Annotated in this window: 46 protein-coding genes and 1 tRNA gene (1 of these 47 running past the window's edge); 1 reads left to right on the top strand and 46 read right to left on the bottom strand. The window is 40.8% G+C overall.

The features are described 5' to 3' along the window. The 9 genes from JYB65_RS13955 to JYB65_RS13915 all read right to left on the bottom strand — a co-directional run. A partial coding sequence (locus JYB65_RS13955; RefSeq protein WP_206583309.1) for a GTP-binding protein occupies positions 1 to 86 on the bottom strand: 86 nt, incomplete at its 3' end. A gap of 56 nt (positions 87 to 142) precedes the next feature. Further along, positions 143 to 219: transfer RNA gene (locus JYB65_RS13950), tRNA-Thr, on the bottom strand. Positions 220 to 365: 146 nt separating this feature from the next. After that, the gene (locus tag JYB65_RS13945) at positions 366 to 584 is read right to left on the bottom strand and encodes a tyrosine-type recombinase/integrase (protein WP_206583305.1); all 219 of its coding nucleotides are present in this window, start codon (positions 582 to 584) and stop codon (positions 366 to 368) included. A 185-nt stretch (positions 585 to 769) separates the two neighbouring features. Beyond that, positions 770 to 1,411: a hypothetical protein gene (locus tag JYB65_RS13940; protein WP_206583304.1), complete on the bottom strand. Its 642-nt coding sequence runs from the start codon at positions 1,409 to 1,411 to the stop codon at positions 770 to 772. Between the two features lie 29 nt (positions 1,412 to 1,440). Continuing rightward, positions 1,441 to 2,010 carry a zinc metalloprotease gene (locus tag JYB65_RS13935; protein WP_206583303.1) on the bottom strand — a complete coding sequence of 190 codons (570 nt, stop codon included), beginning with the start codon at positions 2,008 to 2,010 and terminating at the stop codon, positions 1,441 to 1,443. A gap of 287 nt (positions 2,011 to 2,297) precedes the next feature. Continuing rightward, complete coding sequence (locus JYB65_RS13930; RefSeq protein WP_280634506.1) at positions 2,298 to 3,092, bottom strand: amidoligase family protein; 795 nt, start codon at positions 3,090 to 3,092, stop codon at positions 2,298 to 2,300. 245 nt (positions 3,093 to 3,337) lie between these two features. Beyond that, positions 3,338 to 3,544 carry a hypothetical protein gene (locus tag JYB65_RS13925; RefSeq protein ID WP_206583301.1) on the bottom strand — a complete coding sequence of 69 codons (207 nt, stop codon included), beginning with the start codon at positions 3,542 to 3,544 and terminating at the stop codon, positions 3,338 to 3,340. Between the two features lie 383 nt (positions 3,545 to 3,927). Further along, positions 3,928 to 4,191 (bottom strand): hypothetical protein, encoded by a 264-nt coding sequence (locus JYB65_RS13920; protein WP_206583300.1) that lies wholly within the window; start codon positions 4,189 to 4,191, stop codon positions 3,928 to 3,930. Positions 4,192 to 4,195: 4 nt separating this feature from the next. Continuing rightward, positions 4,196 to 5,290 (bottom strand): hypothetical protein, encoded by a 1,095-nt coding sequence (locus JYB65_RS13915; RefSeq protein ID WP_206583299.1) that lies wholly within the window; start codon positions 5,288 to 5,290, stop codon positions 4,196 to 4,198. Between the two features lie 343 nt (positions 5,291 to 5,633). On the opposite strand from JYB65_RS13915, the gene cooS reads away from it, so the two are divergent. Further along, on the top strand, positions 5,634 to 7,547 hold the full coding sequence (cooS, locus tag JYB65_RS13910; RefSeq protein WP_206583298.1) for an anaerobic carbon-monoxide dehydrogenase catalytic subunit: 1,914 nt from the start codon (positions 5,634 to 5,636) through the stop codon (positions 7,545 to 7,547). Positions 7,548 to 7,625: 78 nt separating this feature from the next. Here cooS and JYB65_RS13905 read toward each other — a convergent pair whose 3' ends face one another. From JYB65_RS13905 to JYB65_RS13725, 37 genes are all read right to left on the bottom strand, one after another. Next, a complete protein-coding gene (locus tag JYB65_RS13905; protein WP_206583297.1) occupies positions 7,626 to 8,126 on the bottom strand; it encodes an amidase domain-containing protein in 501 nt (166 codons plus the stop codon). A gap of 89 nt (positions 8,127 to 8,215) precedes the next feature. Beyond that, positions 8,216 to 9,970: a bifunctional homocysteine S-methyltransferase/methylenetetrahydrofolate reductase gene (locus JYB65_RS13900; RefSeq protein WP_206583296.1), complete on the bottom strand. Its 1,755-nt coding sequence runs from the start codon at positions 9,968 to 9,970 to the stop codon at positions 8,216 to 8,218. A 190-nt stretch (positions 9,971 to 10,160) separates the two neighbouring features. Continuing rightward, a complete protein-coding gene (locus JYB65_RS13895; RefSeq protein ID WP_206583295.1) occupies positions 10,161 to 11,063 on the bottom strand; it encodes a LysR family transcriptional regulator in 903 nt (300 codons plus the stop codon). 75 nt (positions 11,064 to 11,138) lie between these two features. Beyond that, a complete protein-coding gene (locus JYB65_RS13890) occupies positions 11,139 to 11,579 on the bottom strand; it encodes a YaiI/YqxD family protein (protein WP_206583294.1) in 441 nt (146 codons plus the stop codon). Between the two features lie 173 nt (positions 11,580 to 11,752). Further along, positions 11,753 to 12,055, bottom strand: coding sequence for an ethanolamine utilization microcompartment protein EutM (gene eutM, locus JYB65_RS13885; protein ID WP_206583293.1), 303 nt, complete (start codon positions 12,053 to 12,055; stop codon positions 11,753 to 11,755). A gap of 20 nt (positions 12,056 to 12,075) precedes the next feature. Further along, positions 12,076 to 12,723 (bottom strand): phosphate propanoyltransferase, encoded by a 648-nt coding sequence (locus JYB65_RS13880; protein ID WP_206583292.1) that lies wholly within the window; start codon positions 12,721 to 12,723, stop codon positions 12,076 to 12,078. Next, positions 12,710 to 14,260 carry an acetaldehyde dehydrogenase (acetylating) gene (locus JYB65_RS13875; RefSeq protein WP_206583291.1) on the bottom strand — a complete coding sequence of 517 codons (1,551 nt, stop codon included), beginning with the start codon at positions 14,258 to 14,260 and terminating at the stop codon, positions 12,710 to 12,712. Before JYB65_RS13875 ends, JYB65_RS13880 begins: the two co-directional genes overlap by 14 nt. A 53-nt stretch (positions 14,261 to 14,313) precedes the next feature. Continuing rightward, entirely contained in the window at positions 14,314 to 14,961 is a 648-nt protein-coding gene (locus tag JYB65_RS13870) for a BMC domain-containing protein (protein ID WP_206583290.1), read from the bottom strand. A 25-nt stretch (positions 14,962 to 14,986) separates the two neighbouring features. Next, positions 14,987 to 15,619 carry a cupin domain-containing protein gene (locus tag JYB65_RS13865; RefSeq protein WP_206583289.1) on the bottom strand — a complete coding sequence of 211 codons (633 nt, stop codon included), beginning with the start codon at positions 15,617 to 15,619 and terminating at the stop codon, positions 14,987 to 14,989. Positions 15,620 to 15,659: 40 nt separating this feature from the next. Beyond that, positions 15,660 to 15,878, bottom strand: a complete 219-nt coding sequence (locus JYB65_RS13860; protein WP_206583288.1) for a hypothetical protein — start codon at positions 15,876 to 15,878, stop codon at positions 15,660 to 15,662. 56 nt (positions 15,879 to 15,934) lie between these two features. Beyond that, a complete protein-coding gene (locus tag JYB65_RS13855; protein WP_206583287.1) occupies positions 15,935 to 16,483 on the bottom strand; it encodes a BMC domain-containing protein in 549 nt (182 codons plus the stop codon). 1 nt (position 16,484) lies between these two features. After that, positions 16,485 to 17,813: a 4Fe-4S dicluster domain-containing protein gene (locus JYB65_RS13850; RefSeq protein WP_206583286.1), complete on the bottom strand. Its 1,329-nt coding sequence runs from the start codon at positions 17,811 to 17,813 to the stop codon at positions 16,485 to 16,487. 16 nt (positions 17,814 to 17,829) lie between these two features. Continuing rightward, positions 17,830 to 18,093 carry a EutN/CcmL family microcompartment protein gene (locus JYB65_RS13845; protein ID WP_206583285.1) on the bottom strand — a complete coding sequence of 88 codons (264 nt, stop codon included), beginning with the start codon at positions 18,091 to 18,093 and terminating at the stop codon, positions 17,830 to 17,832. Continuing rightward, positions 18,090 to 18,392: a BMC domain-containing protein gene (locus tag JYB65_RS13840; RefSeq protein ID WP_206583284.1), complete on the bottom strand. Its 303-nt coding sequence runs from the start codon at positions 18,390 to 18,392 to the stop codon at positions 18,090 to 18,092. The genes JYB65_RS13845 and JYB65_RS13840 overlap by 4 nt, the downstream gene beginning before the upstream one ends. Beyond that, on the bottom strand, positions 18,373 to 19,089 hold the full coding sequence (locus tag JYB65_RS13835) for a hypothetical protein (RefSeq protein ID WP_206583283.1): 717 nt from the start codon (positions 19,087 to 19,089) through the stop codon (positions 18,373 to 18,375). Before JYB65_RS13835 ends, JYB65_RS13840 begins: the two co-directional genes overlap by 20 nt. Before the next feature lie 47 nt (positions 19,090 to 19,136). After that, entirely contained in the window at positions 19,137 to 19,487 is a 351-nt protein-coding gene (locus tag JYB65_RS13830; RefSeq protein WP_206583282.1) for a BMC domain-containing protein, read from the bottom strand. A gap of 42 nt (positions 19,488 to 19,529) precedes the next feature. Further along, the gene (gene cutD, locus JYB65_RS13825; protein WP_206583281.1) at positions 19,530 to 20,489 is read right to left on the bottom strand and encodes a choline TMA-lyase-activating enzyme; all 960 of its coding nucleotides are present in this window, start codon (positions 20,487 to 20,489) and stop codon (positions 19,530 to 19,532) included. A gap of 54 nt (positions 20,490 to 20,543) precedes the next feature. Next, complete coding sequence (cutC, locus tag JYB65_RS13820) at positions 20,544 to 23,087, bottom strand: choline trimethylamine-lyase (RefSeq protein WP_206583280.1); 2,544 nt, start codon at positions 23,085 to 23,087, stop codon at positions 20,544 to 20,546. 28 nt (positions 23,088 to 23,115) lie between these two features. Further along, complete coding sequence (locus JYB65_RS13815; protein ID WP_206583279.1) at positions 23,116 to 24,663, bottom strand: aldehyde dehydrogenase family protein; 1,548 nt, start codon at positions 24,661 to 24,663, stop codon at positions 23,116 to 23,118. A gap of 56 nt (positions 24,664 to 24,719) precedes the next feature. After that, positions 24,720 to 25,025 (bottom strand): BMC domain-containing protein, encoded by a 306-nt coding sequence (locus tag JYB65_RS13810; RefSeq protein ID WP_206583278.1) that lies wholly within the window; start codon positions 25,023 to 25,025, stop codon positions 24,720 to 24,722. 27 nt (positions 25,026 to 25,052) lie between these two features. Then, the gene (locus JYB65_RS13805) at positions 25,053 to 25,349 is read right to left on the bottom strand and encodes a BMC domain-containing protein (protein ID WP_206583277.1); all 297 of its coding nucleotides are present in this window, start codon (positions 25,347 to 25,349) and stop codon (positions 25,053 to 25,055) included. A 385-nt stretch (positions 25,350 to 25,734) separates the two neighbouring features. Then, complete coding sequence (locus JYB65_RS13800; RefSeq protein WP_206583276.1) at positions 25,735 to 27,117, bottom strand: aldehyde dehydrogenase; 1,383 nt, start codon at positions 27,115 to 27,117, stop codon at positions 25,735 to 25,737. 64 nt (positions 27,118 to 27,181) lie between these two features. Continuing rightward, positions 27,182 to 28,276, bottom strand: a complete 1,095-nt coding sequence (locus JYB65_RS13795; RefSeq protein ID WP_206583275.1) for a dipeptide epimerase — start codon at positions 28,274 to 28,276, stop codon at positions 27,182 to 27,184. A 60-nt stretch (positions 28,277 to 28,336) separates the two neighbouring features. Beyond that, positions 28,337 to 29,629 carry a M20 family metallopeptidase gene (locus tag JYB65_RS13790; RefSeq protein WP_206583274.1) on the bottom strand — a complete coding sequence of 431 codons (1,293 nt, stop codon included), beginning with the start codon at positions 29,627 to 29,629 and terminating at the stop codon, positions 28,337 to 28,339. Positions 29,630 to 29,721: 92 nt separating this feature from the next. Continuing rightward, complete coding sequence (gene sigH / locus JYB65_RS13785) at positions 29,722 to 30,330, bottom strand: RNA polymerase sporulation sigma factor SigH (protein ID WP_245156688.1); 609 nt, start codon at positions 30,328 to 30,330, stop codon at positions 29,722 to 29,724. Further along, entirely contained in the window at positions 30,320 to 31,048 is a 729-nt protein-coding gene (gene rlmB, locus JYB65_RS13780; protein WP_206583308.1) for a 23S rRNA (guanosine(2251)-2'-O)-methyltransferase RlmB, read from the bottom strand. Before rlmB ends, sigH begins: the two co-directional genes overlap by 11 nt. 28 nt (positions 31,049 to 31,076) lie before the next feature. Continuing rightward, on the bottom strand, positions 31,077 to 31,562 hold the full coding sequence (locus JYB65_RS13775; protein WP_206583272.1) for a dihydrofolate reductase: 486 nt from the start codon (positions 31,560 to 31,562) through the stop codon (positions 31,077 to 31,079). 8 nt (positions 31,563 to 31,570) lie between these two features. Next, positions 31,571 to 32,401, bottom strand: coding sequence for a thymidylate synthase (gene thyA, locus JYB65_RS13770; RefSeq protein ID WP_206583271.1), 831 nt, complete (start codon positions 32,399 to 32,401; stop codon positions 31,571 to 31,573). Between the two features lie 46 nt (positions 32,402 to 32,447). Then, a complete protein-coding gene (locus tag JYB65_RS13765) occupies positions 32,448 to 32,645 on the bottom strand; it encodes a hypothetical protein (RefSeq protein WP_206583270.1) in 198 nt (65 codons plus the stop codon). Then, the gene (locus JYB65_RS13760) at positions 32,620 to 33,036 is read right to left on the bottom strand and encodes a Mini-ribonuclease 3 (protein WP_206583269.1); all 417 of its coding nucleotides are present in this window, start codon (positions 33,034 to 33,036) and stop codon (positions 32,620 to 32,622) included. Before JYB65_RS13760 ends, JYB65_RS13765 begins: the two co-directional genes overlap by 26 nt. A 115-nt stretch (positions 33,037 to 33,151) precedes the next feature. Continuing rightward, positions 33,152 to 34,552: a cysteine--tRNA ligase gene (gene cysS / locus JYB65_RS13755; RefSeq protein ID WP_206583268.1), complete on the bottom strand. Its 1,401-nt coding sequence runs from the start codon at positions 34,550 to 34,552 to the stop codon at positions 33,152 to 33,154. A gap of 104 nt (positions 34,553 to 34,656) precedes the next feature. Next, the gene (locus JYB65_RS13750; protein WP_206583267.1) at positions 34,657 to 35,931 is read right to left on the bottom strand and encodes a M23 family metallopeptidase; all 1,275 of its coding nucleotides are present in this window, start codon (positions 35,929 to 35,931) and stop codon (positions 34,657 to 34,659) included. A 310-nt stretch (positions 35,932 to 36,241) separates the two neighbouring features. Further along, entirely contained in the window at positions 36,242 to 36,730 is a 489-nt protein-coding gene (locus JYB65_RS13745; RefSeq protein ID WP_206583266.1) for a peptidylprolyl isomerase, read from the bottom strand. A gap of 70 nt (positions 36,731 to 36,800) precedes the next feature. Then, positions 36,801 to 37,316 (bottom strand): NUDIX domain-containing protein, encoded by a 516-nt coding sequence (locus tag JYB65_RS13740; RefSeq protein ID WP_206583265.1) that lies wholly within the window; start codon positions 37,314 to 37,316, stop codon positions 36,801 to 36,803. 46 nt (positions 37,317 to 37,362) lie between these two features. Further along, positions 37,363 to 39,090 (bottom strand): proline--tRNA ligase, encoded by a 1,728-nt coding sequence (locus JYB65_RS13735; RefSeq protein ID WP_206583264.1) that lies wholly within the window; start codon positions 39,088 to 39,090, stop codon positions 37,363 to 37,365. A gap of 7 nt (positions 39,091 to 39,097) precedes the next feature. Further along, positions 39,098 to 40,267: a 2-C-methyl-D-erythritol 4-phosphate cytidylyltransferase gene (gene ispD / locus JYB65_RS15155; RefSeq protein WP_206583263.1), complete on the bottom strand. Its 1,170-nt coding sequence runs from the start codon at positions 40,265 to 40,267 to the stop codon at positions 39,098 to 39,100. A gap of 15 nt (positions 40,268 to 40,282) precedes the next feature. Continuing rightward, positions 40,283 to 40,879 carry the 3' portion of a PIN/TRAM domain-containing protein gene (locus tag JYB65_RS13725; RefSeq protein ID WP_206583262.1) on the bottom strand. Its footprint extends 507 nt past the window's final position, so only the last 597 of its 1,104 coding nucleotides appear in the window; the start codon falls outside the window, past its right edge — the gene reads right to left on this strand; it ends in the stop codon at positions 40,283 to 40,285.

Raw genomic sequence — 40,879 nt, 5'->3', positions numbered from 1 at the left:
GTTAATGTTGTCTTACCATGGTCAACGTGACCGATTGTTCCGATATTTACGTGTGGCTTATTTCTTTCAAACTTTTGCTTTGCCATTTTTAAATCCTCCCATAAGAAATTTAAGTGTTTATTTTAAGTGCATCAATTTTAATTGGAGCTGTTGAGCGGGCTCGAACCGCCGAACCTCTTCCTTACCAAGGAAGTGCTCTACCTGCTGAGCTACAACAGCATGTCACGACCTATTTTACAACACCGCCTGTCTAATTGTCAATATTCAAAAATCGTTTATAGCGTTGTTTATAGACAAAAACCTTGCATATTTAAACCTTTCATTGTATCACTATGTATTTCTTATAGCTTATTTCTTCTTAATGATTAGCCCCGCAATGCCTTTAGTTCGTTTTCATATAATGCCGTGAATTTCTGATGGGCCTCTAAAATCTCTATTTTTGTCATATTTGCATAAATCCTTAGTACCATTTCGGGGTCATTGTCTCCCAGCAGCATCTGCACCGATTTTAGATCTAAACCTTGCTTCAAAGCGTTGGTAGCAAAGGTGTGTCGGAAATACTCGTACCATAAATCAATGACCATTTCCACCCCTTTCGGGAAAGAAAGAGTCCTTATTGCAAAATTATTTCCAGTAGAACTATCATTTTTAATTTGCTTTATGATTGCTTTTTTACCGATTCAGATTGGATTATATTGTACATTTGGAAATTCAGGCTCAATTTAAAAAGAGCCCTTTTAGGCTCTTTTCTGGTTGAGTAATTAATAAATTAATTTTGTTGGGTATCTGTCTCTGAGGTTTCATCATAAGATTGAATAGCATCATCAGATTCTGTTAAATATTTTTCAAAAGCATCTTTCATAAGTTTGTCATCTTTGTTTTTCATCTTGAATTTCTTATCTTTGTCTGCTAAATCAAGCTTTCCTAAATTCATGTTAATTATAGAGTATTGTCCATTATCATTTTTCTTTAAGAAAAGTATATAGTTTTTATTCTTTTCTAAAGGTTGATAATCATCTCTTAACAATCTTTGCTTTCCTTCAACTGTTTGAATTATACTCGCAGGTTCGATTATGTTGAGATTGTCACCATTTTTTATTCCGTCTGCCCCCTTGAGCACTTTATTAACTTTAATATTTGTCAAGCTATAGAAATCTTCTAATGTACCATCATCAAAAAATGTTGCCTTATGTTCTCTATCTTCAAAATCTTGAGCGGTACTTCCAATAACTATAAGTTCTGCTCCCTTATCCAAACTACTTATATCATCATAACTTTTGTAACTTGATGCAATTGTTACATCAGATATAGAGTTATAAACTCCAAAGTAATATAATGAAAAACACAAAAATAACCCAAATACAATAAAAACGATTTTTTTATTTTTAATAGAAAATTCTTTAATATCCATGTATATATTTCCTTTCTCCTAAATGATTTTTAATTACCCCATTTTGCTTTTAATTGAGTTATATCATATGTTGTTGGTCCAATAAATTGAATCGCCCCTTCCCTCATAACTGATTCTACAGATGCAGTAGTATGAGCTAAACTAAGAGTATGACCTACTTCATGAGTAGCAGTTGACTTTACTTCAGCTGCATTCATGTTATAAGCCTTCATCTGATTGTCATACAATACAATTGTACTGTAAACCCATGTATCTGTAGTTTGTGCTGTTACTATTTGTCCTAAAAGATTTTTCTTGTATATAGCTGTTTGTCCCCATAAACCATTTGTTGCTGTGTTTCCGATATAATATTTATCAGGATAATCAGACGTACTGGTGGTAATAGAAAGCGATACTTTCGATGAAATATTATTCCAATTAGACATGCCCGCCATATAATGAGGAGAATAACCATAAGAAGAAACTGAGCTATCAAAATAAGCTTTGTAAACCGCACTGCTTCTTCCGCCTGTAAAAGTATCAGCATAGCAAAAACTTCCAGATGCTAAAGTTAGAATTGCAACAAGTACAATAGTTTTTGTGAATTTTTTTATCTTCATTTTAAATCCTTCCTTATCCAAAAATTTTGAAGTGAAATAATAAAATAATTTTATTTTTCACCCATAAGTATTATAAATTTTCCCCTTTGTAAACTTTATAAATACTTAATGAATTATAGCTCCTAAAATCAAACAAATCTCCCCTCCCTCTCTATTAATTGGAACATTCTTATTATAAATAAATCCTGCAAAAAAAGGGGTGTTTTACATAAAATGGCATTATATGGTTTAAAATGGCATACATTCATTAAATAAACATTCTTTATATCATAAAATATGGCTTTTGCTTATCTATTTACCCATCTATTTCGAACAATTACAGACAAAAGGTGCTCCTTATCTTCCTTACGGCTACAAACAGTATCAAGGACATTCATGATGGCTCCATCCGAAAAATCTTCTTCAACCAACGAATAATTGTTTATTATTTCTCCACGCCGTTTGTCTTGATAAGTCACATTAAAACCTTCACTTGGTTTAGTTCTTGCTCGCTCCGCAGCATTGACAATTCCGGCCGCATATTTCACACTAGCTTGTATCACGCCCGGAGTAAGGCTTCCGTTAAAAGCTCTAAATTCTATGGTCTTTTTCGTTGCAAAAGGTAAAAGATTAATACTTCTATACTTGTCTTCTCCAATCCTAGAAATGATGCTCTGAAATGCATTAGTTTCAGCCTCTTGAGGCATTACAGCCGTAATCCCACAATGGCTTTGTCGTCTGGCGGACTCGGTATACTGATCGTCTTCAGCGCCCCTGAACAGTCCTTGTTCGCCACCGGCTAAACGGTGAGACACATCCTCAAATCCTCCCGCCATTTTGAAAAATCTTCTCCACCGCTGTTTTTTACCATCTAACGCATTTTCTGCTCCTATATGTACATGCCCTCCAGTTTCAAAATTAACCTCTGCTCCGTGTCTCTTGGCCACCTCACACACAACTTCTAGCTGGCGCCAAGTTTCTGGGCTATCCGTCAGTATTGGAGATATAAGTTCCCCTCCTCTTGATCCACTTGTTACTGAGCCATCGCTTTCAAGCAACCATTTACCCGGAGAGGTCCTAGCATGAGTATGATATGTTTCCATTCGTGGTGAGTTGCATATATTAGCTGCTTCGCATTTTTGTCAAGCGAAGCAGCTTTCAGTTTCTCAATATCCTTGATTGCTTGCTTTGTATAAATAATCTGTGAATTTACTTGCATTAAGTTAAGAAGTCTGATATTATGCAAAAAAATAAACCGTAACAGATTCAGATTTGCTTGTAGCATATTACGGTAGTAGAGAAAAAGGTTTACCTGCGCTCGCCAAAGTTTAGGGTAAACCTTTTATTTTTATTGTTTATATTGCTCTAGATTAATTACCGTTCCTGCGGTTTTAGCTGCACTTATCTGTGCAGTAACTAAGTCGTAACTTTCAATAGGGATAGTTCCATCCTCTATAATTTTGTTTGCTTTTCGTAAAACATCATTATCATTCGCAGCTCTGATTTGTTTCTTTATTTTAATCGTTTGAACAATTTCTACTTCATAGTATCCCATGAGCATTCCTCCTTCTTAAACATTACCCTAAAGGCACTCTTTAAATTTGAATAAAAAAGAACCATACAAAAGCATGATTCTTATAGTAAGTATGTTCTCTATTCAATTCTTTATTTGTTCTCTATTTTGTTCAATCTCTTGCAGTCATTGCCGCCCTTTTGACCCGCATTGCAAAATAGTATTTTACACGGTTCATCTTCTATAATAGAAAGCATCAAAAAACCTGTCTCAAATAAAATCAGTAGTAAATGGAGGATACTATATTTATTTGAAGGCAGGTTTTTTTGATTTATATATTGAATTTAAGGAGTTACATATTTACATGTTAAGTTAAGGAGTCACATGTTAAGTTAATGTCATATTATGTGTTTATCTTATGTTTTTTATCTAATATAAGAATTTATCGTATCTGCACCTTCTTTATGAGCATGATAATAAACTCTTACTTCTCGATTTCTATCGAAATCAAATCTTGTTTCCTCTAATAGTCCATTTGCTTCAGCAGTCATTAGGGCTTCTACTACAGCAGGCTTTCTTAGAGCCTTAAAATTTCCATAGTCACCTTTTAGTGCATCGATCACATCATCTGCACAAGCTTCTTTAACAGTAGTGAAATACTTTAAAATAGCATAATTAAGTGGTTTCATATTATTACGCCTCCTTCTTTTTGAAAAAGTCTAAAGGATTTACAGCCATGATAAAGATACCTAGTGACATAACAACAGCTGCAACCCAAGCAATTGGTGGGATTGCCCATCCGTCTTGTCCAACGATTAATCCAAGGATAACCCATGAGCATAATGGCGTAAAGAATGAGTAGGTAGCATTGCAAGCCATCCCCAGTGCTGTGCCGCACATACTGTTGCCTTTATACCATAAGTTAAAGGAGTATACCGCAAAGAATCCGCTGACAACAAACCAAAGCATTGCCGGATGATCTGCTACAGCAGACGTAATCAGGTTCGCTGAAAGTCCTAGTCCACCGCCGGATAAAATTCCGAATAGAGGTACTAAGATGATTAAATTCGTCATACCTGAAGTGATCTGTCTAATGGTGATACCGATTTCATAGTCCACCATACTAGTTGCATATCCTGCTACGCAACCTTCAATTCCCCAGCCCAGCGCTGCGACAAACGCAACAACCATACCGAGTACAAGCCCATCCGGAGCATCTCCGCCCATTCCGGTACTTGCAATCATCAAGCTTGCTGCAAAGCAAATCGCGATACCAAACAAGGTACGAGGGGTAAGCTTTTGCTTATACAAGATACGGCTTAAAATAGCTGCAATTGCAGGGCATAAAGCAGTAATTGGAATAACGATGGAACCTGCCAGCTGTAGACAAATAACATACGCAGTTCCTGCAACCGGGCCTCCGGCAAGTGCCGCAAGTGCAATCAATCTGCCCGGTTTCGTTTTAACGGTTCTAACAAAGTCACCCAGTTTCCCTTTGAGTGCCGCAATGATAATAGCCCAAATTGCGCTTAGCATATCATTGATTGCGCTTCCTAAAGCACCCAACATATACGTAATCGCAAATGCAGGCAACACAGAATTAACGCCGTACCACTCAGACCATATTCCTGTTGACATACCCAAAGTTAAAAAACTTGAATAAAATCCGTAGCATAGTCCTGAAAGTAATCCAATAATAATTCCTCTAGTAAAAAAATTTGATGACAATTTGGTTTTTGCTATCAGCAGATCCGAAGGAACTGTTGAAGCATTTAGAATTCCATTCATAATAGAATCTCCCTTCATGGTGTTTAGTACGAAAGTGATTGTAGCCCTTACCCTATAGGGGAAGGTCAAGTGTTTTTTTGTATTTTCAACACATTTTTTGATTGAAATTTTTTACATATTTTGTTTTATAGAATAATTTTCAAAAAACTTACTTGATTTTCCATTTTAATTAGCAATCTTCACATAGTCTTCACAAACAATTAACACACAATTAACAAATGCACAAAAACCAAATCATTTGTTCCTTTATTAAAAATAAAGCAATATAGAAGAATTTTCATAATATCCCTCCCAATAAGCCATACTAATTCCTATCTTATTGATGTCAGTTAGGAGGTACATTATGTCACAAACAATTTCCCAAAAAATGCAGGAACGTGTCAGTTTTCATGATTCAGTAGAAGAAATGTTGATTCGTATCAAAGAAGACGGACTCTCCAGTGTATTTTCACGATGGGATCCACAGGAAAAAATTCGATGTAACTTTTGTCTTCAAGGTCTGAGCTGTCAGCTTTGTACACAAGGACCTTGTAGAATCAGTGATAAGGCAGGTGCCGATAGAGGTGTTTGCGGGATCGGCCCGGATGCAATGGCAATGAGAAGCTTACTGATGCGAAATATCATGGGTGCCGCTACCTATGCACATCATGCTTATGAGGCCTTTCGAACGCTAAAAGCCACTGGAGAAGGGAAAACCCCATTTACTATTACAGATGAGAATAAATTAAAATGGATGTGTGAAAAGGTTGGAATCCATACCAATCAAGAGGTCAACACGCTTGCGGTGCAGTTAGCTGACTTCCTTGACCATGAGATGAAAATAACACCAGACGAAAAAAGTCAAATGGTTGAAGCCTTTGCTCCGCAAAAAAGAAAACCAATATGGCAAAGTTTAAATATCTATCCTTGCGGCGTTCAGCACGAAGTAGAAAACAGCATCGCGAGCTGCCTCACAAATGTCGACGGGGATTATGTGTCGTTAGCAAAAAAAGCGCTCCGGTTAGGATTGTCTACTATATATACTGCTCAAATTGGATTGGAAATGACTCAGGATATTTTATTTGGTACCCCTATGCCTCATGAAGTGGATGTTGATTTAGGTATCATGGATCCTAATTATGTGAATATTGCCTTTAACGGACATCAACCTTGGGTTGGAGTAGCTACATTATTAAAAGCTAGAAAACCTGAATATCAAGAGATGGCAAGAAATGCAGGCGCAAAAGGTATTCACATTGTCGGTTCCATCGAAACGGGTCAGGAACTCCTTCAGCGGTTTGAGATGGATGATACCTTTATCGGTTTAATGGGTAACTGGTTATCTATTGAGCCATTCCTTGCAACCGGTACGGTGGATGCGCTCGTCATGGAGGAGAACTGTTCGCCTCCGGCCATCAACGAATATGCAGAAAAATATCAAGTTGCGCTTATCAGTGTCAGCACTATTATAGGGGTGCCGAATGTAGCGCATGAAATGCCATACTATCCGGCGGAAGTAGATGTAATGGCAGAAAAATGTATTACAATTGCCATTGAAAATTTCAAAAAGAGAAAAGAAACCATTGAACCACGTGTTCCACAGCATAAAATGAAAGCAATTGCAGGTTTTTCAACGGAAGCCGTATTGGGCGCAATCGGAAATGATTTAAATGTACTGGTAGACGTGATCGCAAAAGGGCAAATTAAAGGCGTAGTGGCACTGGCAAGCTGTTCCACCTTGAGAAATGGCCCACAAGATTGGAATACGGTAAATATCACAAAAGAATTGATCAAAGGCGACATCTTAGTCGTTGCCGGCGGGTGTGGAAACCATGCACTGGAAGTAGCGGGTCTATGCAATTTAGATGCGATTGAGTTAGCCGGAGAGGGCCTGCAAGGTGTATGTCGGGCATTAAAAATCCCGCCAGTCTTAAGCTTTGGCACTTGTACGGACACCGGAAGAATTTCTATGCTGGTAACCGCTTTAGCAGATCATCTGAAGGTGGATATTCCTGATCTTCCGATTGCGGTTACTGCGCCGGAATGGATGGAACAAAAGGCAACCATAGACGGTTTGTTCGCGGTAGCCTATGGCGCTTATACACATCTTTCCCCTACACCGTTTGTTACAGGCGCCCCTAACTTAGTAAAGCTTGTGACCCAAGATGTAGAGAGCTTGACCGGCGGAAAAATCGCCCTCGGAGACGATCCTGTTCAAGCGGCAAAAGATATCAAAGCCCATATATTAAAGAAAAGAGAGCACATGGGCTTACAATAATAGAGCAGCATACCGCCCATCAAATCAAAAGCTTCCCCTTAGGGGAAGCTTTCATATTCTACCAATAGGTTAAGTATGTTATCGTACACCTTCTATATGAATAAACCTTATATCCCTTATATTATACGTGGATAACGGCCGATTATCGGAGTCTATGCTATGGGCCGCTACTAAAATATTATCCAGGGTTGGCGGTTCTCCCATTGACACGATGATTTGAGTATGCTCAAAATCATTTCCATCGAGCCGAAGTTGTGAAAAGTCACCTATTTGTACTTTTTCCATTGGGGCTTCCGAGCCATACGGCCCTACTCCCTTATTATTAATTAAAAATTGATGAAAATATCGAACGGAAGTCCACGCCGGTGCTCGGCGATTGACATTGATGTAGTACCAGCCAAAGGTCGGCGTGTAGTTCATCACTTTCGCTCCCGCATATAGGCATTGCGAAGTAAAATTGGTACAGTCACCGCCTATCCCCTTGAAATCATAAAAAGCCGGATTTCTTCCAAAGGCCCATTTATGTGCATAGTTAACGGCTTCTTGTCTATTATAAGAATTGCTTAATAAGTGTAGCATTTTTTCATTCTCCTCATGATTTGTAATTTATTCTATGCATCCACTTACCTTTTGTTTAATTCATTTTGTTAATGAGAATATGATTTTCGTTATTCCTTTACCTCTTCAATGATTTTCGAAACGAGATCAATTCGCTTAAACGGAGTTATAATATAGTACCCATCCACATAATCTCCTATTTCTTTTGCGATTTGGACGGATAACTCCACCGCAAGCCGATCCGCCTCTTCTTTGGAAACCCCTTCGTACATTTGGATGATTTCATCTGAAACCTTAATACCGGAGATTTCATTATTCATAAAGCATGCGTTTCGGTAGCTTACAATCGGAATAATTCCGCCTAAGATAAATGCGTCCAATTCTTGATGTGCTTTTTTCAGATTTTCCATCGCCTGCTTCGTCAAAACAGGCTGTGTTAAAAACATAGAAACGCCATTTTCAATTTTCTTTTTCGCATGGGCCAACTCATTGTGAAAATTCCTTGCATTGACGTTTAATGCCGCACAAATGTTAAAAGGGGAAGAAAAAGTTCCTTCATTTAAATTGCGGATATAATTTGCCAGAACCGCAGAGTTAAAACTGAACATGCTCTTGATTTCATCGCGCTGTGCACTTGGAACCGGATCGCCCGTCACGACCAGTACATTGTTCACGCCTTCAATGTTTAACCCTAAAAGCAGCGCCTTTGTCGCATTAATATTTCGGTCACGGCAAGTCATATGCGGAATCGGCGTAATATCCAATTCTCTTTTCAATTTACACGCTAATAAACTGCTATCCACTCTCGCTCTCGCTATCGGGCAGTCAGCAATGGTGATTGCATCGACCTGATGCTCTTTTAATCTCTTTGCACTGCTTATAAAAAAATCAATTTCCGTATCAATCGGCGGATCTAATTCTACAGCGATTATTTTTTTGCCGCTTTTCATTTTTTCTAACAAACTGTTTTTGTTAGATTTTCTATCCACAATTTTTTCTTCCTCTTGATTATGCAGCACAATCTGATTCGGCGATAAATCTTTTAACTTGCGTACCATCTCTCGGATGAACTCAGGCGTGGTTCCGCAGCATCCGCCGATAATGGATACCCCGGTTTTAGCTATCTCCAGCATCTGCATAGCAAAATACTCTTTCGTATTATCGAAGAAAGTACGGTTATTAATGATCGTCGGATAACCCGAGTTCGGCATAATGGAAATCGTTTTATCTTTGATATTAAAAGTTTTTATGTATTGCAGTAAATGATAAGGACCGGAAAAACAGTTGAAGCCGCAAGCATCAATAGCGGGTTCCTGTAACGTTCTTTCGATGAGTTTTCTGCCGGATTCTCCCAATCGTGTATAGCCTTCCGGTGAAACAGCGAATTCAGCCAATACAAAAGTAGTTGAATTTCTCCCTTTGATATACCGGGCAAGTTCTGCTAAAAATCGATCTTCACTAAAAGTTTCAAAAACAAAATGAGTCGCACCTAACGCTAAAAACTGATCAATAATTTCAATATATTCTTTTCTTGCATCTACAGTCTCTGACGCCGGAATCGGCCCGATATCCGCAAAAACCAGCACATCTTTATCCTTGACCGCTTCCAATGCAATTTCATAGCCCTTTGAAATGACTTCTTGTACTAAATCAGCGTTGCCTTCCAGATATACGCGATTAGCTCCGAATGTATTGGTTCGGATTGCTTTGCATCCCGCTTCTATATATTGCTGATGAATATCTAAAATCGTATGTCGCTCATAAAGATTAGCAAGCTCACATCGGGACAGAGGATTTGGTGAAATAGTTGCATAATAGGTGCCCATTGCACCATCAAAGATTAATGGAGTTTCTCTCAATCTCATTTTTCACACCTGCTTTCTTATCACTTTTTATTATTTAAAACAAAGAAACAGATCGAAGTTCTGTTTCCTGACACATTCAGAAAATGGATTAAACATCATTATACCAAAGATGATAGATCATAGGGTAAGTTGAAAATACTATTGCTCGTTATAGTTAATAGCTATATCCGGTAATAGTACCCTCGTATCATCAGTTTTGGATCGCTTCGTTAAGCGAAAGAAGATATTGAACAGCAAGCTGACTTAAGGTAATATCTTTGTGCGCAATCCACCCCACTCGAATGCGTTCCGTCACCTCCAGAGGTACTGCAATGATCTCCGTTCCATTTAAATCCGAACTGATAACACCGGTAGAAATCGTATACCCGTTCAGCCCGATCAGCAGGTTAAACAACGTAGCCCGATCGCTTACACGAATGCTTTTTTTATGGGATAGGGTACTCAATATTTCTTCTGAAAAATAGAAGGAATTATATTCTCCCTGTTCAAAGGAAAGACACGGATACTCTTCCAGATCCTCTAGCATAACCACTTTTTTATCGGATAACGGGTTCGTCTTGCTGATAAAAACATGGGGATCTGCGACGAAAAGTTCTGTGAATTTTAAGTTATTTTCTTTAAATAATTTATTTAATACCTTCTCATTGAAATCGTTGATATATAAAATGCCGATTTCACTTCGGAGATTCTTTACATCATCGATGATTTCATAGGTTTTGGTCTCTCTGAGATTAAACTCATACTCATCTAATCCATATGTTTTGATTAAGTCTACGAAAGCATTCACTGCAAATGCATAATGCTGAGTGGATACCGAAAAATTCTGCGGTGAAGGTTTCGCATTAAAATAGCGTTTCTCCAGCAATTCCGTCTGCTCCATTACTTGTCTCGCATAACCTAAAAATTCTGCCCCTTCAACGGTCAGGCTGACTCCCCTGTTTGTTCGCTCAAATATGGTGATTTGAAGCTCTTTTTCCAGATCATGAATCGCATTGGACAGACTGGGCTGCGTAATATAAAGCTTTTTTGCAGCAATATTGATGGAACCGCACTTCGCAATCTCAATAGCATATTTTAACTGTTGTAATTTCATTTTTTCCGTTCCTTTTTTCCTTCTGCCAGTTTATCAAAAATTTCATATCCGTTATATCCATCCATTAAACTCTATTTAAAATTTAGAGTCTCTTAAACATTTATCAAGCATCTCTTTAAAATCGTGATCTTGAGAGGGTTTACGCTTAGGATGTCCCTTCATCCGGCCACCTGACAAGCGTATTTTCTTAGCAATATGACGCTGTGATAAAAGTGCATCGATATTATCATCATTATAAATAAGTCCATTTTGACTGATTACTATAGCTTGGCGGGCAAGGCACATTGCTGCAAGGCCATAGTCTTGGGTAATGACGATATCCCCTTTTTGAAGCATATTGACTAGTGCAAAGTCGACACTGTCCATACCCTTTGCTACTGTAATCGTCATCGCGCCCTCTCTTTTAAAAAAATGTGAAGTATCACATAACAGAATACATTCTATCTGATACTCTCCTGCTAATTTTATAGCAATGTCAATAACGGGGCAGCCATCTGCATCAATTAGTATCCTCATACCAGCTCCTTGAATGATTTTTATCCATGTATTCAGTATATTATCTCGCCAATCAACTGTAAATGTCTTTTCGCTTTATTTTTCATCATGTCTTAAAGGGTCTTTACGAAAAAATAATGAGCACAAGCATAACCCTTTCGTTATAACCCGCACTCATTATTATTGTTTCATCGTTATTTTATGATATCTGCTGAAGGGTTTTTTGAAGCCGGAATAATGCTTTCTACTTCAGCATGCGGACGCGGAATTACGTGAACGGAAATCAGCTCTCCTACACGCTGCGCTGCTGCAGCCCCGGCATCGGTTGCTGCCTTGACAGCGCCCACATCTCCTCGAACAAGGACGGTAACTAATCCGCCGCCAACATGTTCTTTACCGATTAAATATACATTGGCAGCCTTCACCATCGCATCGGCTGCTTCGATAGCACCAACTAAACCCTTTGTTTCGATCATTCCTAATGCATCATATTTCATTTTATACTCCTCCTAAAATATTATTTAAGCAATTTAATTTTTGATTGCGAATTTACATTCATAGCATTCGCTTCTTCCGTGTCAATGTGGCATTCGAGTGCAGAAGCATCATTTGCCCGTATCACAACATTCCGGTAAATGCCTCCGCGCGGCCCGCTAACCTCTATAGAGACAATTTGTTCGTCATGAACTCCGAAACGATAGGCATCCTCCGGTGTCATGTGAATATGCCGCTGTGCAACAATCAATCCTTCTGTCGTCCGAACGGAACCTTTCGGTCCGATAATGGTAATTCCCGGTGTTCCCTGCAAGTCTCCGGAAAGCCTAGGCTGAGATACAGTCCCCAGTTTAAAACAGTCACCTGACAGGATTTCAACCTGCGTTTTGCTTCGTACGGGGCCGAGAATTCGAACCTTTTCAATCGCTCCATTCGGTCCGCATATGGTTACGGTTTCCCTGCAAGCAAATTGGCCCGGTTGAGATAAATCTTTCATTTTTGTCATTTGATATCCTTCTCCAAAGAGAATATTCATATCATTTTGAGAGAGATGAACGTGGCGATTCGACACGCCTACCGGAACTTCCGGAGAGCTACCGGAGCTTTCGGGAGTCAGATTTTGTTGAATAGCTTCCAGCAATAGCTTCAATGCATTCTCATACTTGTCCACTATATTTTCCTCCCTTCATTGCATCGACAATTTCATGGATCAGCTTTAAAAGCTGTTCATTATCCGAGCAATTGTTGTTCGATGCACAGGAAGAAGAAGTTTGGGTTCCTCTGTCATGTTGAACAGAAGCACCACAAGTATTACAGAATAAACCTTTAAAGCTGGTGTCACTTTCAGCTACCGTACTGCAGTCTTTCACTCCATAGGCAACTCTTTTAATATTAATTAAGTGCATTGGGCTTACATTCTCGGAGACAGAGCTTCCTCCCCATGTCCCGCACCCCAGTGTAAAGGATGGCAGCAGCCGGGTGCTTATTCCTGTAGCACCTTGTGTACTGCCTGTATTGACTAGAATACGAGCCGCCGGTTTTTCAGCAAACTTCATAACCATTTCCTTACTTTCGGTATGAATACTCATGCTATGCCCGATGCCGTTCTGGAGCAATTCAATGCAAAGCTCACAAGCTTCATGCCAATCTCTTACGGTATAGAAAGCCAGTACGGAAGTCAGCTTTTCATAGGACAACGGATAATCCGGTCCGACTCCTTTTTGTTCACCAATCAGCACTCTGGTTCCGTCAGGAATAGAAATACCTGCAGCAGCTGCAATAACCTGAGGAGATCTCCCCACAAATTTTGCATTCATGGCGTGACCGGCTTTAAATAGAAGTCCGCACACTTTTGCGGTTTCTTCCGGTGTCATAAAATAACCGCCTTGCTTTTTAAACTCAGCGACAACCTGTTCACGGTTGCATTCTTCTACAATGACAGACTGTTCAGAAGCGCAAATAGTGCCATAGTCAAAATTCTTACTGGCCAAGATATTTCGAACCGCCTGCGGAATATTCGCCGTCTTTTCAATATAGGCCGGGCAGTTCCCTGCGCCGACGCCTAAAGCGGGCTTTCCTGAACTATAGGAGGCTCTTACCATACCAGGTCCTCCTGTAGCAATAATCATCTTTACTTCTTTGCTGTCCATCAATGCTTTCGTGGCTTCTGCCGTTGGCATCGAGATGCAGTTAATGATATTCGCCGGAGCGCCTGCTGACACTGCCGCATCATGCATCAGCTTTGCCGCCTTCATGGTGCATTTAGCTGCGGAAGGATGAGGCGAAAAGATGATAGCATTTCGTGACTTGACTGCAATCATTGATTTAAAAATAGCTGTAGACGTCGGATTGGTCGAAGGTACAATTCCCATTAATAATCCAACCGGTTCTGCGATATCCATTAACATGGAATCCGGATCCTGATGGATTACGCCAATCGTTTTCATGTTTTTTATGGACTCATAGAGGATCTTGGAAGCCAAATAGTTCTTATAAGCCTTATCCTCCGCCTTACCGAACCCAGTCTCTTCCACCGCCATCTGCCCTAAGCTTACGGCATTTTCCTGCGCTGCCTTCACCATATTACATAAAATTTTATCAATCTGCTCTTCAGAATAGTGTGCAATTTGTTCTGTTGCAACCTTTCCTATACGGGCGAGGTCCCTCACTTCTTGTACAGATCGTAGGTCAAAGTCAAAATTCTCCAAAGGTGATCACTCCTTTCCTTTTCTCATAAAGGTTTTTGTATTTATAAACAGTACTATTTTTTTCTGTAGTAGTTTTCAAACTCTGCAAGAAGCATCTTTTTATCTGTCTTGGAAATCAAATTTTCCGATATGCCAAACTCTTTGTATTGTCGAGCTAAATTTCGAAGTTTTACCACCTTCAATTTATTCAAAATGCCTACGACGATTTCTATACTGTAGTCTTCTACCGCTTGATCTACTTTCTCTTTATCAATCTGTTCCAAATCCATTTCTAATGATACCGCTTCTTCTGTTCCATCCGTAACTTCCCTTACCGCAGAGCCGTTACTGTCTTCTTGCTCCTCCACGACCGAAGCCTTACTATTCTCCTGTAGTATTGTCCTGTTCGGCTGTTCTTTTATCAAACTCTTTTTACCATAGGATTGCTTTGGAGGACCAATCAATTGTTCCAATTCCTGATGAGGCCTCGGAATCACATGCTGTGAGATCAGCAAGGTACTATCCAGCTGCCGGACTGCTGCTGAGCCCGCTTCCACAGATGCTTTTACTGCTCCGACATCACCGGTAACGGTGACGGTAACAAGTCCTCCTCCAACATATACCTTTTCAACCAGAGATACTTGCGCCGCTTTCAGCATTGCATCTGCACTTTCGACAGAAGCAATCAAGCCTCTCGTTTCAATTAAGCCAAGTGCCTTCATTTAATATCCTCCTCTGCGGTGCATCCTAATAGGTTGCATAGAATGCTTTCATCTTGTTCGGTGAACCAAAGGTCACTTTAGCGCCCTTCGGGAAGAATACGGCATCGCCGGCATATGCAGTATAAGTCTTGTCTTCTGCCGCAACAGTCAAGGTCCCTTCTACTACATAGTAAAGTTCCTGACAAGCACATTCCCAATCAAAATTACAAGTTTCAATGGTAATAAATCCTGCATTCATTGAGCAGCCGTCGTCGGCATTAATAATCTCTTGATAGAATACTTTGTCCTTCGGATTTCCTGTATCCAGCACCTCATATTTTACCGAATTGCCTCGAACAATTTTAAGTCCGCATTTGTCTTTTTCGGCAATATAAGGACCGCATGAAATATTCTCTAAAACCCCACTTAACTGGCCCTGATCAGCTAATGCTTTCAGAACAGAATAAATCATTTCACTGCTGATCTCTCCGTCACCTGTTTTCATCGGTTCCGAGCTTTTTACCTTGCAACAATCAGTCTGTGTAGAAAATTCCACGCCACTAGCCTGTGCAGCGTCTTGAGCAGCCGGTGTGATAATTGTATCTGAATCCATATAGAATACCTTCTTTCCTTGTTTCGCAAACTCTTCAATTTCTTTCGCACAAATTAATTTTTTCATGCCTTCACCTCCTTTCAATACCTTCAATAAATTTCAATAATTAAAACAGTTGACCTATCGCTTGAGAAGGAGAAGGGATAACTGTTTTATTTAAGAATATCTTTTCTCTACCTTTTTGAGGATGATTGTTAGCGTTTTCATCCATAACTGTAAATCCTCTTTCTTTTGCCAGATCTCTAGCGGCCGGCGTAAGGATGGTGTTTTCATCAAGGGTTAAAATTTTTTCACTTTTCTTTTCTAACTCTTCTATATCTTTCATGCAGATCAGCTCTTTCATCTTCCCCCTTTTGTAAACAATAATATTTATTGTGTTAACTAAAACAAGGATGGCAGCAAGCGGTCTGACGGAGAAGGGATGATCTCTGCATTAACCAGCAATCCTTTTTCATCGGCAATCTCTTTTCCCGCTTCGACTCCGGTTTCAACGGCCGCTACATCGCCGGTAAATACGAAAAATGCTTTCCCTCCCAAGCCATTGCCTAAACGCAGTTCCAACGGTTCTAAATGAGCAGCCTTCAAAACGGCATCCGCAGCAATCACCATGGATGCACAAGAAAAGGATTCCATGATCCCTAATGCTTGAATCTCATCCGGCATCGTCGCTCCGGTAAGAGCCGGAAAGACTAATGGGTTTACATTCGGAATGATGGTGGAGTCTACGAAATATTCTCCCGCGACCCGTTGCCCGATTTCAACAGAATCTTTTACTGCGGCCACATCGCCATGTACAATCGTAATATATTTGCCGGGGCATACCGTTTGAGCCGTTACCACCTCTACTTCAGAAATTTTCACCATTTGATCGGCCGTATATACACCTCGCGCGATGCTTGTAAATTCAACCATACCTATCGCATTTGCCATACTATGCCCTCCTTATTACAATAAAATCATTATTGATTTCAGTTACATTTCCGGAAATGCTTGCATGAATTGCAGCACCTAAGCTATCTTCCGGAATTTTACCGATGAGCTGTCCCTGCTTTACAGCATCTCCGACCGAGACAGCAGGTACTGCAGGCGCACCTACATGCTGCCTGGTCGCAATGTGAACGAACTCCGGCTCCATTTGAATCACCTTCATAGGCGCCGACTTATCAAATTCACTCAGTCCTAGTCGCGCCACCAGACGTTTGCTCGGAAGCAATCGGTATTCACGGCTTTTACGCGGATGTAATTCCGTTTGCGTCGGTTTATACTTGATATCCTGCTCGATTAATTTCTGTCGTATATAGATATTAGCCGACCTCGGATTAATGCCAACCGGACAAGCAAACAATTCACATAAATTACACTGAGAGCAAAGGAAGGAGATTTTCTGGTCTTCCGTATTTGACAACGAATAATTTAAACTTCTTAACATCTTGTGCGGCTGCATATTGTGCCCTAGAAGATAACGAGGGCACATATCGGTACACATCCGACATTGCTCACAGGCAGCCTTGTTCACTCTTTTTGCTTGCTCTACACTGGATGATTTTTTTCGAATCAACATATGGGTCTTTTTTAGAAGAATAAATCCTTTATTCTTCTTGGTTACATAACCGTCTAAATTGCTCAGAACCGGACCCATCATCGGTCCTCCGTCAATAACGGCATACCCTTCAAAATTTTCAATGCCGCTTAACTTCAATACATCACGGATAGGTGTCCCGATAGGCACCTTGACAGTTAGACGATTTGGAATATCTCCGGTAACCGTAATAAATTTATCGATAACAGGCTTCCCTTGTAAAGCATTATAGATATTCAGCACCGTTTCCGAATTGATTACCACACATCCCACCTGAATCGGAATCCCTGTCTCAGGAACAACACGACCAGTTAATTCGTATACAAGAACGTGTTCATCCCCTGCAGGATAGACATCCTGTAATTCCTTGACCTCAACAAAATCCCCTAATTTTAAAACTTCAATCCTGTTTCGTAAAATGGAAATCACGTTTTTATGCTTATTCTTGATTCCTATGATGGCTTTTTTCGCTTCCACTATTCTGCCGGCTGCTTCAAACCCTTTGATGATTTCATCCGGATACAGCTCCATCAATTGTTGATCCACCCTTAAAAGCGGTTCACATTCTGCTCCGTTCAGGAGAATATATTCTGCTTTCGATGCCAATTTCGCATGGGTAGGAAATCCAGCCCCTCCTGCACCTATAATACCGGCCTCTTTTATCTGATCAAGAATATCCATACTACTACCTCCCAAGTTACTCAAAATGGCAATCTTCATCTATGATGCCAATGACAACCGCATCGACAGGAATAGCATCATCTTCCAACATTCTGCGAGCTGATGAGCCCATACTGATAATCACTCTATCCCCGACTCCTGCACTGATTTTATCTGCAACAATAAAACGTTCTCCCGCATTGAGGCCGCCGATTACTTCTGCCAACATAAATTTCAATCCATTGAGTGCTTCTGCTTTTCTTGTTGCCCATACATGGTCAATCAGTCTTGCTGCTATCATGAATCTGTTCCTTCTCTCATTGTCTGTTTAATCTCCTGTATGGCGGATTCTACAGATGAAGTATCGCCAAAAATTCCAACCATGATCATATTGTTCGGGCAGTTTCCTCTCAGATCGGAGACTGTAACATCTGCCGTTTTTTCTGCAATATCCGCAGCGCAGATCATTTCAATCATTTTGCCCTGCAACAATCCGACCGCATCAATTCCCCTTAATTCTTTATTGGTGCTGGTTCCCATACGGTGCTTAATAATATCTAAGGTCCCTGGAGAAGGCGTCTTAATTATTCGAATATCCATCTTTATCTCTCCTCTGTTCATTGACTTTTTTCTGGCATTCTTTTCCGTCTACCGCTAAGCAAATCAGTTGTGATAAATGATTAATCAGTGAATACACTTGACCCAGTATTTGCTCCGATAACATCTCTTCTACGTCACCGTTCTCATAGGCTTCCATCAGTATAGGCTCTATTTCACGAAGAAAACAACGCAGCTGGTTGATGAGTAAAATTTCCTTGCCCTTTTTAAGCTGCATGTGAAATGCTGTTACTTCAAAGCAGTCATCGATGTCACTGCAAGCATTTTCTTCATTGATCGCCGTGCATGCTTTGCATGAAAGCGTTTCCATACTTGATTTTCCTTCCAGTACCTTTTGAATCACTGCGATTTGTTTACTCATCTCAATGATCTTTTGTGTCAGGAAAATATCTTCTTGTAAAATGGCTTCGGCTATTGTCAAAAAAGCGGCTTCTGTAGATTCTAATTTACTCGTCAGTTTTTTTAATCTCCACTTTTTCTTAGGATTTAAACGTTTATCATCCTTTGTATTTCCTGCTTTCTTCTTCGCATTCAGATCACCCATGGCCATAGCAATTCCGCGGTCTGCCAGAAATTGGCGGGCGCCCGGTGTTAACTTTGAGCCTGTCTCTACTTCATAAGCAGTAAAAGGTTCTTTTTTATATAAGTCCCGTAAATCATCTTCAATTATAAATTTCAACCTCATCCCTCCTACTACTTTTTATCTTTGTTTCTTCTATTATTTCGTCAGGTTCGCGTGATGGCAGTTGCATCAAAACCGAGCATTTCTTTTAACGTTTTATTCACTGCATGCAGTGCGGTTTCGACACTCTGAACATCACCGTTTATAACGACAGATCCTGTGAAACGGTCCAAAAATCCAATTTGCACATCCGCCGTTTTTGTTGCAATATCGGCTGCTATGATGGCTGTTTCATAGGGTGTCAAAGTCAATATACCAATGGCTCCTTGATCCTCTATTCCTAATCGTTCGTAGATGTCTGACATAGGGGAAGCAATAATATGAGCGATGGTAACTTGCTTGCCCGGAACGGATTCTTGTATGATACGCTGTATTCCTTTTTCGCCAACTGTCATCAAATCATCCTTTCCTTACGATCTTGTCAATCGTAAAACAGTCTAATGCCGAATGACGGAAACCGGTAAATGATGCTGTTTAATCCAGCCCTCTATTCGGTTTAAGTCTTCCTCACTCAAGGACGGATCATCATACTTCTCCAACGGATATTCCAATCCCAGCTGTTTATATTTATTGACGCCCATTTTATGATAAGGAAGCAGATCGATCCCCTTAAAATTCTTATAAATTAGAAACGGCTTTACCAATTGAACGACTCCCTCAATATCACTCTGACTGTCGTTGATCCCCTTTAGCAAAGGCATCCTTATTTTCACATTATATCTTCGATGAATGAGTTCTCTCAGATTACTTAATATCAACTCATTTCGAACTCCAGTAAATTCATAATGCCGTGCGGAATCAATGTGCTTAATGTCATACAGAAATAAATCGGTGAATTCTGCCACTTGAAGTACATGCTCCAGTTTTGCATAACCGGACGTTTCAACTGCCGTATTAATACCTACTTGTTTGCAGGCCATCAGCAAGTTTGCAGCAGCATCATGCTGCATCAGCACTTCACCGCCGCTTAAGGTTACGCCGCCGCCGGAAAGCTCATAAAACATTCGGTCTTCTTCGATAATTTCAAGAAGTTCTGAAATGGTTTTTACCTCTCCCACAACAGAGAAAGCAGATTCGGTGCATGCCGTTTCACACTTTCGGCATCCAATGCAATCAATTTTATAATTGATTGCATGTTTCTGCGTCTCCTTTGAAACGCTGTGCTTTCCAACCGGGCAGACAGCGGCACAAGCTTGACCGCAATGGGAGGATACATTTTTGCTCATTACTTGATACTTACGCTCCAAATTTTCGGGATTTGCACACCATTTACAGCGTAATGGGCAGCCTTTAAAGAATACAATCGTTCGAATTCCCGGTCCGTCGTACATATTATATTTCTGAATATTGGATATAAATGCCTTTCTTTCAATGACACTTGTCTTTTTATTGCCCATACTTTATCTCCGTTTGATTATCTTATTTCCGAAAAAAATCGAAACGCTGCGCTTTTATAAATGGGTCAGCATTGTTCTGCTTATGATTTCATCCTGTACATCCTTGCATAACTCTACGAAGAATGCGCTGTAACCTGCTACACGTACGATTAAATCACGATAATTTTCCGGATGCTTCTGCGCTTCCAATAACGTATTATTATCCAAATAGTTAAACTGCATTTCACCGTTACCGAATACTGAAGAAGCTCGAAGCAATGCAATGATTCCTTCTTCTCCTTCCGGTGTATCCAACAATCCTGCCATCAGTTTAAAGTTATGCACCATACCGATGTTCATGCTGTCGCAAGACATTTTTGAAACGGACTTGACGATCGCTGTAGGGCCTTTATAATCTGCTCCCTGAGTAGGACTGATCCCATCTGACAGCGGAGACCAAGCCCGACGTCCGTTGGCAGACGCCCCTGTCAATTGACCGAAAGGTGTATTGTTTGAAATGGATAACGTCCCATGACTTAATACGGAATACAACGTTTTGTATCTTCGATGCTCCGTCTCAGTGGTATTGATTAAATCCGCCGCGATCATATCCGCATAATCGTCATCGTTGCCAAACTTAGGTGCACCCAAGCACTCGTTCAGTACCTGTTCATACCCTTCAAAGTCGGCTTTTAAGGCCTCATTTAGCTGCTGCAGGGTATATTTCTTGTCATCAAATACAAGTTTTTTGATAGCCGCCATTGCATCCGTATAGGTCGCAAGCCCGCTCCAGATAACCCCGGGTCCAAAATTGTACATTGCTCCGCCGGCGGAGACATCCTTTGCATTTTCCATACAACCTTCATACATAATGGACATTAAAGGCTTTGGTGCAAGGTCTCGGTGAACACGCTGTGATATAACGGTTGCAATGCTGGACAGCTTTGTAATATATCGTATTTGTTCTTTAACGGCATGTTCGAATTCTTCAAATGTTTTATATTGGTTAATATCTCCGAAATCCGGTGTCACCTGTTTTCCGTACCATAGCGGTACACCGCGATTTAAAACAAGCTCAATGCAAATCGGCCATTGGGTATAAGCCGTTGAAGTCCACTGGTATAAACGTCCTGACTTCTGAGGTTCCACACAGCCCATCAAGCAGTAGTCTCTTGCATCCTCAATGGAAACTCCTTTCGAAAGCATCATCTTGATATGTGTATCATCGAAATGGCAAGCTGGGAATCCCATACCGGAACGGATTACATCAACAATCTTTTTCATATATTTCTGTGGCGATTTGTTATGAATACGGCAAGCTAAGGAAGGTTGATAAATCTTTACATGTCGTACTGCATCCATCAGAAGATACGTCAAATCATTGGTTGCATCAAATCCATCACGTGTGACCCCGCCCACGCACATATTAACAAACGGCTGATAGCCGGCAAAATACTTTGATCCGCCTTCACTGGTAATCCACATCATTTCGGACATCTTAATCAACATACAGCCTGACAGCTCAAATGCTTCAAAGTCACTCATCCGGCCTGTATCTTTATCATTTTTATAGTAAGGATATAAATACTGATCCGCACGCCCTATTGACATCCCGGTCTGATTTTCTTCTACTACAAGCAGGGATTCTATTGTCCAAACGGACTGAATGGCTTCCCAGAAAGAGCTTGGCTTATTTGCGGGTACTCTTGCATTGACTTCAGAAATTTTCTGCAATTCTGCCTTACGTACCGGATTTGTCTCTTTTACTGCCAATTCAGCGGCATAGTTCGATAGCCGCTTTGCATAGATCATCACGCCTTCCGTTGTATCAATCATGGCTTTATAGAAATAAATCTTCTCGATATCTTCCGGATTTTTATAATCCAAATTTTGCAGATGTTCTTTTGCCTCTTTCTGAATATCAAGCATTCCTTTTTTCATCAGGATGACATCGTATCCCGGATTAGAGTCTCCGCCTCCATTTACGGCATGGTAAGAGCAATCCGAAACAAACGATTCTCCTGAAATTTCCCAAACTCCGGCTTCACGATACTGGTCTTCGCAATATTCATCTACGGATTTCCCCGCCCAAAATGGAAATAATTCTTCACGCATGATTTTCTTATCTTCTTCTGAAATAAAGAATGGGTCTTGCGGACGTTTATCAATGGTGTCGATTTCATCTAGCATCCATCGCCATGCAATATCGGGAGAAAAAGCACCGGCACGAGGAGCGCCGCACGGAGCGCCCACAATCAGCTCATGATCCTGGATCACTAAAGGGGCTGTTTCACAGCAATATTTAAAGCACTTTGCACGAAGTAATATCTTAGGCATACCAGGATTTTCCTTCGCTATTTTGGTAATTGCTCTGGCACGGTGAGTCGTGATGGAAGGAACCTGTTTCAAATAGTTCTCCTTCAACTTCTGCAAGCGTTCTGTAATTCCGTTCGGAACCCCACCGCCTGTATTGCTATACCCTTCCGTTTTAACGGCACAGTCATCTTTCGCTATATGTTGAGAAACACTTTCGAACATCTTAATAATGGATGCTCTTTCTTCCGCAGACATCTTTTGAGTAGCTTCTGCTAATTTATTTGAAAACTCTCGAATATCCAAATTTCTACCCTCTTTCTAAAATTTTTGATTACCTATTGACGGGATTTAGGCTTATTGAATTTTTTAAAGCATGTTCCGAATCCCTATTTCTCAGTTCTTTGATAACACCTTCCAGCACATTTTGTACAAGCTGTATATTTTCTTTCTTCTGCTCTCTTTTTTCCGGTTGTTCCTGCTGCACACTTACTGACGGCTTGAAATAGGTCGTTTTAATTTGATCTGCCGTTCGTACACCATAGCCTACTTTACGAACATAGATCAGATTCATTGGGGACACATTATCCGAAGTAATGCCTTGCCCTGCCGAACCGCTTCCCAATGTCATCGCAGGAAACAAGTTGGTGGTCGCTCCCATGCTGCCAAAGATAGCCGGTGTATTCACTAAGACTCTTCCCACCGGTTTCTTCAGTGCAAATTGACGAATGACCTCTTCATCATTTGAATGAATCACCAACGTATTTCCGGTTCGCTCACTCAGAAGTAATTCGATACACTTTTCACATGCATCCATCCAATCATCTTCAATGTAGTATGCTAAAACAGGGCATAGTTTTTCCTTTGAATAAGGATTTGCCTCAAACACATATCGCTGTTCCGATATCAGTAAAACGACGTTATCCGGTACATAGAATCCGGCTCTCTTCGCCAGCTCCTGCGCTGTTCTCCCAACCAATTCCGGTTCTGGGCACCCATCGGATAAGAACAACATGGTGCCGAGCCTTTTTGCCTCTTCATCCGTCATAAAATACGCCCCGTTATTTTGCAGCTCCCGCTTCACTTCTGCGGCTATACAACTATCCACAACGATGGATTGTTCCGCTGCCGACACCATCCCATTGTCAAAGGTTTTGCTGACAATAATGTCTCGAACCGCTTGTTTGATATCCGCTGTACGTTCAATAAATGCCGGGCCGTTTCCTGTTCCTCCGTATATGACCGGTTTTCCTGATTCATACGCTGCTTTCAGCATCCCCGGAACACCTGTATTCATCACCAATGAAGTAGATTTATGATTCATAAGCTCTGCTGTTCCGCTGCGGGTAACCACCGATAAGTAAGCGAGAGCTCCTTGCGGCAATCCATAGCCTTCTGCCGCACGAATTAGAATATCTAACACGGCGTGCATTGTTTTTTTCGCTCTCGGATGCGGCGAAAAAATAATGGCATTTCCGGATTTAATGGCAATCAAAGCTTTATAGATAGTGGTGGATACCGGGCTGGTGGCAGGACAAAGGGCTACGATGACCCCTATTGGTACGCCTACATCCATCGTCCTGTTCTTTTTATCCTCATGAATGATTCCTACGCAGCGCAAATTTCTAAGACTGTTGCGTAGATACTCACAAACAAATCGGTTTTTTATCAGTTTGTCTTGCCACCTCCCGTAGTCCGTTTCTTCCTGTGACAATTTAGCAAGCTCACTGGCATGCTTTCCAACTTCCTCCGCCATACGTTCAACAATCACGTCTAATTTTTCCTGCGGAAAAGTAGTCAGCATCTTCTGTGCCTCATGAGCATTTTCCACAAGAATCCGAGCTTCTTGGATGGAGAGCAAATCATTATCAATAATATTCATTCCGGCCTCTCCTTTTCTTTCCTACAATAAGATTATTTCTAAACATAGAAGCCGCTTTAAGCCAATAATTTATCTAATGCGTAACGGGCAATAATCTTTTCAAGATCCTGATGAGGTCTTGCGATAACAACAGAGCTATAAAGATTTCCATCTTCCATTTCTTCCACAGCCTTAACACCAGCTGCAACAGCTGTCTTACAAGCACCTACATCCCCTCGAACTAAAACAGAAATATAGCCGGATGCTACATTTTCGTATCCGATTAATTCAACATCTGCAGCCTTGCACATTGCATCCGCTGCTTCTAAAACAAATACCAATCCAAAAGTCTCTATTAAACCAATTGCTTCATAATTTGCCATCTGAATGATTCCTTTCTTCCATTATTTCTACGCATCAATGTCATGAACGGAAACAATGTCTCCTACCGCCTTAATTGGGCGGGGCATAACATTCTGCGCGGTTAATTTACCTATTGCCGCTGCCGCCGCTGCGCCTGCTTTTACTGCAGACCGAACTGCTGCAACATCACCCTTTACCATGATGGTTACCAAGGTCGAGCCTATATTTTCATAAGAAATCAGTTCAACATCAGCTGCCTTTAACATTTTGTCCGCCGCTTCTATAGCAGGAACCATGCCTAATGTTTCCACTAAGCCCAAGGCTTCTTCACCGTAATATCTCATGCTATTTTCTCCCTTCAATTTTAAAATCAGCCGCATATATACTGACTAATAAAAATCAGTCGAAGTGTATCCTATATTTAGTTAAGCTAATTATTCGTTTTATTATTTGCTTGTCCGTCTATTTTTATTTGTAAAATCATAACTTTTTTGAAATTTCCACCGCAACAGCCAAAATTATTCCCAGTTAATTTTATTTTAGAACCCTTTTTCCAAGCAAAAAAGCATAGAAATTATTGCAAATGCAATTTTCTCTATGCAAATCTCCGGTTCTATTCCTATTTGGGTAGGCATTTTTGAGTTCATAAAAATACGAGCTAATTAAAAAACCAGATGCGTTTTTTGCATCTGGCAATCATTTAATAAAGGAGATCCTATTGTTTATAAATTATTTTTTTAAATAAATTCTTTTTACCCATTTCACCTTATTTTTATAAGGCGGATATAAAAATTTAAAATCTACTAAGAAGGATTTTTCCAGCACGCCTTTTTTATGAGAAAAGGTTTCAAAGCTCCACTCCCCGTGATAGTTTCCCATTCCGCTGTTTCCAATACCGCCGAATGGCAGATAAGGATTTCCTACGTGCAGAATCGTTGTATTAAAACAACCCCCGCCGAAAGAGGCCTCCTTTATGATTCTTTTTTGTTCCTTCTTACTTTTAGAGAACAAATAAAGAGCGAGCGGTCTCTCATGCGAATTGACGATGTCAATTACTTCTGTAAAATTTTCATATTCTATAATAGGCAAGATCGGTCCGAAAATCTCTTCCTGCATAACAGGATGCTCCCATGTGACTTCCTGTATTACAGTAGGCTCTATATAAAGTTGACTGGCCTCTGTCTTACCGCCTATGAGAATGGTTGCGTCCTCCAAGTAAGCAGATAATCGTGAAAAATGATGTTGATTAATAATCCTGCAATAATCCTTACTCTTTTCAGGCTCCTTTCCATAGAAAGCAGTAATCTGCTTTTTTAGTTCGGTCACCAGTTCCGGCTTCACTTTTTTATGGACGATCACATAATCGGGAGCCACACAAGTTTGGCCTGCGTTGATAAATTTCCCCCAGGCAATCCTTTTCGCAGAAGATTTAATATCTGCTTTATGACTGACAATACAAGGGCTCTTCCCGCCCATTTCAAGAACTACAGGCGTAAGGTGAGCGGCAGCTTCCTGCGCAATGATTTTCCCTACACGGGTACTTCCCGTATAGAAGATCAAATCAAAATTTTCCTTCAAAAGCGCATGCGTTTCTTCAATGCCGCCTTCCACAACGCTGCAATGCTCTTCTGCGAAACAGTCCTTGATCAAGCTTGACAATAAATTTGACGTATTTGGGGCCAGTTCCGAAGGTTTTAAAATGCAGCAGTTCCCCGCCGCGATTGCCCCCACTAACGGATTCATCGCTAATTGGAAAGGATAGTTCCATGCACTCATCACCAGGACAGTGCCGTACGGTTCATGATAAACCTTGCTCGAGGACAAAAAATGAATGATCGGTGTTTTCACTTTTCTTGGCGCAGCCCAGGATTGTAAATTTTCTGCAGCGAGTTTGATTTCATCCAGTACATTCAGAATTTCATTCGTAAAGGCTTCAAATTCACACTTGCCAAAATCTTTATTCAATGCTTCCATTATTTCTTGATTTCTTTTTATGATGGTTTTTCTTAGAATGTTTAGCCGATCTATCCGAAAGTTAAGCTCCTTTGATTTTCCCGAATGAAAAAACGCCTTTTGTCTTTTCAATAGCTGTTCATACGCTTCCGTTTTCATGTAATTTCCCCTCCATCCCTATAGGGTGATACTAAGTTCGACCTACCTTTTCCTTTAAAACAAATTATTTTCTAATTTCTTTTAACCCTCTTATCTCCTGTATGCCGAGCCCCGGTGCCTCTGTCAGCATAAACAGTGGTAGTTGTTGTTCAAAGCCTCCCACTACCGGATCTTCCGCGAGCAAAATTGCTGCATCTAAATCCACTCTGGTGACATTCTTCTTTGCTGCTGCTAAATGAGCGGCAGCAGTTAAACTCACTTTGCTTTCGATCATGCTTCCAAGCATACACTCCACGCCATAGGTTTCTGCAATCGCTATAATCTTTAACGCATTATAGATTCCTCCGCATTTCATCAACTTAATATTCAAAAGATCAGCCGCTCTATGCTGTAAAATTTTCAACGCATCGGCCGGAGAAAACAGGCTCTCATCTGCCATGATGGGAATCATCACATGTTCCGTGACCATTTTTAACCCTTCTAAGTCACAGGCATGGACAGGCTGTTCAATAAATTCGACTCGAAGATCCATTTCCTCTATTCTTCGTATAATCCGGATGGCTTCCTTTGGCGTCCAGCCTTGATTCGCATCCAATCGAATGGAAACCTTGTTCCCTACTGCTTCTCTGATTTTTTTAACCCGTTCGATATCTTTCCGTTCATCCGTACCAACCTTTAATTTCAAGAATTGAAATCCTCGCTCTACAGCATGAACTGCATCTTCCTGCATCTCTTCGGGTTCGTTTAAACTGATGGTTAAATCCGTTTCTACCTGATTTCGATATCCTCCTAAATATTTATAAAGCGGTGTTTGATATTGCTTCCCCAGTAAATCATAAACGGCCATATCCACCGCTGCTTTGGCACTGTAATTTTTGATTGAAGAAGCCTGTATCGCATCGAAGATCTCCTCTGAATGGTCGATCTCTTTACCAATTAGCTTTTCTTTCATGGTATGTTCAATCACAGCTATAATAGATTCGTTGCTTTCCCCTGTAATAACCATCGTAGGCGGTGCTTCTCCAAAACCGATGTCTCCTTCCTCTGTGGTTATCATAACAATGGTATTTTCTGCTGTTTCAACAGTTCGCAGCGCTGTTTTAAACGGTTTCTTCAGCGGTATGCTAAGATGTTTTAATTGAATATCCCCAATCTTCAATATGAATCCCCCTTCAATTAATCCGAGAGTGTCTCAAAAGAATTTAAATAAGACTCCCTATTACTTCGCTAATTCATACATTGCACTAGCCATTATTTTTACATTCTTTATCAGATCTTCAATGCTCATATATTCATCCTTTTGATGCATCACATCTTCCTGCTCCGGAAACAGCATACCAAAAGCGACGATATTCTCCATTTCCTTTGCGTAAGTCCCTCCGCCGGTTGACATAGGAGGCACTTTCTGCCCTGTTTCTTTTTCATATACTCCTTGCAATTTCTCTACTAATGTACTGTTTTCCGGAATATATAGGCTCTTTTTATGACGGACAATGTGCATTTGCAGATTGTTTTCATCCGCCGCTTCTTGGAGCTTACTTTTTATATACTCAAAATCCGCTGTAACCGGATACCTGATATCCAAGCAAACTTTTATCTCATCCCCTTCTAATTTGATCGTTCCTACGTTTACTGTAAGCGCTCCTGAAACTTCGTCCTGAAAATGAATACCAAGCCCTTTTCCATCCGTTTCTACCCCTATACGATTATGGATAAATTGAATGAATTGGTGAAGTTCCTCACAAAATGGGATCTGTTTTAATTGTGACAACAACTCCGATATTGCGTTCTTCCCTTTTTCCGGGGTACTTCCATGTGCCGTCTTACCGAATGCCTCTAACCTACTTTTGGCTCCCTTTTCCGAGATGATTGCTGAAACATAGCTGGGTACAACATTAGGCGCTTCTCCTCCCACCAGTTCTTCCAGCACACTTTCTGCATGCCCCTGATTAAGCTTTTTTGCGTATACAACGTTTATAATCCCCTTTTCAGCGAAAATAACCGGATATTCCGCATCAGGGGTGAATCCCATGACCGGCAATTCTTCCGTTTGCTTATAGCGTGCGATATCATCGCCACCGGTTTCTTCACTGGTGCCGAAAATAATTCGTATTCGTCTGTTCAAAGCTACATTAGAATCTGCAATTGCTTTTAATGCATATAAAGCTCCTATGGCAGCTCCTTTATCATCCAATACGCCACGGCCGAATATTTTTCCGTCATGAATTTCGCCGCCAAAAGGGGGATAGCTCCACCCCTCTCCTGCCGCAACTACATCCAGATGGGCTAAAACAGCTATCATTTCTTCTCCCTGCCCATACTGAGCATACCCAACCTTATCCTCTATGTTTTTCACTTCAAAGCCAAGATGCTCCGCTAATTCCAATGTATACGCCAAAGCCCGCTGAATTTCCGGACTGCTTTTTCCCGTATTGACGCTTTCAATGCGGATACACTCTTGCAACGAAGTGATCATTTGATCCTTCATTTGTTCAATTTTCTTTGTAAACATCCTATCCTCCACTTTTGAAAAAAATCCAGCTTGAGGCACAAAATTACGGTACCGCCAGCTGGAGCTCTTTTTGATTTCTTACACTATTTAAACTAGATTCCACTCAAATGAGCTTCTAACTTTTTCCGAATCCGTTGAATTGCATTGTCAATGGATTTTGGTGATTTCCCCATAATCTGCCCAATCTCCGTATAATTTTTCCCTTGTAAAAACTCTGAAAGTACTTTGTTTTCCATTTCACTGAAAAAGCTTCTTCCCTCTTTTTCTATAAAGGACATTTTTTCTTTCATAATTAATATGGCCTCCGGATCATTTTCTATACCCGAAGCCAATATTTCAGCAATGCTCATATCACTGCTGTCGTTAAAGTCGTCACTATAAAGTGGTATAGACGTATTCAGCGGAGAGTATTTTAGTCTTGTTGCATGTTTTACTGCGGATAGGATTTGCCTATTAATACAAATATCTGCATACGTCCTAAAAGAAGCGGCTTTGTCCTGTTCATAGCTTCTTATCGCCTTAAACAATCCGATCATACCTTCCTGAACCACATCTTCGCTGTCTGCACCAACCATAAAATACAGATGAGCTTTCGTTCGAATAACGTCTTTATATTTTCTTATCAGCGCTTCTTCGGCTGCTTCGTCACCTGCCTGAGCCTTCACCACCAGCTCTTCATCCAATAGTTCCCTATATTCCAACTGCATCTCTTTGTCTTCTTACCTCACACATTAATACTGCAGCTGCATTGGATGCATTTAAAGAAGTGATTTTACCCACCATTGGTATGGATACGACAAAATCACATTTTTCCTTCACTAATCTGCTGATACCAAAGCCTTCGCTGCCTATTACGATAGCAATTCCGCCCTTAAGATCTGCCTTATAATAAGGTTGACCATCCATATCACAGGCCGCAACCCAAACCCCCATCTCTTTGATTTTATCAATCGTCTGCGCGATGTTGGATACCTTGACACAAGGCACATATTCCACCGCACCTGCAGAAGCTTTCACCACAACATCAGTGATTCCCACAGCACGTCTTTTCGGGATAATAATGCCGTGAGCGCCCACCGCTTCGGCTGTTCTCATAATCGCCCCTAGATTATGCGGGTCTTCCAAATTGTCCAGAATCATGATATAAGGTGCTTCTTCGCGTTTCTTAGCCAGTTCGAAAATATCTTCTATTTCACAATAGTCGTACGAAGAGACATACGCCACCACTCCCTGATGAGGAGTTCCGTTTGCCAGTCTGTCTAACGCCGATTTTTCAGTCATGATAATCGGGATATGTTTATCCTTCGCCATCCCCATAATCTTCTTAATAGAGCCTTCCGTACCTTTCCCGATCAACAGCTTTTCAATTTCGCGGTCACTTCGGAGCGCCTCCATAACGGGGTTTCTGCCAACAATCATATTTTTATTTGTGCTTTGTGTTTCCAAACTATTTTCTCCTGTATTCCGTAAATTTGTATTCCGTGCCGTTATGTTCCTGCAACTCACTTTCCCAAACAAGTTCCACATCTTGACAAAGATCCAAATTTTCAAAGTGCCGATCCGCATCAAATTCATCCAATATTTTTGTAACATAATAGGTATCGCAGCAATCCCTCATATCAGCATATACCTTTGCACCGCCTATTATGTATATATCTTCCGTATCATATTTTTCGAGTTCATGAGCCAACTCTTCTTCAGAATGGCATACCAGACAATCCGCTTTGTAGTTCTTGTCCCCCGACAATACGATATTGGTACGCCCGGGAAGCGGTTTCTTACCCGGCAGAGACTCCAGCGTTTTTCGCCCCATCACAACCACTTTTCCCAATGTCATCTCTTTAAAATATTTTAAATCTCCCGGTAAATGGGTTAATAAATTATTATCTTTTCCGATGCCCCATTTCCGATCAGCGGCTACTATAATCTTCATCTTTTCTCCTATATTGCAATTGGTATATTTTTTATTTGCGGATTATTTACATAGTTCTCCACTTTAATGTCATTCACAGTAAACTGATAAAAATCGGTTATTTCGGGATTTAGCGTTACCTTTGGCGCAGGAAATTGCGGCCTGCTGATCATTTCCTTTATAATCGGCACATGCCTGTCATAAATATGTGCATCCGAAATCACATGAATCAATTCACCCGGTTCAAAACCACAAACCTGAGCCAGCATATATACAAGTAAAGAATATTGAACCACATTCCAGTTGTTTGCTGCTAAGATATCCTGAGAACGCTGATTTAAAATAGCATTCAGCTTATTTCCCGTTACATTGAAGGTCATACTGTAGGCACAAGGTTCCAAATTCATTTCCGTCAAATCCGCAAAGTTAAAGATATTCGTCATAATTCTCCTGGAGTACGGTGTGTTCTTAAGCTGCCAGATTACATTATCTACTTGATCCATCTCACCCTGAGGGAATTTATATTTTTTAGCAAGCTGATAGCCGTATGCCTTTCCGATCGTTCCGTCTTCTCCGGCCCATTCATCCCATATATGACTGTTTAAATCTTCTATACGATTGGATTTTTTCTGCCATATCCATAAAAGTTCATCGAAGGCCGATTTTATCGCTGTCGGCCGTAAAGTCAGTGCTGGAAACTCTTCTTGCAAATTATAACGGTTCACCATACCGAAACTCTTTATCGTGTGGGCAGGGTCACCATCCTCCCACTTGGGCCGGACAATCTGCCCTTCTGAAGAATAGCCTTTTTCTAAAATTTCGTTACACATATTAATAAATAGTACATCTGCTTTACTCATGGAAACCCTCTCATTTTTGATACTTCATCGATATCTCAAATATCACCTATATAATAAAATATTTAAATAGAATAGCAACGACGCCGATAACGATAATGGCCAAATAAACCTTCGCCGAAGTATTCCATCCTTGCTGCGGATTGTTTTGATGATACTCCTCGCTTTGTTTAGAGATCTCTCGATTGGTCCTATAATAATCCCATATCATCTCTTTATATTTATTTTTTGATTGTTTTCCTGCCATCTGTTATCTCCGCCTTCTCTATCAATTCCAACGCCTGACGAATGATTGCCTCCAGTCGCTCTGTATCCCCAGACAAGTACAAAAATCCAATCAACGCTTCAAAGGCCGTCGCCAGTTTATAAGTCACAGGATCTGCATGCTGCGGTTTAGAAGTGATTTTTTTATTTCGAGCTCTTTTTACCAGAAGCTGTTCTTGTTCCGTAAGCGTCGTATCAAACATCTTTTTAATAGCAAACGCCTGTCCTTCTGCTCTTACAAAACGAACAGCAAGCTTATTTTGCTTATCTACATTTACTGAATCACGCTCTAAAACAAATTGTCGAACATACATTTCATACACCGCGTCACCCATATAGGCCAATGCCGTTGTATTCATTTTTACTGCTTCCATTGTATTTCTCATCTATCTCACTAAACAGAGAATCCTGCTTCCTCCACTATTATAAATAGCAAAAGACCCTTATCAAGAATTCCTCAAAGGGTCCGGCTATACTGTCATTTTCAACTTATTCTTTTATAATCTGAACACCTTGAGGGGTATCCTTCAAAACAATTCCTTTTGCCTTCAACAAATCTCTGATTTCATCTGCCCGCGCAAAGTTCTTGTTCTTTCTTGCTTCCTGTCTTTCATCAACCAGTGCTTGAATTTCCGAGTCAATGCTTCCGTCTTCTTCTTCCTGAAGAAGTCCCAGTACCGTTGTCAGTTCCATCAGGATCGCATAAGCTTCTTTTGCAAATTCTTTTGAAGCCCCATCCTTTACTGCGGTGTTTACAGCCGTTATGAGCTCAAATACTGCTGTGATGGCATCCGCGGTATTTAAGTCATCGTCCATGGCTCCGATAAACTCTTCACGGTATTTGCCAAATCCCTGCGCAGTCTCTTTCTCGGTCTCTGTTATTCCGCCGTCTGATCCGGCTTCCATTAAATATTTTAAGTTTGCTTTCGCATTCTGCATTCTTACAAGACCGTTCTTGGCCTGTTCCATCAGCAAATCACTGAAGTTAATCGGATTTCTGTAATGCCCTGACAGCAAGAAGAATCGCATCACTTCTCCGCTATAGTCTTTCAGGATATCTCTTACTGTAAAGAAATTACCCTTTGATTTAGACATCTTTTCATTATCAATGGTAATATATCCGTTGTGCATCCAATAGTTTGCAAATGGCTTTCCGTTATGCGCTTCTGACTGTGCGATTTCGTTTTCGTGATGCGGAAAAGCTAAATCCTGACCACCCGCATGGATGTCAATGGTCTCGCCCAAATATTTTTTGGACATGGTCGAACATTCAATATGCCAACCGGGTCTGCCCATTCCCCAAGGAGATTCCCATGCAATTTCATCCTCGGCTTTTCTTGCTTTCCACAAGGCGAAATCAAGAGGATCCTTTTTCTTTTCACCGATTTCGATTCTTGCTCCGGATTCAAGATCTTCAATATTCTGCTTGGACAGCTTTCCATACTCTTTAAAGTTTCTGGTGCTGTAATACACATCTCCATTTACCTCATAGGCAAATCCTTTATTAATCAAATCCTGCACGAATTCGATAATTTCTTTCATATTTTCAGTTACCTTCGGATGCGCCGAAGCTTTCTTTACATTTAATGCAGCAGCATCCTTATAATATTCTTCAATATATTTTTCGCTGACTTCTCCTGCACTGACGCCCTCTTCTCTCGCCTTATTGATGATTTTGTCATCCACGTCCGTGAAGTTCTGAATAAACCTTACCTGATTTCCTCTATATTCTAAGTATTTTCTTAACGTATCAAATACAACAAATGGTCTGGCATTTCCGATGTGAAAAAAATTATATACTGTAGGTCCGCATACATATATCTTAATTTCCTTCTGATCAATAGGAACAAATTCTTCTTTTTTTCTCGTTAATGTATTGTATATTTTCATCTTAGCAAACCCCTTTCTTTGCGCTTTACTACTCTTATTCTATACAAATATAAGGCAGGTAAACCTGCCTTAAAATTATACAATATTCTTGTTCAATAATCAAACTAAATATAGTTCATCGGATTTTGTGCAACGCCATTGATACGAACTTCGAAATGAAGTACATATCCGGTTGCATTTCCCGTTCTGCCTACCGTTCCTAACGTTTGACCCTTTGTCACCTTATCTCCTACAGAAACATACATGCTGTCACAGTGAGCATAATACGTCTGAAGGCCTCCGCCGTGATCCACCTTAATAATATTGCCATACGTGCCGGAGTAAGAAGCACAAGTTACTACACCGTCCGCTGCTGCTCCAAAAGGAGTTCCCTGAGGATTTCTTAGGTCTACTCCGTAATGTCTGCCTCCACCTCTTGTCCCAAAAGCGGAAGACACTTCAACATGAGCCATCGGTGCTCCCAAAATCCCATTGCTGGCACCTGTATAGGTCGGTATCGCTGCCGTACCCTTTAGCGATACTTGATTTTGCGGCTGTGATAAAACAGTTTCAGACAATACATTAGAACCTAACACAATGCCATTTTCTTTAATAACCTGTGAAGTCACCTGCTTACTTCCGCTGACGCCTGCGGTCTGCACCTTGGTCTGACCCTTATATAATTGAGAGGACTCTTCGTACACGGTTGTATATGGGACCGTCTCTGTTGCAACGACCGTTTCTGTTGTACGAACCGTAACAAACGGTTTTAAGTCATATAAATTTAACACGGAACCGATTTTTAAGCTCGACGTATTAATTCCCGGATTCATGTTTTCTAATTCAGTCGGAGAAATGTTGCACTTCTTTGCTATATCCCAAAGCGTATCACCGCCTTGAACAACATACGTCTTCGCTTGAGTTGTTCCTCTCACAATATAATCAATGGCATCCGGCACACTCATTACCCATGCCGGCTCTCCCCCTGTCGCTTGATAATCATAGGGTACATAAGAAAATTCCTGACCAAATTGAATATCGGATACTTGAGCTCCAGGTGTCACATAATAAGATTTTACCCCTTCAAAAACCGCCTTTGCCTCTTCTTCCGTATCTACCGCAAGGATTAATGATCCGTTAATCTTTATCAGCCACTGGGTATCGTTATCACTCTTTGCCATTTTTAAACTCTCAGTTTGAATGCCTGAACCGGCATCCATCGGCATATGCGTTGTCGGCACCGGTGCTATAGATAGCATTGCAGCTAAAGCCAGCACGCCAACCGTACCTCCCACCGTCATTTTCTGCTGCTTTGAAAAAGCGCCAGTTGCCTGTTTTATTTTTTCTAAAGTAATCCGATCTTTCATAAGACTTATTCTATCTGATAATTTTTGATTCATATTATAATTCCTTTATCTGGCTTTCATATTAATTCAACTATTCTTTCAAATTTTATTAGCCCAACTAGTTTATCTTATGCAATATGTTGCCTTTGCCGTTCCTAAATATTACAGGATTGTTACAGTCAAGTCAACCCAATTATCTATTTTTCACAAAAACACCACAATCAAAAAAGCGTCAAACAATTTAAATTTCAATTATTTGACGCAATCTTAAAAAGTTATTGGTTAATATTGGTTTTTTGTAACATAGAGATTAATATATTACAAAATTATGACATAATGATTACAATTTTGCGGTGTTTTGTTATTACTCCATATCCTCAACAGTCACTTTGCTCATCACCTGATTCTCGATTGGTTTATCGGAATGATCTCTCCGTGCATTGACAATTTTATCAGCAGCTTCCATGCCCTCTGTAATTTTACCAAAAGAAGCATATTGTCCGTCCAAATGCGGAGAATCTGCTACCATAATGAAAAATTGTGATCCTGCAGAATTTGGATTCATTGATCTCGCCATGGAAAGAACGCCTCTTGCATGCTTCAAGTTATTTTCAAAACCGTTCGACGTAAATTCGCCCTTAATAGTATGTCCTGGGCCTCCCATTCCTGTTCCTGTAGGATCACCGCCCTGGATCATGAAACCGGGAATAACTCTGTGGAAAATCAATCCGTCATAAAACCCCTTGGATGCCAATTCTTCAAAGTTCTTTACTGTCTCAGGAGCAATTTCCGGATAAAGCTCCCCTTTCATGATATCGCCGTTCTCCATTTCAATTGTCACTATTTTCTTCATCGTTGTCGTTTTTCCTTTCTTTTTCTCTTATAAGCTGTTCTAAGAGCCTTCGCTATTTATTATTCTTTTATTATCGGATTTTAAAGCCGTTATGCATTCGGTCTCTTTTCTTTAAGTCTGCAATTAAATTTATATCGATATGTCCTTCAAACTTTTCAAGGCCAAAATAGTACTCCATAAAATCCCAGATTTCATCCCTGAGATAGTCCGGATAGATGTGCTCCTGCTGCTTTATATCTCCTTGTGACATAAAACGGATTTCCTTCATGACCTGCTCTCCGCCGACCCGTTCCGGATCGTAGCCGAGTTCCAAAGTTCCTCCTGAAATTTTAGCTAAGAAAAAGTTTACAAACCGCTGACCTCTCGCCTCGGAAACCTCCTCCACATGCCAAATCAGTTTTTCGATGGTTACATCAAGGCCGGTTTCTTCCTTTACCTCACGAATGGCTGCCTGTCTTGCATCCTCACCCTCTTCGATGCCGCCTCCCGGCACCATCCAGATATCTCTATCTTCATGGTGTTGCTTAAGCATCAGTATTTTCTTATCTTCATCAAAAATTATTACTCGTACTCCGCCTGCCCACATAACAACACTCCTATCTACAGTTCTCCCTCAGAAAAGAACCGGTTTCCTATTTTTCTTGCATTACCGTCTGAATGGTTTTATTTATTGCATCTTCCATCGATCGCTCTTCCTTGTCTGCGTCTCTTCTGAGTTTATATTCAACAATTCCATCGGCAGCACCTCTTCCAACTATGATTCGGATTGGAATTCCTAAAAGATCTGCATCTTTAAATTTTACACCCGGACGTTCTTTTCTGTCATCCAACAGCACTTCTACGCCTGCACCTAAAAGCCGCTGGTAAATCTCTTCTGCAGTCTTTTCCTGTACTTCATCACCCGTATTCACAATGGTTACAATCGCATGATAAGGGGCCACAGACATCGGCCAGATGATTCCATTCTCATCATGATGCTGTTCTACCACTGCGGCAAGTGTTCTTGTCACTCCGATTCCGTAGCAGCCCATTACCACCAGTTGATCTTCCATATTTTCGTCTTTATAATATGCTCCCATAGCTTCACTGTATTTTGTACCTAGTTTAAATACCTGTCCGACCTCAATCCCTCGAGCATGTTTTACCGGTGCTCCGCATACCGGGCATGGATCTCCTTCTTTGAGCAGTTTTAAGTCAGCGATAATATCTGCCTTATAGTCTCTTCCATAATTCACATGAAGCATATGATGATCTTCCTTGCATGCACCTGCACAAAGATTTTTCAATCCCGGCAGTTCGCTGTCCACAACGATGGTACAATCATGAATGCCAACCGGCCCGGTAAATCCGCCTACACAACCTGTTTCCGCTCCCATCTTCGCTTCATCAGCAAAAGCAATAGCGTGCTCCGGTATATTTAACGCATTCACCAATTTAATCATATTCAGCTCACGGTCCCCTCGAACAAAAGCTGCCACATAACCGTTCTCATTTTGTTCATCATCATAGGTTACAAAAAGAAGGGCTTTCATGGTCTGTGTCTTGTCAAGTTCTAAAAAGTTTGCAACGTCTTCAATCGTTTTTGTCCCTGGTGTATGAACCGTTTCCAACGGCAATTCCGCTTCATTGGAAGCAGGTGCATCGATACAGAGCGCTTTTTCAGTAGTTGCTGCCATACTGCATGTTTCACAATAAGCAATTTCACTTTCTCCAACCTCAGACAAAGCCGTAAATTCATGGGAATTACTGCCGCCAATTGCCCCGGTATCTGCTTCCACCGGTCTGAAAGTAAGGCCGCATCGAGTGAAAACTCTTTCATAGGCATCATACATATCCTCATAACTCTTATCGAGCTCTTCAAACGTCTTGTCAAAGGAGTAAGCGTCCTTCATTATAAATTCTCGGCTTCTCATCAGTCCGAATCGCGGTCTTGCTTCATCTCTGTATTTAGTCTGAATTTGATATAAGTTCAAAGGCAGCTGTCTATAAGAATTCACCTCACTTCGAACAATATCAGTGAAGATTTCTTCATGAGTAGGTCCCAAACAGAAATCCCGTCCGTTTCGATCCTTTAGCCGCCATAATTCCGGACCATATTTAAACCACCGGCCGGACTCCATCCAAAGCTCCGCAGGCTGAACTGCAGACATATGAATCTCTTGAGCTCCTTTTGCGTCCATTTCCTGCCTTATAATCTCTTCGATCTTCCGAATGGAACGATATCCAAGCGGCATAAATCCATATACCCCGGACACCAGTTTTCGAATCATTCCTGTTCTCAGCAATAAAATATGGCTTGCGATTTCTGCTTCATTTGGTACTTCCCTCAAAGTTTTCAGATGCATTTTAGATAATCTCATTGTCGTTCTATATCTCCTTCAATTTAAAATTATTCGTTTTTAACAGACACACAGCCTCCGAAGCGATTCCTTCTTTTCGCCCCGTAAAGCCTAATTTCTCTGTAGTTGTCGCTTTCACATTGACTATATTATGGCTTATATTCAACCTTTCGGCAATATTATTTTTCATCTGCTCGATGTAAGCTGCCAGTTTAGGTTCCTGAGCGATAACCGTCGCATCAATATTACCGATTTGAAATCCATTCTCTGCAAGCAGCTGCCCTACGTGGGAAAGCAGTTTGAGGCTGGAAATTCCTTTATAAGCCGGGTCTGTATCCGGAAAATGTTTGCCGATATCACCCAGAGCCGCCGCTCCGAGCAATGCATCCATGATGGCATGTGTCAGCACATCTGCATCCGAATGTCCCAATAAGCCTACTGTATACGGGATTTTAACTCCACCCAGAATCAGGTCTCGATTTTCACTGAACCGATGTACATCATATCCGGAACCTATTCTCATCTCCATTGGCAGATCCTCTTTTGTCGTTATTTTTAGATTGTTATATTCGCCCTCCACAATATATACGGCTTGACCGATTCTTTCAACTAAAACCGCATCATCTGTGCCGCAGTAATGATCGGTATAGGCCTTTTCATAAGCATCCATCAGAAGCTTACGTTCGAACCCTTGCGGCGTTTGAACCGCATACAGTTCATCCCGTTTTAAGGTTTCTTTAAAACAGCGTTTTTCATGATCGCCGATCTTAATGGTATCCTTTACAGGTACAGCTGCAACAACAGCTCCCCTGACCACCATTTCTTCCACCGTTCTATTAATAAGCGCATCCGAAACAAACGGTCTTGCCGCATCATGCACGATGACATAATCTACATCCGCGGGAAGAGCTTGAAGCGCATTGTAAACAGAATCCTGCCGTTCACTTCCGCCTTCCACTACGGTTTGTATTTTCGCCAAATTATGTTTACATAATATTTCTTTCGTTGCCTTCAGATATTCTTTTGACACAACAACAAAAATGCCGTCAATATAAGGATGGCGGCAAAAAGCATCAACCGTTTTTATAAATACGGGTAAACCTTCTATTTTTAGAAATTGTTTTGGAATGCCGCTGCCCATTCGTTTTCCTGATCCGGCAGCGGCGATAATGACAGCGATTTTTTTTGTTTTATACATAGATCATCCTGCTTTTTATCTTCTTGGTTTTGCAAAAATCATACGTCCGGCTGAAGTCTGCAACACACTGGTTACCATTACACTGATGGTCTGTCCGATGTATCGTCTTCCTTCTTCCACCACAATCATCGTTCCGTCATCCAGATAGGCAACCGCTTGATTGTTTTCTTTTCCTTCCTTTACAAGAAACAATTTCATATCTTCTCCCGGAAGTACAACCGGTTTAAGTGTGTTTGCGAGTTCATTAATATTTAAAACTTCAACACCTTTAATACCAGCCACTTTATTTAGGTTAAAATCATTGGTCACAACCTTACCGTTCATAATTTGTGCGAGCTTTAAAAGCTTAATATCCACTTCCGGTATTTCATCCAGCGACTTCTCAGCCGTCGTATTATAGATTTCGATACCATAGTCCTCTTGGATTTTATTCAAAATATCCAAGCCTCTTCTGCCCCGGTTACGCTTTAAAGAGTCCGAAGAATCTGAGATATGCTGCAATTCAAGCAGCACAAATTCAGGTATGACAATCGTGCCCTCAATAAAACCGGTTTTCATGATGTCGGCAATTCTTCCGTCAATAATCACACTGGTATCAAAGATCTTAGGTGT

Source organism: Clostridium aminobutyricum (assembly GCF_017255415.1).
GTDB classification, from domain to species: Bacteria; Bacillota; Clostridia; order Peptostreptococcales; family Anaerovoracaceae; genus Aminipila; species Aminipila aminobutyrica.
Note: the sequence above shows the minus strand (reverse complement) of the source record. Positions and strands in the feature narration are given on the sequence as shown.

What these genes read in the sequence shown, in the direction of transcription:
- JYB65_RS13945 (WP_206583305.1), bottom strand. Translation starts at nt 584, where the DNA reads ATGGTCATTGATTTATGGTACGAGTATTTCCGACACACCTTTGCTACC.
- JYB65_RS13940 (WP_206583304.1), bottom strand. Translation starts at nt 1,411, where the DNA reads ATGGATATTAAAGAATTTTCTATTAAAAATAAAAAAATCGTTTTTATT.
- JYB65_RS13935 (WP_206583303.1), bottom strand. Translation starts at nt 2,010, where the DNA reads ATGAAGATAAAAAAATTCACAAAAACTATTGTACTTGTTGCAATTCTA.
- JYB65_RS13930 (WP_280634506.1), bottom strand. Translation starts at nt 3,092, where the DNA reads ATGGAAACATATCATACTCATGCTAGGACCTCTCCGGGTAAATGGTTG.
- JYB65_RS13925 (WP_206583301.1), bottom strand. Translation starts at nt 3,544, where the DNA reads ATGGGATACTATGAAGTAGAAATTGTTCAAACGATTAAAATAAAGAAA.
- JYB65_RS13920 (WP_206583300.1), bottom strand. Translation starts at nt 4,191, where the DNA reads ATGAAACCACTTAATTATGCTATTTTAAAGTATTTCACTACTGTTAAA.
- JYB65_RS13915 (WP_206583299.1), bottom strand. Translation starts at nt 5,290, where the DNA reads ATGAATGGAATTCTAAATGCTTCAACAGTTCCTTCGGATCTGCTGATA.
- cooS (WP_206583298.1), top strand. Translation starts at nt 5,634, where the DNA reads ATGTCACAAACAATTTCCCAAAAAATGCAGGAACGTGTCAGTTTTCAT.
- JYB65_RS13905 (WP_206583297.1), bottom strand. Translation starts at nt 8,126, where the DNA reads ATGCTACACTTATTAAGCAATTCTTATAATAGACAAGAAGCCGTTAAC.
- JYB65_RS13900 (WP_206583296.1), bottom strand. Translation starts at nt 9,970, where the DNA reads ATGAGATTGAGAGAAACTCCATTAATCTTTGATGGTGCAATGGGCACC.
- JYB65_RS13895 (WP_206583295.1), bottom strand. Translation starts at nt 11,063, where the DNA reads ATGAAATTACAACAGTTAAAATATGCTATTGAGATTGCGAAGTGCGGT.
- JYB65_RS13890 (WP_206583294.1), bottom strand. Translation starts at nt 11,579, where the DNA reads ATGAGGATACTAATTGATGCAGATGGCTGCCCCGTTATTGACATTGCT.
- eutM (WP_206583293.1), bottom strand. Translation starts at nt 12,055, where the DNA reads ATGAAATATGATGCATTAGGAATGATCGAAACAAAGGGTTTAGTTGGT.
- JYB65_RS13870 (WP_206583290.1), bottom strand. Translation starts at nt 14,961, where the DNA reads ATGAAGGCACTTGGCTTAATTGAAACGAGAGGCTTGATTGCTTCTGTC.
- JYB65_RS13865 (WP_206583289.1), bottom strand. Translation starts at nt 15,619, where the DNA reads ATGAAAAAATTAATTTGTGCGAAAGAAATTGAAGAGTTTGCGAAACAA.
- JYB65_RS13860 (WP_206583288.1), bottom strand. Translation starts at nt 15,878, where the DNA reads ATGAAAGATATAGAAGAGTTAGAAAAGAAAAGTGAAAAAATTTTAACC.
- JYB65_RS13855 (WP_206583287.1), bottom strand. Translation starts at nt 16,483, where the DNA reads ATGGCAAATGCGATAGGTATGGTTGAATTTACAAGCATCGCGCGAGGT.
- JYB65_RS13850 (WP_206583286.1), bottom strand. Translation starts at nt 17,813, where the DNA reads ATGGATATTCTTGATCAGATAAAAGAGGCCGGTATTATAGGTGCAGGA.
- JYB65_RS13845 (WP_206583285.1), bottom strand. Translation starts at nt 18,093, where the DNA reads ATGATAGCAGCAAGACTGATTGACCATGTATGGGCAACAAGAAAAGCA.
- JYB65_RS13840 (WP_206583284.1), bottom strand. Translation starts at nt 18,392, where the DNA reads ATGGATATTCGAATAATTAAGACGCCTTCTCCAGGGACCTTAGATATT.
- JYB65_RS13830 (WP_206583282.1), bottom strand. Translation starts at nt 19,487, where the DNA reads ATGACAGTTGGCGAAAAAGGAATACAGCGTATCATACAAGAATCCGTT.
- cutD (WP_206583281.1), bottom strand. Translation starts at nt 20,489, where the DNA reads ATGGGCAATAAAAAGACAAGTGTCATTGAAAGAAAGGCATTTATATCC.
- JYB65_RS13815 (WP_206583279.1), bottom strand. Translation starts at nt 24,663, where the DNA reads ATGAATATTATTGATAATGATTTGCTCTCCATCCAAGAAGCTCGGATT.
- JYB65_RS13810 (WP_206583278.1), bottom strand. Translation starts at nt 25,025, where the DNA reads ATGGCAAATTATGAAGCAATTGGTTTAATAGAGACTTTTGGATTGGTA.
- JYB65_RS13805 (WP_206583277.1), bottom strand. Translation starts at nt 25,349, where the DNA reads ATGAGATATTACGGTGAAGAAGCCTTGGGCTTAGTGGAAACATTAGGC.
- JYB65_RS13800 (WP_206583276.1), bottom strand. Translation starts at nt 27,117, where the DNA reads ATGAAAACGGAAGCGTATGAACAGCTATTGAAAAGACAAAAGGCGTTT.
- JYB65_RS13790 (WP_206583274.1), bottom strand. Translation starts at nt 29,629, where the DNA reads ATGTTTACAAAGAAAATTGAACAAATGAAGGATCAAATGATCACTTCG.
- rlmB (WP_206583308.1), bottom strand. Translation starts at nt 31,048, where the DNA reads ATGATTGTTGGCAGAAACCCCGTTATGGAGGCGCTCCGAAGTGACCGC.
- JYB65_RS13775 (WP_206583272.1), bottom strand. Translation starts at nt 31,562, where the DNA reads ATGAAGATTATAGTAGCCGCTGATCGGAAATGGGGCATCGGAAAAGAT.
- thyA (WP_206583271.1), bottom strand. Translation starts at nt 32,401, where the DNA reads ATGAGTAAAGCAGATGTACTATTTATTAATATGTGTAACGAAATTTTA.
- JYB65_RS13765 (WP_206583270.1), bottom strand. Translation starts at nt 32,645, where the DNA reads ATGGCAGGAAAACAATCAAAAAATAAATATAAAGAGATGATATGGGAT.
- JYB65_RS13760 (WP_206583269.1), bottom strand. Translation starts at nt 33,036, where the DNA reads ATGGAAGCAGTAAAAATGAATACAACGGCATTGGCCTATATGGGTGAC.
- cysS (WP_206583268.1), bottom strand. Translation starts at nt 34,552, where the DNA reads ATGAAAATATACAATACATTAACGAGAAAAAAAGAAGAATTTGTTCCT.
- JYB65_RS13750 (WP_206583267.1), bottom strand. Translation starts at nt 35,931, where the DNA reads ATGAATCAAAAATTATCAGATAGAATAAGTCTTATGAAAGATCGGATT.
- JYB65_RS13745 (WP_206583266.1), bottom strand. Translation starts at nt 36,730, where the DNA reads ATGAAGAAAATAGTGACAATTGAAATGGAGAACGGCGATATCATGAAA.
- JYB65_RS13740 (WP_206583265.1), bottom strand. Translation starts at nt 37,316, where the DNA reads ATGTGGGCAGGCGGAGTACGAGTAATAATTTTTGATGAAGATAAGAAA.
- JYB65_RS13735 (WP_206583264.1), bottom strand. Translation starts at nt 39,090, where the DNA reads ATGAGATTATCTAAAATGCATCTGAAAACTTTGAGGGAAGTACCAAAT.
- ispD (WP_206583263.1), bottom strand. Translation starts at nt 40,267, where the DNA reads ATGTATAAAACAAAAAAAATCGCTGTCATTATCGCCGCTGCCGGATCA.